The organism is Vibrio sp. B172a (genome assembly GCF_030248355.1).
Taxonomy (GTDB): domain Bacteria; phylum Pseudomonadota; class Gammaproteobacteria; order Enterobacterales; family Vibrionaceae; genus Vibrio; species Vibrio owensii.
In genome coordinates, this window is the sequence record NZ_JAHGAC010000026.1 from 57,672 (window position 1) to 115,342 (window position 57,671).

General features: G+C 46.9%; 46 protein-coding genes (2 of these 46 cut by a window edge). 14 read left to right on the forward strand and 32 right to left on the reverse strand.

Features of this window, described 5'->3' with window-relative positions; genetic code table 11:
• The 5 genes from KIT90_RS20915 to KIT90_RS20935 form a co-directional block, all read right to left on the reverse strand.
• Positions 1–366: the 5' portion of a sigma-70 family RNA polymerase sigma factor gene (locus KIT90_RS20915; protein WP_285378507.1), read on the reverse strand. Its footprint begins 150 nt before the window's first position; 366 of the gene's 516 nt are visible here — the first part of the coding sequence; it begins with the start codon at positions 364–366; the stop codon falls past the left edge of the window.
• Positions 367–448: 82 nt separating this feature from the next.
• The gene (locus tag KIT90_RS20920; RefSeq protein WP_005437129.1) at positions 449–697 is read right to left on the reverse strand and encodes a thioredoxin family protein; all 249 of its coding nucleotides are present in this window, start codon (positions 695–697) and stop codon (positions 449–451) included.
• A 33-nt stretch (positions 698–730) separates the two neighbouring features.
• A complete protein-coding gene (locus tag KIT90_RS20925) occupies positions 731–1,717 on the reverse strand; it encodes a permease (protein ID WP_285378510.1) in 987 nt (328 codons plus the stop codon).
• A gap of 100 nt (positions 1,718–1,817) precedes the next feature.
• Entirely contained in the window at positions 1,818–2,840 is a 1,023-nt protein-coding gene (trpS, locus tag KIT90_RS20930) for a tryptophan--tRNA ligase (protein ID WP_285378512.1), read from the reverse strand.
• A gap of 625 nt (positions 2,841–3,465) precedes the next feature.
• Positions 3,466–3,963, reverse strand: coding sequence for a prepilin-type N-terminal cleavage/methylation domain-containing protein (locus tag KIT90_RS20935; RefSeq protein ID WP_038867011.1), 498 nt, complete (start codon positions 3,961–3,963; stop codon positions 3,466–3,468).
• A gap of 377 nt (positions 3,964–4,340) precedes the next feature.
• Here KIT90_RS20935 and katG point away from each other — a divergent pair, with 377 nt between their 5' ends.
• Positions 4,341–6,521 carry a catalase/peroxidase HPI gene (gene katG / locus KIT90_RS20940; RefSeq protein ID WP_039841649.1) on the forward strand — a complete coding sequence of 727 codons (2,181 nt, stop codon included), beginning with the start codon at positions 4,341–4,343 and terminating at the stop codon, positions 6,519–6,521.
• A gap of 122 nt (positions 6,522–6,643) precedes the next feature.
• Here katG and KIT90_RS20945 read toward each other — a convergent pair whose 3' ends face one another.
• The 4 genes from KIT90_RS20945 to KIT90_RS20960 all read right to left on the reverse strand — a co-directional run bounded on the left by KIT90_RS20945 (position 6,644) and on the right by KIT90_RS20960 (position 11,060).
• Complete coding sequence (locus tag KIT90_RS20945) at positions 6,644–7,714, reverse strand: polysaccharide lyase family 7 protein (protein WP_285378514.1); 1,071 nt, start codon at positions 7,712–7,714, stop codon at positions 6,644–6,646.
• A gap of 260 nt (positions 7,715–7,974) precedes the next feature.
• Positions 7,975–9,264: an MATE family efflux transporter gene (locus KIT90_RS20950; protein WP_373417709.1), complete on the reverse strand. Its 1,290-nt coding sequence runs from the start codon at positions 9,262–9,264 to the stop codon at positions 7,975–7,977.
• A gap of 183 nt (positions 9,265–9,447) precedes the next feature.
• Positions 9,448–10,164, reverse strand: a complete 717-nt coding sequence (locus KIT90_RS20955) for a FadR/GntR family transcriptional regulator (RefSeq protein ID WP_285378518.1) — start codon at positions 10,162–10,164, stop codon at positions 9,448–9,450.
• Between the two features lie 119 nt (positions 10,165–10,283).
• Positions 10,284–11,060, reverse strand: coding sequence for an SDR family NAD(P)-dependent oxidoreductase (locus tag KIT90_RS20960; RefSeq protein WP_005437107.1), 777 nt, complete (start codon positions 11,058–11,060; stop codon positions 10,284–10,286).
• Between the two features lie 368 nt (positions 11,061–11,428).
• Between KIT90_RS20960 and KIT90_RS20965 the strand changes: the two genes are divergently transcribed.
• From KIT90_RS20965 to KIT90_RS20980, 4 genes are all read left to right on the forward strand, one after another.
• On the forward strand, positions 11,429–12,148 hold the full coding sequence (locus KIT90_RS20965) for a FadR/GntR family transcriptional regulator (protein ID WP_005437106.1): 720 nt from the start codon (positions 11,429–11,431) through the stop codon (positions 12,146–12,148).
• Positions 12,149–12,322: 174 nt separating this feature from the next.
• Positions 12,323–14,185 carry a putative nucleotidyltransferase substrate binding domain-containing protein gene (locus KIT90_RS20970; protein ID WP_285378520.1) on the forward strand — a complete coding sequence of 621 codons (1,863 nt, stop codon included), beginning with the start codon at positions 12,323–12,325 and terminating at the stop codon, positions 14,183–14,185.
• Entirely contained in the window at positions 14,185–14,901 is a 717-nt protein-coding gene (locus KIT90_RS20975; RefSeq protein WP_285378522.1) for a 3'-5' exonuclease, read from the forward strand. Before KIT90_RS20970 ends, KIT90_RS20975 begins: the two co-directional genes overlap by 1 nt.
• 18 nt (positions 14,902–14,919) lie before the next feature.
• Complete coding sequence (locus KIT90_RS20980) at positions 14,920–15,804, forward strand: DMT family transporter (RefSeq protein ID WP_038875669.1); 885 nt, start codon at positions 14,920–14,922, stop codon at positions 15,802–15,804.
• 104 nt (positions 15,805–15,908) lie between these two features.
• Here KIT90_RS20980 and KIT90_RS20985 read toward each other — a convergent pair whose 3' ends face one another.
• The 3 genes from KIT90_RS20985 to KIT90_RS20995 form a co-directional block, all read right to left on the reverse strand.
• The gene (locus tag KIT90_RS20985) at positions 15,909–17,357 is read right to left on the reverse strand and encodes a lytic transglycosylase F (protein WP_285378523.1); all 1,449 of its coding nucleotides are present in this window, start codon (positions 17,355–17,357) and stop codon (positions 15,909–15,911) included.
• A gap of 153 nt (positions 17,358–17,510) precedes the next feature.
• Positions 17,511–18,227 carry an oligogalacturonate-specific porin KdgM family protein gene (locus KIT90_RS20990; protein ID WP_020195684.1) on the reverse strand — a complete coding sequence of 239 codons (717 nt, stop codon included), beginning with the start codon at positions 18,225–18,227 and terminating at the stop codon, positions 17,511–17,513.
• Positions 18,228–18,298: 71 nt separating this feature from the next.
• The gene (locus KIT90_RS20995; protein ID WP_032802640.1) at positions 18,299–19,558 is read right to left on the reverse strand and encodes an alginate lyase family protein; all 1,260 of its coding nucleotides are present in this window, start codon (positions 19,556–19,558) and stop codon (positions 18,299–18,301) included.
• 1,418 nt (positions 19,559–20,976) lie between these two features.
• Here KIT90_RS20995 and KIT90_RS21000 point away from each other — a divergent pair.
• From KIT90_RS21000 to KIT90_RS21015, 4 genes are all read left to right on the forward strand, one after another.
• Positions 20,977–22,758: a transporter gene (locus tag KIT90_RS21000; RefSeq protein WP_270051041.1), complete on the forward strand. Its 1,782-nt coding sequence runs from the start codon at positions 20,977–20,979 to the stop codon at positions 22,756–22,758.
• Between the two features lie 414 nt (positions 22,759–23,172).
• Positions 23,173–24,960 carry a transporter gene (locus tag KIT90_RS21005; protein ID WP_041055056.1) on the forward strand — a complete coding sequence of 596 codons (1,788 nt, stop codon included), beginning with the start codon at positions 23,173–23,175 and terminating at the stop codon, positions 24,958–24,960.
• A gap of 58 nt (positions 24,961–25,018) precedes the next feature.
• Positions 25,019–26,635, forward strand: coding sequence for a polysaccharide lyase 6 family protein (locus KIT90_RS21010; protein ID WP_285378526.1), 1,617 nt, complete (start codon positions 25,019–25,021; stop codon positions 26,633–26,635).
• A 179-nt stretch (positions 26,636–26,814) separates the two neighbouring features.
• Positions 26,815–27,771: an AEC family transporter gene (locus KIT90_RS21015; RefSeq protein WP_285378529.1), complete on the forward strand. Its 957-nt coding sequence runs from the start codon at positions 26,815–26,817 to the stop codon at positions 27,769–27,771.
• 66 nt (positions 27,772–27,837) lie between these two features.
• Here the strand turns inward: KIT90_RS21015 and KIT90_RS21020 are convergent, their stop codons facing one another.
• From KIT90_RS21020 to KIT90_RS21040, 5 genes are read right to left on the reverse strand one after another with little or no spacing between them, the layout of a single operon-like run.
• Complete coding sequence (locus KIT90_RS21020; protein ID WP_285378530.1) at positions 27,838–28,698, reverse strand: (2Fe-2S)-binding protein; 861 nt, start codon at positions 28,696–28,698, stop codon at positions 27,838–27,840.
• Positions 28,698–29,501, reverse strand: a complete 804-nt coding sequence (locus KIT90_RS21025) for an ABC transporter ATP-binding protein (protein ID WP_009705685.1) — start codon at positions 29,499–29,501, stop codon at positions 28,698–28,700. The genes KIT90_RS21020 and KIT90_RS21025 overlap by 1 nt, the downstream gene beginning before the upstream one ends.
• Complete coding sequence (locus KIT90_RS21030) at positions 29,501–30,463, reverse strand: iron ABC transporter permease (RefSeq protein WP_199437307.1); 963 nt, start codon at positions 30,461–30,463, stop codon at positions 29,501–29,503. Before KIT90_RS21030 ends, KIT90_RS21025 begins: the two co-directional genes overlap by 1 nt.
• Positions 30,463–31,446, reverse strand: a complete 984-nt coding sequence (locus KIT90_RS21035; RefSeq protein WP_285378533.1) for an iron ABC transporter permease — start codon at positions 31,444–31,446, stop codon at positions 30,463–30,465. The genes KIT90_RS21030 and KIT90_RS21035 overlap by 1 nt, the downstream gene beginning before the upstream one ends.
• The gene (locus KIT90_RS21040) at positions 31,430–32,389 is read right to left on the reverse strand and encodes an ABC transporter substrate-binding protein (RefSeq protein WP_285378534.1); all 960 of its coding nucleotides are present in this window, start codon (positions 32,387–32,389) and stop codon (positions 31,430–31,432) included. Before KIT90_RS21040 ends, KIT90_RS21035 begins: the two co-directional genes overlap by 17 nt.
• 142 nt (positions 32,390–32,531) lie before the next feature.
• Between KIT90_RS21040 and KIT90_RS21045 the strand changes: the two genes are divergently transcribed.
• Positions 32,532–34,676: a TonB-dependent receptor gene (locus KIT90_RS21045; protein ID WP_039987915.1), complete on the forward strand. Its 2,145-nt coding sequence runs from the start codon at positions 32,532–32,534 to the stop codon at positions 34,674–34,676.
• Between the two features lie 88 nt (positions 34,677–34,764).
• Here KIT90_RS21045 and KIT90_RS21050 read toward each other — a convergent pair whose 3' ends face one another.
• The 3 genes from KIT90_RS21050 to KIT90_RS21060 all read right to left on the reverse strand — a co-directional run bounded on the left by KIT90_RS21050 (position 34,765) and on the right by KIT90_RS21060 (position 38,260).
• Positions 34,765–35,466 (reverse strand): DUF1028 domain-containing protein, encoded by a 702-nt coding sequence (locus KIT90_RS21050; protein WP_020195670.1) that lies wholly within the window; start codon positions 35,464–35,466, stop codon positions 34,765–34,767.
• A gap of 21 nt (positions 35,467–35,487) precedes the next feature.
• On the reverse strand, positions 35,488–36,879 hold the full coding sequence (locus KIT90_RS21055) for a YfcC family protein (protein ID WP_005437061.1): 1,392 nt from the start codon (positions 36,877–36,879) through the stop codon (positions 35,488–35,490).
• A 133-nt stretch (positions 36,880–37,012) separates the two neighbouring features.
• Complete coding sequence (locus KIT90_RS21060; RefSeq protein WP_171370114.1) at positions 37,013–38,260, reverse strand: allantoate amidohydrolase; 1,248 nt, start codon at positions 38,258–38,260, stop codon at positions 37,013–37,015.
• Positions 38,261–38,498: 238 nt separating this feature from the next.
• On the opposite strand from KIT90_RS21060, the gene KIT90_RS21065 reads away from it, so the two are divergent.
• The gene (locus tag KIT90_RS21065) at positions 38,499–39,245 is read left to right on the forward strand and encodes an FCD domain-containing protein (protein WP_171370113.1); all 747 of its coding nucleotides are present in this window, start codon (positions 38,499–38,501) and stop codon (positions 39,243–39,245) included.
• Between the two features lie 28 nt (positions 39,246–39,273).
• On the opposite strand, the gene KIT90_RS21070 is transcribed toward KIT90_RS21065, so the two are convergent.
• From KIT90_RS21070 to KIT90_RS21080, 3 genes are all read right to left on the reverse strand, one after another.
• Positions 39,274–39,726, reverse strand: coding sequence for a MarR family winged helix-turn-helix transcriptional regulator (locus KIT90_RS21070; RefSeq protein WP_054755829.1), 453 nt, complete (start codon positions 39,724–39,726; stop codon positions 39,274–39,276).
• A gap of 469 nt (positions 39,727–40,195) precedes the next feature.
• Positions 40,196–43,357, reverse strand: a complete 3,162-nt coding sequence (locus tag KIT90_RS21075) for an efflux RND transporter permease subunit (protein ID WP_009707045.1) — start codon at positions 43,355–43,357, stop codon at positions 40,196–40,198.
• 2 nt (positions 43,358–43,359) lie between these two features.
• Complete coding sequence (locus KIT90_RS21080; RefSeq protein WP_020195666.1) at positions 43,360–44,496, reverse strand: efflux RND transporter periplasmic adaptor subunit; 1,137 nt, start codon at positions 44,494–44,496, stop codon at positions 43,360–43,362.
• Between the two features lie 499 nt (positions 44,497–44,995).
• On the opposite strand from KIT90_RS21080, the gene KIT90_RS21085 reads away from it, so the two are divergent.
• Positions 44,996–45,622: a winged helix-turn-helix domain-containing protein gene (locus KIT90_RS21085; protein WP_171370112.1), complete on the forward strand. Its 627-nt coding sequence runs from the start codon at positions 44,996–44,998 to the stop codon at positions 45,620–45,622.
• A gap of 471 nt (positions 45,623–46,093) precedes the next feature.
• On the opposite strand, the gene KIT90_RS21090 is transcribed toward KIT90_RS21085, so the two are convergent.
• The 7 genes from KIT90_RS21090 to KIT90_RS21120 form a co-directional block, all read right to left on the reverse strand.
• Positions 46,094–47,731 (reverse strand): methyl-accepting chemotaxis protein, encoded by a 1,638-nt coding sequence (locus KIT90_RS21090; RefSeq protein WP_285378542.1) that lies wholly within the window; start codon positions 47,729–47,731, stop codon positions 46,094–46,096.
• A gap of 179 nt (positions 47,732–47,910) precedes the next feature.
• On the reverse strand, positions 47,911–48,378 hold the full coding sequence (locus KIT90_RS21095) for a hypothetical protein (protein WP_285378544.1): 468 nt from the start codon (positions 48,376–48,378) through the stop codon (positions 47,911–47,913).
• A 164-nt stretch (positions 48,379–48,542) separates the two neighbouring features.
• Positions 48,543–50,294 carry an ABC transporter permease subunit gene (locus tag KIT90_RS21100; RefSeq protein WP_373417710.1) on the reverse strand — a complete coding sequence of 584 codons (1,752 nt, stop codon included), beginning with the start codon at positions 50,292–50,294 and terminating at the stop codon, positions 48,543–48,545.
• Between the two features lie 4 nt (positions 50,295–50,298).
• Complete coding sequence (locus KIT90_RS21105) at positions 50,299–51,813, reverse strand: ABC transporter substrate-binding protein (RefSeq protein WP_059678473.1); 1,515 nt, start codon at positions 51,811–51,813, stop codon at positions 50,299–50,301.
• Positions 51,803–52,651 carry an ABC transporter ATP-binding protein gene (locus tag KIT90_RS21110; protein ID WP_285378550.1) on the reverse strand — a complete coding sequence of 283 codons (849 nt, stop codon included), beginning with the start codon at positions 52,649–52,651 and terminating at the stop codon, positions 51,803–51,805. The genes KIT90_RS21105 and KIT90_RS21110 overlap by 11 nt, the downstream gene beginning before the upstream one ends.
• A gap of 20 nt (positions 52,652–52,671) precedes the next feature.
• On the reverse strand, positions 52,672–53,433 hold the full coding sequence (locus KIT90_RS21115; RefSeq protein WP_285378552.1) for an ATP-binding cassette domain-containing protein: 762 nt from the start codon (positions 53,431–53,433) through the stop codon (positions 52,672–52,674).
• A 429-nt stretch (positions 53,434–53,862) separates the two neighbouring features.
• The gene (locus KIT90_RS21120) at positions 53,863–55,167 is read right to left on the reverse strand and encodes an MATE family efflux transporter (RefSeq protein ID WP_045397892.1); all 1,305 of its coding nucleotides are present in this window, start codon (positions 55,165–55,167) and stop codon (positions 53,863–53,865) included.
• Positions 55,168–55,474: 307 nt separating this feature from the next.
• Between KIT90_RS21120 and KIT90_RS21125 the strand changes: the two genes are divergently transcribed.
• Together KIT90_RS21125 and KIT90_RS21130 are read left to right on the forward strand one after the other, a co-directional pair.
• Positions 55,475–56,140, forward strand: coding sequence for a DUF1007 family protein (locus tag KIT90_RS21125; RefSeq protein ID WP_285378554.1), 666 nt, complete (start codon positions 55,475–55,477; stop codon positions 56,138–56,140).
• Positions 56,140–57,009, forward strand: coding sequence for a nickel/cobalt transporter (locus KIT90_RS21130; RefSeq protein WP_285378556.1), 870 nt, complete (start codon positions 56,140–56,142; stop codon positions 57,007–57,009). The genes KIT90_RS21125 and KIT90_RS21130 overlap by 1 nt, the downstream gene beginning before the upstream one ends.
• Before the next feature lie 80 nt (positions 57,010–57,089).
• On the opposite strand, the gene KIT90_RS21135 is transcribed toward KIT90_RS21130, so the two are convergent.
• Together KIT90_RS21135 and KIT90_RS21140 are read right to left on the reverse strand one after the other, a co-directional pair.
• Positions 57,090–57,413 carry a cupin domain-containing protein gene (locus KIT90_RS21135; RefSeq protein ID WP_285378558.1) on the reverse strand — a complete coding sequence of 108 codons (324 nt, stop codon included), beginning with the start codon at positions 57,411–57,413 and terminating at the stop codon, positions 57,090–57,092.
• A 3-nt stretch (positions 57,414–57,416) separates the two neighbouring features.
• Positions 57,417–57,671 carry the final stretch of a class I SAM-dependent methyltransferase gene (locus KIT90_RS21140; protein ID WP_285378560.1) on the reverse strand. 552 nt of this gene lie beyond the right edge of the window, so the window shows 255 of its 807 coding nt (coding positions 553–807); its start codon lies beyond the right edge, outside the window; the stop codon is at positions 57,417–57,419.

A 57,671-nucleotide genomic window follows, 5' to 3' on the forward strand; every position in this document is an offset into this window, starting at 1 on the left:
GTAGGCTTTTTGTGCCATGCCGTTGAGGTCACATTGCTCTATCACATCTCGCTCTTGCTCGGTAAGTTTCACTAATACTTTTGGAAGACAACGTTGAAGTTGAACCATCGCGGGAGAGATTTCTGTTGGCGTGACAAACTCTTCGATTTCTACCGATTGGATTTTTCGTCTTAGTTGGTCGACAAGGTGGTTTCTGGTCATCTTAAACAACCATGGTTTGCCGTCCTGCAATGTACAGAAACGCTCGCTGTTCTCCATGGCTTTCAGAAACACTTCTTGCATGATGTCTTCCGCTTCATGCGGATTTTGGGTTTGTTTTAGTAGCCAACCATAAAGGCTCGGTTCTGCATGATTCCACGCATTCATCAAACATTTCATTCTTGAATCTCAATAGTCGTCGCGCGTGCTCATTCAAACAATCCGCACGCGCGACGAGATCTCGTTACCTTTACGCTACAACATCTTCTTTGAGCAAATCGCGAACCAGATCAACAGATGGCACCGAACCTGTGTGTTTCAACTCACCATTAATCGCGACACCCGGTGTGCTCATAATGCCCGCTTTCATGATGGCTTCTAAACTGGTGACTTTCTCAATGCTGACTTGTTGCCCTAGCTCTTGCGCAACCTCGGCAATACGTTCTGCGGTGACGATGCAGTTCTTACAACCTGAACCATAAACTTGAATGCTTTTCATATCAGACTCCTGTGAGCACTTGCTCTGCTGTGATTAATAGAAGATGTTAAACAACCAACCCGTGATGGAAATTGCCACCAGCAAGTAACCCGCGATCGCGCCAAGTAATCGGTATTGCATGACTTGTTTGAGCATCATGAACTCTGGCAAGCTCACGGCGACCGCTCCCATGCAAAACGCAAGCGTGGTTCCCAGTGGCATACCTTTGTCTATCAACGACGCCATGATTGGCACGATGCCCGTTGCGTTGGTGTAAATCGGAATGGCACTGAGCGTGGCAAGTGGTACCGTCCACCATTGTCCGTGTGCGAGGTTTTGCTCGAACCAATCTGCCGGAACAAAACCATGAATAAACGCACCGATACCCACCCCAACAAAGACCCAAATCCAAATGCGCTTGAAGATGGTGCTGGTTTCGTTCACGGCAAATTCGTGGCGTTGTTGCAACGTCATTGGCGGAGACTCAATCGCCGTTTGAGGCAGCGCATCTAGCTCATTGGCTTTTTGATATGCCTCGGCGAGGAAAGGTTGTAACCAACGGTGAGCTTTAAAAGCATCTAGAACAAAGCCTGCAAAAATGCCCAGCAACATCCCAATGACGACGTACATGATGGTGAATTTCAGACCGAGGACACTGCCAAGCATGATGACCACCACCTCGTTGATCAGAGGCGAGGTAATGAGAAATGCGATGGTCACACCAATAGGAATGCGTGCGGAGACAAACCCCATGAACAGAGGAATAGAGCTGCACGAGCAAAATGGGGTAATCGCACCAAATAGAGAGCCAAGAAAGTAACCCACACCACGGTGCTTGCCTTGTAGATATTGGCGAACTTTGTCCACACTCAAGCTGGCTCTCAGTGCGGAGATAACGTAAATCAACACAACCAGTAAGACTAGGATCTTACTTGTGTCTTCAATAAAGAAATGAACACCTTTTGCCATTGAAGTGCTGGCTTCCAAGTTGAAAATGGAATACGTCAGCCAGTCGGCAAAATGGGTAAAAACGTCCAACATAGTGGCACCCTCTAAACGATTTACCTCTAACACGTTTGAGGTCGCAAAAGGATGCACACTTTTTTGAATTATTTTTTGGCCGTGATTTGCAGGCTCGATTTCAGAACAGATTCAAACCAAACATACCTTTCACATCAAATAGCACTTGCTCGGTTTTCTCACGTGAACGTTGGCTGCCTTGTTTTAAGATTTCGATAAGTTGTGCTTTGTCATCTAAGAACATGGCGCGTTTTTCTCGGATTGGACGAAGCATCTCTTGCAGACACTCTTCCAACACTTTCTTGGTTGTTCCGTCACCCAGTCCACCACGACGATAATGCGCTTTTAACTCTTCCACATAAGCTTTATCAGTATGGAACGCATCAAGGTAAGTGAACACGATATTGCCTTCCACTTGGCCTGGGTCTTCAATACGTAGGTGGTTTGGATCGGTGTACATGGATTTCACCGCTGCGCTGATCTCTTTCTTTGTCGCTCCAAGGTTGATGGCGTTACCCATGCTTTTCGACATTTTGTTTTTGCCATCCGTGCTTGGCAGACGCGGCGCGTCACTGAGCAGTGGACGACACTCTTTCAAAATGGTTTCCCCGCCCAGATGGTTTATCTTTCTCACGATTTCATTGGTTTGCTCTAGCATTGGCAATTGGTCATCACCAACGGGAACAAGTGTCGCGTGAAAGCCGGTAATGTCGGCCGCTTGGGATATTGGGTAAGTCAAAAATCCAGCCGGAATGGAACGCTCAAACCCTTTGCTTTGGATTTCGTTTTTCACCGTCGGGTTACGCTCCAAGCGTGCGATAGAAACCAAGTTGCTGTAGTACATGGTTAGCTCAGCAAGCGCCGGAACTTGAGACTGCAAACAGATGGTGGTTTGAATTGGGTCGATGCCAACAGCAAGGTAATCAGCAACGACGTTCAAGATATTGGAAGAGACCTTGGAAGGATTGTGCGCGTTATCGGTTAAGCCCTGCATATCGGCAACGAGAATGGTTTGATCGTGCTGAGTTTGTAGCGCAACACGCTGTTGTAGTGAACCGACGTAATGACCTAAATGCAGAGGGCCAGTGGCTCGGTCGCCAGTGAGAATGACTTCGCGTTGTTGAGTGTTTTGTGTGGTGTTCATAACTTATCTCCGAATAAAAATAGATCGCTACTGGAGATAAAAAGACATGACACTCTTAGCTACCGTCCAGCAGCGTAAGAATGTAAAGATTCCGCGCCGCTCTAATTAGAGCGCCACCAGAAGAAGTTTGATGAAGGTGTGAATGTCGTTTTCATGCTTTTAAAACTAACAAGGAGCAGAGCTGAAAACAACCCTACTCCTTGTACAATTTGATTTTTCAGTGTTGGCACGCTTTGCCAGCACGGCATCAAATCTGGATATACATGGCGATGACCAGTGCAGCACCAAATAGGCTACCCGATACAAACGCACACAATACCGCTTTATTCTGTTTGCTTCTCATCCTTTACTTCTCGACTTTAGAGCACGTAGAGCAACGCTGATTGCTCCGCTCTGATACTAAGTTGAACAGTGATAAATCCTTTCCGGTGAATCGATACGCCAAACAATCTTCGGTTCACTCTGTTGCACACAGCGTTACGATTTTTGGCGAAAACTTAAACCACTTAGTCCAAGAAGTGTGATGACGTTAGAACAAGTTCAATGAAAGCCGACAAGGTTTACAGAGACGTGTCTATTAAAAACGGCCAGATTTGTTGTGCAAAACTGTCGAGATTCAAAAGGACTAGCAACCGGATGTCACCGTTTCAAAGCTCGGTTCTGAGCCTTCTCCCGATGCTTGGGTGTAAAGGAAATAGCATTGACCGTTCTCTAATGCATCGGCGTTTTGAGCAAAACCAATGTAGAGTTTGTTCTTGCCCGGCGCTTCTGGATCAGACACCACTAAATCCCCATCGAGATTCACCATTTCTTCAACCGAAACGTTGTCTAAGTGCCCCCAAACCATCAAAGGTTCGCCATCGTCCTGCGCACCATTTTTATTCAAATCTAAAAAGGTATTGTCTGTTGCCGTGGAGCCAATCGATACGCCATAACCAAGCTGATACTTGGCATTAGCAATTTGGTTTGCGTTCACCACAGCGCCTCTCACGCCTTCAATCACTGCCGCTCTCGCATCGCCCTGAATATTCAAAAAACGTGGCGCGGCCGTCACGGCTAATATCCCAAGAATCACGATAACCACGACTAATTCAATTAAGGTGAAACCCTTTGCTGTTCTCATTTAAAAACCCTGTATTTGTTGCTTAGGGCACATGTTAGAGCGGTGAAATGAGATTACTATTGGTCAACATTGGATTGGGAAATCTTACGTCGGGTTCGAGAACAATCTGACAAAGTGCCGAGGGATTAGCGACACTTTGAGGTTCATTTTCTCGCACGAGACTAAGCTTGCGAAAACCATCCTCTTCATCCTTTATCTTCGAAAAGAATTACTGAGATCCAACGTCAATATTGAGCATTAAATACGGTTAAGTTATTGAAGAATGACACTGATCATCTTTTGAACAAAATCCCGAAATATAACGTAAAACCGCAAGGGCGAAATACGCAACCTGTAACTAAACTTTGGGAACACTAACCCCAGTTAGGGAGCAAGAGATGAGCGACAAAAACAATCACTCCAAATGTCCTGTCATGCATGGAGCGAATACCAACCAACAGGCAGCTGAATTCAATTGGTGGCCGAAAACCCTCAACCTCGACATTCTTCATCAACACGACCAAAAAACCGACCCAATGGGCGCGGATTTTAACTATGCCGATGCTTTTAACTCTCTCGATTTAGAGGAAGTAAAAAAAGACCTAAAAGATCTGATGACCGACAGCCAAGATTGGTGGCCAGCGGACTGGGGTCATTACGGTGGCTTGATGATTCGTATGGCGTGGCACTCTGCAGGGACTTATAGAATTGCAGATGGTCGTGGTGGCGCAAGCCGAGGTAACCAACGTTTTGCTCCACTCAACAGTTGGCCAGATAACGGCAACCTAGATAAAGCACGTCGCCTACTTTGGCCAATCAAAAGAAAATACGGCAACAAATTGTCTTGGGCCGATTTGATGATTCTCGCTGGTAACATGGCTTATGAATCCATGGGCTTTAAGACGTTTGGTTTTGCTGGTGGTCGTGAAGACATTTGGCATCCTGAAAAAGACATTTACTGGGGCGCAGAAAAAGAGTGGTTGCAACCAAGTGGCGGCGAGAACAATCGTTACTCTGGTGAACGCGATCTAGAAAACCCACTTGCAGCCGTAATGATGGGTTTGATTTACGTAAATCCTGAAGGGGTCGATGGCAAACCTGACCCAATCAAAACTGCACACGATATGCGTGTCACCTTTGCGCGCATGGCAATGAACGATGAAGAAACCGTAGCGCTCACCGCAGGTGGTCACACTGTGGGTAAAGCACACGGTAATGGCGATGCTTCCCTACTCGGCCCTGAACCGGAAGGCGCAGAAATCGAAGACCAAGGCTTTGGTTGGCTGAACAAAACCTCTCGCGGCATAGGACGTGATACCGTCACCAGTGGCGTGGAAGGAGCGTGGACCACTAACCCAACCAAATGGGATAACGGCTACTTCCATTTATTGTTCACGTACGACTGGTGGGTTACTAAGAGCCCAGCGGGTGCTGCTCAGTGGGAGCCAGTGAACATCAAAGAAGAAGACATGCCAGTGGATGTGGAAGACCCAAGCATCCGTCGCAACCCAATGATGACCGATGCGGATATGGCGCTTAAGTTTGATCCGGAATACCGCAAGATTGCAGAGCGTTTCCGTGATGATCCTAAGTACTTCGAAGATTGTTTCGCCCGCGCTTGGTTTAAACTGACTCACCGCGATCTAGGCCCTAAATCTCGTTACCTCGGCCCTGATGTGCCAGCAGAAGACTTGATTTGGCAAGATCCCGTACCACCTGTCTCTTACCACCTATCTGAAGAGAACATCGATGCGCTCAAGATGGCGATTCTCAATAGTGAATTGAGCATTGCCGAGTTGGTTTCTACCGCTTGGGACAGCGCTCGTACTTACCGTGGTTCTGACCGTCGCGGCGGTGCCAATGGCGCACGTATTCGTCTTGCTCCGCAAAAAGATTGGGTGGGCAACGAGCCAGAAAGATTGCAGAAAGTATTGAGCGTGCTCGACGATATTCGCACCACACACAACTCGCCAATTAGCATGGCGGATTTGATTGTGCTTGCGGGTGGTGTAGGTATCGAGAAAGCGGCATCCAACGCAGGTATGAATGTCTCTGTACCATTTAGCCAAGGACGTGGAGATGCGACGGACGCCATGACCGATGCCGATTCGTTCGATGTGCTTGAACCAATTCACGATGGCTTCCGCAACTGGCTGAAATCCGATTACGTCGTAACGGCCGAAGAGCTGTTATTGGAAAGAAGCCAATTGATGCAACTGACCGCTGTCGAGATGACGGTGCTCATTGGTGGTATGCGTGTTCTTGGCACCAATTATGGTGGTACAAGCCAAGGTGTATTCACCGATAACGTCGGCGCACTGACCAACGATTTCTTCGTTAACCTCACTGATATGAGCTACACATGGCATCCAACCGGTGATAACGAGTACGAAATCCGCGAACGCGCTTCTGGCCAAACCAAATGGACAGCGTCTCGTGTCGACTTGGTGTTCGGTTCCAACTCAGTACTGCGCTCTTACGCTGAGGTTTACGCTCAGGACGACAACAAAGAGAAGTTTGTCCAAGACTTTGTCGCAGCTTGGGTGAAAGTGATGAACAACGATCGCTTCGATCTATAACACTTTCCCAGACGCAGACAAACATAGATACCGATAAACATAGACACCAAAAAACTTAGCAACCAACTAAAAATCCCTACCACGTGGTAGGGATTTTTTTAGCAAGGTGTCTAATTTCGGGCTTATTTGCCGTTTAACTTCAAGACAGAGAAGGCCGCACTGCTGTAATCGCCGTTCTTCTTATCCGTCTCGAAATCTCCCGTTCCTTCACAGCCTGTCGCCCAGAAGTTTTCGCCAGTTTTCACGCTGCATTGTCCGTAAGCGCCCGCTTTAAAGTAGAACCACTCGTTCGCATAACCTTTCGCGAAGTCTTTCTTATCCACTTTTCCATAGGCGTCGACGTTATTGCTCAAGTCGAGTTCATACTTCACGGTTGGGTGGCCTTCGGCTTCGAACGCGAGCTGCATAATGTTACCTTCGACTTTAACGCTGTAGCTGAACTCTTCACCAAGTGCGATGCCTTTGTCTCCCGGTTCGGCGTTGCTTTCCCATGTATTACCCCATACCGGATAAGCGATGTCTGTGCGATCAGGATCCGCTTTCGCGAGGTTGCGTTCGTATGTCCAGAACACCGATCCCATCTTATGGTTAGGCCATTTCTTGTAGAAGATTTTTAGTGGTTCATTGCCGTGTCCAAACCCTGTGTTCGCCTCTAACTGAGCCGGATCTTTGCCTGCATGAATCTGCCCTACCACGACGGAATACGCTGGGTATTTTTCTGGGTTCTTAGAGCGCGTAGCAACGTGGTTTACTTTTAATGTCGCTTCTAATGTTCCTCCTACTGCGCTGAATGATTCCGCTTGAGGGTGCGCGGCAATCGCCCAGTTGTTTTCTGGTGCTTTCACACTGATATCGACATCAGTGCCTCGACCCATTTGGCGCAGCTCAGAACGCGCGTTTGTAGAGCCCTTTGTTGTCACCGCCATGTTCGGCACTTCAAAGACCATATTGTCGTTTTCATCTAAGAAGAAAAATTGGTGATGTGAGTAACTGAGCATCGCCACCCCTTCGATTTCATCCGCTCGACCGTTGTTGTCTTTGTCCATTGGCAAGGTGATTTTCCAGTTCATCATGTCGAACTTATCCGCAGGCACTGGATGAGGTGTCTGATTGTGGGCCAAAGCGGTCATTGGTAGCGTAGTAAGTAACGCGGCAGCGAGGAGATTCTTGTTCAGTCTTTTGTTATTACACATGGGTTTGGACTTCCTTATTTATGTATTATTGTCGTACATATTAATTGTTAATCCAGAGATTAAACCGAACAGAAAATCGGGTGTGTAAAATCGCTCACAGTTTGATCATTGCAAGTTCTACTTGGATCAAACTTTAAGAAAAAGTGATAGATAAAAGCAGGTTATTTAAACCAAACACTCAGCAGTAAACTATAGAGACAAAAAAGCCCTCATCATTGAGGGCTCTTTACTAGACGAAAAATCAAAATAAAAACGACAAATTAATCATACATAAGCCTCTCAGCTTTCTTGAGATCAAACTCGTTGAGTGATTTACGCGCCAAGTGCCTAAATGGCAGTGCTTTCACTATTTCTTCAAATGGCATAACGGCGAACGCCCAAAAGAAAGAGAGATCCCAATGCAGAATGATCAATGCACACAATGGGATGGACACAATCCACTGACCAGTGAAGTTGATCTTAAAGACTTCTGTGGTCTTGCCCAACGCACGTAACACGTGACCGTGTACCGTGTTATAGCCACGAACAATCGGCAGAAAGACGTATAACGGCGCGATAGAAGCAAGGGCAACGTAAGTGCTTGGATCTAGATCTGGGTATAAATCCGGTAGAACAAAACTTAAGGCTAAGAAGAACGCCGCCGAGACAAATGAGATCATCACAGCCATGTCGATGCTGATATCAACATTCTTACGCAGTTCATCCATTTGTCGTGAACCAATCGCTTGGCTGATCGTGATCGCCGACGAGTGTGCCCAAGCCGTGATGAACTGAGTCCCTGCTTTGATCCAAGGCATCACGATGGTCATAGCTACGTACGCGTTCAATGTCAGCTGTGAGTACAACAACATGTAGATAGTCGCGCCGGTTTGCAACATGGTCACGTTCGCTGCAACGGGGAATATCTCTTTAAAGTGATTTAGCGTGTTGGCCTTCAGTGACGCATCTAGGTTCTTAATCGACAAGACGATGGAATCATCCCATCGAATACAAAGAGTTAGGTACAGCAATCGAATGGTGATGGCGATTAAACTGCCTGCTGCCGCGCCTTGCACACCAATCCCCTCAAAACCAGCAAAGCCATGAATCAACACGTACGACATTGCCATGTTGACGGGCAGCTCAATCAAGTAACCTTTGAACGGCACTTTGGTTCGGCCAAGCGCATTAAATAAAGCAATCATGACTTGCGTAATCGCGTTGAAGATGATGATGAACTTGGCCACAGCGAGGTAACGTTCGGTCTCTGCATAAAGGGCAACGTTGTCGGTCAACTTACTGATCAACGCTTTGTCGAAGGCGGTAATCAGTGTCCAAAACACAACCGCGACCAAAACGTTGATAATTAAGCCCGCCCAGAAACCTTTGTTCAGCGACAGGTGTTGCCCAGATCCAACTGCTCGGCTGAGTACCAACTGTGAGCCGTTCGCCAACGCCATTTGGATACCTAAAACAAAGGAGACGATGGTGGTAGCAATACCCATGGCAGCAAGGGAAACTTCACCGAGTGGTGAGACAAGGAAGGTGTCGATCATTAACATCGACTGCATTAATAATGCGTTCAAGGCCAACGGCCAAGCAAGGGACAGATTTTTTCTTATATAGGGTTGGGAAGACATGGTAGACCTTTCGGAGTTGTCACAAGCGCAACTAGCAAGCCAGCCGTTGCCGCTAAACGTTGGCCTTGCCCTATCCTTTCACCGTTAGAGCAAAGCCAAATACACGTTGATTCATCAACCGTTGACGACCTGAGCCAGTTTTTGGTTTTCGTCGTTAAGCAATGTATGCGACGCGATACGAGCTTGGTCTCCATTCCCCGCCATAATGGCATCGTAAATCGCGCTATGCTCTTCAATACAGAATCGACCGCCTTCAGCTGAGTGATCGATAAACTGCTTGAAGATGGTCGACAAAATATTGCTAAACGGAATGTAGAATTGATTGCCTGTTGCAAGGAATATTGTCTGGTGGAACAGGTGGTCGTTGACCGTCCAATCGTCATAATCGAAACGATTGGCTGCCATGGTCATACGCTGAAAAATAACCGACAACTCTTTGCGTTGCTCTGCTGTTGCGTTATTCGCCGCTAAGGCACAGGCCTCTGGTTCAATCGCTTTACGCAACCCCAAAAACTGAGCCAGAAACGGCTCGGTATCTTCTAAATCTTGAATCCACTCCAAGAGTTGAGGGTCGAGAAAATGCCAATGGTTGCGCGCACGAATGGTCGTCCCCACCTTTGGCTTTGACTCGATTAGCCCTTTTGCTGAGAGCAGTTTGGTTGACTCGCGTAATGCTGTGCGACTCACGCCAAACGCGTCACAGAGATCCATCTCATTGGGTAGCTTTTCATTTTGGTTTAGCTCACCTGACAGTATTTTGCGGGCGATTTGTCTGGCAACTTGCACATGGATCTTGCGGTGTGAATCCTCCACAAGAGAAAACTTTGCCATTTGACGCTCCTTATAATTATGCTTCCAGTGCCGTGGCACTTGGTAAATGATCAAAAAAAGCCAGACGAAGCTGGCTTTTTGAGGTCAGTGTATTCGTCTGAAACGAAATAAGTCAGCGCTTATGGCGCCATTTGTCCGCCGTTTACATCCAGCACTTGGCCAGTGATGTAACCAGAACATGCATGTGAAGCGAAGAAAGCAAACGTTGGTGCCACTTCTTCGATTCGACCGAAGCGACCCATAGGGATACCGCTTGCGATTGCTGCTTTCAACTCGTCAGATTTACCATCGTGGAATGCTGTGTCGATAGTGCCTGGAGAAACGATGTTGAAACGGATGTTGTCTTTAGTGAACTCTTTCACCCAGTTACGATGAATGTCGTGTAACCACGCTTTTGATGCTGCGTAGATACCAGCACCAACACCGCCGCCTTCACGAGCTGCGATAGAGCCAGTGCTGATCACACATGCTGTCTCACCAGACTCCGCTGCAGATGCACGTAGGTGCGGAATTGAGTATTTGGTTGTCATCAACGCAGAACGAGCGTTCAGATCCATCACGCGGTTGTAGAACTCATCATCGATGTTTTCTAGGTTTTCACGACCGCCAAGACCACCAGCGTTGTTGATTAGCACGTCCATGCCACCGAAATGATCGGTAAATTCCTTAACCAGTTTTTCGCAATCTGCGGTCACCATAAGGTTCGCTTGGAAAAACTTAACATCGCCACCAAGTGCGGTTAGCTCAGTCACTGCTGCATCTGCGTCAGGACCGGTTTGATGACTGTTAATGCCGATTTTAGCGCCGTATTTTGCGAACACGCGTGCCGCCGCTAGGCCCATACCTGACGTAGAACCAGTGATAAGTACGCGCTTACCTTTCAAATCGTTAAACATGACGGTTTACCTATGTTAGTTATTCGTGCTTTCGAAATAAATCATACAATAAGATCTTTCGGTCGCAAGCGTATTTGCGCCCAATTGAGCGAGATCCGGCAAAATTCGTCAGTTTTGCGTTGCATTTGTGGTTTGGGTCACAACAAGTAGGATTTTACAGCTATTATTTGTATGAATAATTTAACAACTTGATAGCGATAAAAACGATATTGAAGAAGCGGTCAAGTCAACGCAATCATTGATTGTGTCTAGTGAAAACACGCGTTATGTGAACCTTCTTATATTACGTTCACATCTGCTTGGTGGGTGGGGACAAGAGTGCTATAGTACGGCTTAAATAATACATATTTAGTAATTAAGTGAAGATTATGTCTGGCGAATTTCATTCTATCTCAGGCTCTAAGCGAAGCCTTCATGTGCAAGTAGCGCGTGAAATCGCACGTGGTATTTTGTCTGGTAAGCTTCCTCAGGGCTCTATCCTACCTGGCGAAATGGTTCTTTGTGAGCAATTTGGCATCAGCCGTACTGCACTACGTGAAGCAGTGAAATTGCTAACTTCGAAAGGTCTACTTGAGTCGCGTCCTAAAGTTGGTACTCGCGTCATCAACCGCGCTTACTGGAACTTCTTAGATCCTCAGCTGATTGAATGGATGGACGGTCTTGCAGATACTGACCAGTTCTGTGGCCAATTCCTTGGTTTACGCCGTGCGATCGAGCCAGAGGCATGTGCACTTGCTGCTATCCACGCGACTGCGGAACAACGTATTGAATTATCTGAAACTTTCCAACAGATGGTCGACGTTGCAGAGGCGGAAGAGTTTGATCATGAAAAATGGATGGAAGTGGACACTCGCTTCCACAGCCTGATTTTCAATGCAACAGGTAACGACTTCTACCTACCATTCGGCAATATTCTGACGACGATGTTCGTTAACTTTATTGCGCACTCTTCGGAAGAAGGCAGCACTTGTATCAAAGAACACCGTCAGATTTACGATGCAATCATGGCAGGTAACTCTGACAAAGCGCGCCAAGCATCAGCGAATCACTTATTAGACTCTAAGCACCGCTTAGCGCCAGTAAAATAAGTTCAGCGGCAAACCATTGAAAGCACGCGTCCTTCGCGTGCTTTTTTGTCTCTACTCCCCCTCTTGCTTTAGCCAGAATCCTCTCTATCCCCACAAAAAACTTCTAATCCAGTGATACTTTGATTAAATTTGGATATATAATAATACAAATTAACTTTATTAAAGTGCTGTGTTATGACTGAATCTTTGCTGCCAAACATCCTGCAATTTATTGGGCAAGTCGACCCATTCGACAAGATCCCAAAACCCGCTTTACGTGAACTCGCATCGCACGTGCAGATTACTTACCTGGGCAAAGGTGAAGTCATTGACCAATGCGTGACAGGCCAAGAAAAGTCACTCTACATCATACGTACTGGCTCCATGGAGCAAAGAAAGTCTGATGGTGTGCTACGTGCGAAACTAGGACCAGAAGACATCTTTGGCTTCACCTTTCTTGGCAGCCAAATCGACAGCACTAAAGGCTACCGTGCCATTGCGATTGAGAACTCACTGGTTTATGTGATTCCCAACTCGGCGCTTAAAAAACTGTTCGAAACCCACCCTGAATGTGCAGAACACTTTGCTTCTCAAGCGCAAGTTCGTTTGAAATCCGCGCTGGATGTGGTGTGGTCAAACAAAGAGAAAGGCTTGTTCATTCGCCGCGTTGGTGAGGTTGCCAGCGGTCGCGTTGCAGTGGTGACTTCCGACCAGTCGATTCAAACCGTTGCAAACGAGATGCTAACCAAATGCTCGCCATGCGCCGTGGTTTACGAGAACGACAAAATTGTAGGCTTGATTACCGACCGCGATATGACCAAGCGCGTTATCGCACAAGGGGTAAGTACTGACCGCCCTATTTCTGAAGTGATGACCCACGATCCGCAAACCATCAAACCGGATGATCTCGTCTTGCATGCCGCATCGATGATGATGCAGCACAATATTCGCAACCTGCCATTAGTGGAAAACAACAAGGTCGTCGGCGTACTGACTACGACACACCTTGTGCAAAACCACCGTGTGCAAGCCATCTTCTTGATCGAGAAAATCAAATACGCAGGCAGCGTGAAATCCCTGTCGAGCTTTACCCCAGAGCGTCAAGCGATCTTTGAAGCTTTGGTGGATGGGCACGTTTCACCGGAAGTCATCGGTAAAGTGATGACGATGATCATGGATGCCTACACGCGCCGTTTGATTCAAATCGCGATTGATAAGCTTGGTCCACCTCCATGTAAGTTCTCATGGATTGTGGCAGGCTCTCACGCTCGTAACGAAGTCCACATGTTGTCGGATCAAGACAGCGCGATTGTCCTTGCTGACCACGCGACAGAGAACGACCGAATTTACTTCAAGCACCTTGCTATGATCGTCAGTAACGGCCTTGCGAGCTGTGATTACCCTTTGTGTCCTGGCAAATTTATGGCTGCAACGCCAAAGTGGTGCCAACCTCTAAGCGTCTGGAAGAAGTACTACAAGAAATGGGTTGCCAACCCAGAATACGAGCGCTTACTAAACATCAGCGTGTTCTTAGAAATTCGTACCCTTTACGGCAATAAAGATTACGAGAGCATCTTGCGAGATGAACTGCATACTAACATTCGCAGCAACCGTGAGTTCCTCTCCATGCTAGTGAACGATGCGGTGAACACCAATCCCCCGTTGGGCATCTTCAACAGTTTGGTTTTGGAGAAGTCGGGTGAGAACAAGAAGACGCTCGATGTGAAGAAATACGCCATCAATCTGATCATCGATTTGGCGCGCATTTACGGTTTGGCGGTTGAGTGTGATTTAACGGCTACCGACGAGCGTTTTAAAGCCGCGAATGAAGCGGGCGTATTAAGTGAAGATGCATACAAGAACATCCTTAACGCGTACCAGTTCATCTTGTCGTTCCGTTTTGGTCATCAGTTAGAAGCGCTAAAACGTGGTGAAGAGCCAAATAACCACATCGACCCAAATACGTTCGGTAGCTTTGAACGCCAGCACCTGAAAGACGCCTTCCGTATTATTGCTGACTTGCAAGAAGCGGCGAAAGTGCGTTTTGGGAGCCGTTAATGAAGCGAATCCTAGAACACTTTCATCCTTGCTCGCGTCTGAATCGAAAGCGCGAGCAATACGTGAAACAGACTACCATGCCAGAGCACATCAAAGCGCTGATTCAAACGCCACGTCTGGAAGCAACGCAATTCGCACAAGACGCCAACTACATTGTGCTGGATTTGGAAACGACCGGCTTAGACAGTGAAGAAGACTTGATTTTGTCGATCGGTTGGGTAGACATTGCGAATGGCAAAGTGGATCTGGCCACCAGCCAACACATGTACATCAATAGTGATTCGCAAATTAAGCCAGAAACCGCGGTGATCAACCATATTACGCCGCAAATGCTGTCCGAAGGCGTTTCAATCCATGATGCCATGCGAGCGTTTTTCCATGCTGCCAAAGGCAAGATCTTGGTCGCTCACGCTTGTGTGGTCGAAACCCAGTTCATCAATCAGTATCTACATCGTGTGTTTAAACTCAGCGAACCGCCTTTGGTTTGGCTCGACACCATGTGCATTGAAAAACATCTACAGAAAGCGATTAATCCTCGTGACGAAATTGATGTCACTCTCTCTGGCACTCGCGCTCGTTATGGCTTGCCTGAGTACAACGGACACAATGCGCTAGCGGATGCGGTTGCGACGGCAGAGTTGTTGTTGGCACAAAAAACTCGCATTACTCCTCAAGGAAAAACCACCATCGGTACCCTTTATCGATTGAGTCTTTAACTCTCTAGCCATTCCAATATGAAAAAATCTGATGTCTCTAGCGCCATCTTCCTTTTGGTGGCGGCGAACTTGGTCGCGTCCCTTTCCGACGTGTCCCTCAAAATGCTTAATGGCGAAGTACCCACTTTTCAATACGTCTTTATTCGCCAATTAATCAGTCTGGTGTTGCTGTTACCTCTTTGGCTTCGTTTGGATAAACGAGAACGTCAAATGGGATGCGATTGGATCACCTTCTGGCGCGCGCAATTGATTCTGATAGGCAGTGCCAGCGCTATGGTAGCGATCACGCATCTGCCATTGGCGACAGCGAATGCGATTTTCTATGTCGGTCCACTATTGGTGCTGCCGCTCTCGGTTATCTTCCTTAAAGAAAAGCCCTCCAAAGGAAAGATTTTTGGTACTTTGATTGGCTTTGGTGGCGTCTTAATTGTGCTTCGTCCTGAACATTTTCATTGGGCCGCGATCATTGCTCTCGGCAGTGCGCTTGCCATCGGTGTGGGCAACATCCTTATTCGCCGTATGCCACAAGAGCAGCCTTTGGTGTGCACCTTGTTTTGGACAACGTTAATGACATTACCAGTCGCTTTATTGCTCGCCTACCCTCAATGGCAAGCCATTACATGGCAACACCTAATGTGGATTGTGGCGATTAACTTGTTTGTACTTGCTTACCACGCCTTGGTGGTCAAAGCGTTTAAGCGTGCACCAGCAAGCCAGATTGCATTGGCTGAGTATTCCGGACTGGCGTTTGTAACACTGTTTGGCGTGATGTGGTTTGATGAAATACCCGACCTGTTTACCGCGCTCGGGATCATCCTGATTGTGCTGCCGATGATGCCGCTCAATTGGCAACGTTTATTGGGGAACAAGCGCCGAGCACCAGCAGCGCAAGAAGTGTCTTAATCGTCTCAAGCAATGCAATAAATACCCAAGAGGAGCACAGCGCTCCTCTTTTTTATTGTGCTTAAGCTATCTTGCGAATGTCTTTGCCGATGACCACTACCTCGTTAGTAATAGAGCTTAATGGTTTCGAGTTTGTATGGCGGATGAAGGTAAGGTTCGAGTTCGCTACGACGATTGTTGAGTCTCTCTAGCAGCTTGTAGGCAATAAAGTAATGGTTAATGTTGCTGACATAGCGTATCGGTTCTAGTCCGATGTATTGCCGCGTCACCACTTCCACATTGCCGAACCAAACATTGGGATCATACCCTTTTTCTTTGGCGATTCTTCTCATCTTCCTCATGTTACCCGGCCCTGCATTGTAAGCGGCAAGACAGAAGTAAATGATGTCGTTGTCGCTGATGTTGTCATCGTTAAAGAAGTACTTTCGAAGATAATGCATGTACTTCAAACCAGCGTGAATATTGGGTTCTTTCTCGTAGATATTGGAAATGTTGATGGCTCTATCTCTCGCCGTAGTCGGCAAGATCTGCATGATGCCCACCGCCCCTTTGTGAGAAATGACGTTTTGGTTCAATCCGGATTCTTGAAAGCCCTGAGCCAGCATCAACAGGTGGTTGAATTGATACTCCTGAGAATACGCGTAGAAGATATCTAACAATTCTTTAGAACGAACTGCATTGTCTCGGTTAAGGAACTTTCTCAACCATTTGTCGTTTTCGAGATACCTTTCATTGACCACATTGCCGAACAAAGTTCCTATGCGCACTTCCTTGATGAACTTGTTCACTGCCTCTTCTAGCTGAGGCGAATCTTGTCGTATTCCCCAGCCAATCTGGGCATTTTCTCTGATGGTGATTTGATTATGGAATGCCACGCCGGGAAAGATATTCCCCCACATCCCCGTCTTGTGGCGGTCGAGCACGGTGATATCGATAATGCCCGCACTGACCATTTCTAAGACCTCATAATCTTGCATGATCTCATCAAGAAATAAGATATTAATCAGCGGTTTGTTTTGTATCGTGAAGTAGTTATTTACCTTGGTTAGGCTCTTATGGTAACTCGAGCTTTCTCTCACCCAAACATCCAGTCCACTCAAATCATCCACGGTTTTGATGTCTGAGTATCTGGTGTTGGTAACAATGATTTCTGAGACGTTTTCTCTCACCGGATCGCTAAATGCAATCTGCTCTTTACGCTCATTGGTAATGGTTAGATTCGCGATAATGACGTCACCATAACCGGCAATCAATTTGGGGATGAGTTCGTTTCTTGCGACCGGAATAACCTGAATGTTGATCGCCTTTTTGTTCTTCCTTAAATAGCGTTCAAATTCATAAATAAGCTCAGAGATAATGCCTTTCGGCCTACCATTTTGGATGTAATAAAAACCCAGATCAGCAGACACCAAAATACGAACGGCTTTCTTTTCCTTTAGGGTATCTAAATCCCCCACGTAGGGATCAGACTTTAAAGGAGAGAGTTCCAATGCGGCACTGGTATGAGAGAAAGACCAAAGACACAGGACGATGCAAAGTATTTTACCCACCATGAGCTTATCCGTTCGCCAAATCATTAATGACAATTTTAGCAATAAAAGCTCACTGGCATGTCTTAGGTCTGAGCCTGACCTTGTTCGAAAACAAAAATAGCCCGCTTCGGGGGCGGGCTATTGGAAAGAATCTTAATTTATTTGTGGCTTGGATTAGAAGCTGTACGTCACACCAACACGGCTACGTAGCTGACGTGATGAGCTGTCATCACAAGAGCTGTTACATTGAACGTTACCGAATTCTACGTATGGACGCCAATCCCAACCTTTCTCTTTGTAGCCTAGTTTAAAGTTGTAGTCCCATTCGTACTTACCATCGCGGTTACCTAGCTTCCACTCATCGCTGAAGAAATCTTCTTTGTAGTTTGCTTCAAAACCAAATTGCCAAGCGTTCCAGTTGTAATCGATGTTACCCGTGATTTTACTCGCGTTCAGTGAATCATGTTGTTTACCGTCTAGACCTGTTGATGTTTTACCAGATGCGTAGTTGCGGAACTCGTGACGGTAGCGAAGCTTGGTTGTGATACCAGAATCGAATTTGTATTGAACACGAACCTGAGGTTTGTACGTTACGGCTTCGTCACCAAAGGTAATTGGCATCGATGTGGTTACACGCCAGTTATTATCAAATTTGAAGTGGTAGCCGTATTCGAATTCGCTATCACCACGCTGAAGCTCGCTCAAGTTGCCAGTGTGCTTCATCTCGACGCCGTAGTAATGGTTACCTGTGCTGCCACCAATTTTGATACGACCTGCCCACTGCTCTGAATCGTGTTTGTATTCTTCACGGAAGTCTAGTGACGCGGCTGAAATGCTACCTGCAAAAAGGGTTGTCGCGATCGCTAAAGCAATTTGTTTTTTAGAAGTCATAGTAATGTTCCACTGTAAATAAATTGTATTTCAAAGTGGCGACGCGCATACACGCCGCCCTTTTTAGGGTTTTATTGTTTTGGGTAAAGCAATTCGATATCGCGCTGAGCCCAAACTTCTGCCAAGTTCTTCTTCACTGTGAAGCGGCTAAAGTCAGTTTCGGTTGCCAGTTTCACCCACTCAGGTTTCTCCATCGCCACACCTGCTTTTAGGTAAATCGGTGTCATGCGCTCTACGCGGCGTGGATTGTCTTTCGCGGTGTATGGCCAGTCAGACGCAGGATCTTGATAAGTCGCCATTAGCTGAATACCTTGCGCTAATGAGCCACCTTTCTTGTTTTGGTAGTGCCATAGGTCGATGCCCACTTTGTCGCCGATTTGAGCGATGCCGACCAATGGATCTAAACTGAAGTAGTGGTAGTGGTATGCACGAGTACGTTCGATTTCATGAGGCTGAGAGCCGTCTTTTTCGAACTGAGTGTCTACGCGCATCTTGCCTTTTTGAACCATCTGTTTTGCGAGAGGCTCATTACCTAAGAAGTAAGCAATACTGGCGACTTGGAAGTCATACCAAGTGCCGTGGTTGTTTGCCGCAGCAGCTTCGCCTTTCGGGCCACCTGATAGGTCGTCAACAATCAACCAATCTAGGTATTCGCCGTACCATTGCGTGATTTGCTGTTCGTCTTTATCCGTCCAAGCAGGAGAAAGTGAAAGGATGGCGATCGAATCCAGCATGCGATCGGCCAGAGTACGTGTATCAATAATGCCGCCACGACGACCTTCTGCACGACCAGGTACGCCCTGACCGTAATTCACGTTCGGGTTCATCTTAGTTTCATCATTCATGAACCAAGTACGAACGTATTCGATACCTTGTTTTGCGTATTTCTCGTCTTGGCTGAAGTAATAAGCCAATGCCAATGCACGAACAGAACGAGTGAAGTGACCAATACGTTTAGAATCTGTTTCAGCTGTTTTGGAGGCTGGGTTGGTTTTGCCATCGTGACGAACCCAAGGAAGGCCATCTTCTTTCGATTCATCTGGCCACCAGTACGGGCTGATGCTCATGTAATCGTTTTTGCTACCACTTGGTGGCGTCATACCTTTCGCTGTTACCGTGAACGGGCCATCTTTCATCGCCAGTTCTGCTTCTTCAATAAGACGGTCGTACGCGTCTTTCATTGAATCGCTCGCTTTATCTGACTGTAAAACAGCGCGGTTTTGTTCAAGCGTTGCTTCATCAAGGAACACAAAGTCTGCAGCAAGAGTGTTAGCACTGAAAAGAATGGCGCTGAGGCAGGTTGCTAGATGTAGAGGTCGTAGGGGTTTCATTATTATCGGCCTTATATCTTGAGTTAAAATACTACAAATATAGTACCCAGCCGATTTTGAGCGTTCTGTGAATTAGATCTAATTGTATGATTTATCCACGCTATCAAACTTTGTTACAACCACCAAAGTTTACATTAACTTATTGATATTAAATATATTACCAACATTTACGGCTCATTAATTGTCTTAATATTTAGGCTAAAAATGTGCTCTACCGCATATTTTTGTACCAAATGAGTTCATTTTTATTTGTCATACAATATAATCATTTCAAGTTTTTGAGACACAGAACATCAAATTGCTATTGACGCGTACTTTTTCGCTCTGTCCTTTTCTACATAGAGTCCAATAACAGGTTAAGCATCGCTTGGTTATAGAGATGAAATGAGAAAGGCCGAGGCTATATAAGCAGAGGTCACTTATGTCAGGCTGAGACATAAGTGGGTAGAAGAATTAAGTAAGTAGAAGAAATAGCAATAGCAACAGAAGCAAAGTACAGCGAACAAGATGGATGCGACCAGTGAAACTTTCGACATTGAAGAATACTGTTTTGTCATCCCTACTCGCTGTTGCTCAAGTCTTGATGGTTCTAAGCAGCTTGTTATTGCTTCCAACGGTTGTGGTTCTCATTGGACTTAAGTGGCTGTAGCAGTTTGTCTTTTGTAACAGACAGTTATAGAGAAAAATCAACAGCCTGGTTTCGCTATCAATAGGTAGCAAGCCAAGGAAAACGCTTAACTGGTTATGACTAATTGAGTTTTTAGGAGTAGTTACTTAAGTGGGAAATGTTTAATACCAATCGGCATAAGTAAAGCGCCGAGATCGATCAGACGAGTATGATGACTTGTGTCGATTGGTATAGTTGCTCCCATATCATAACAACACTTTACAGAGCCTAGCTTTGTTGAACCTTGCAATGATTGTCGAAGATCTTACAGCGTAACGTGCTTAGCAGCGATGAGAGATATACCCCTCGAGTATCTTTCAGCTACATCCAGAACCTCGTTTCACTGTTCTATTGCAATCCAACAGAGCCCTTGGCTCAGACGGTATCAATACCGTTTTTCGCCCACGCATTACAGGCATGTCGTGGGCGTTTTTTTACCTGAAATAGTCATACAAATCTGACAATACTTCACACCTTCTTACGCCGTTATAACCCTTATTAACTAAGGCTATAAACGCTATTGAACCAATCGAGTGCACGCCAAAGTCATTGATAAGTTTTCGTGATATTGACTTGGTGCACCCTTCCCCTTTTGAGTGCAATGTCAATATCCGATCATGATCACTTGTATGATTATTGAAATGACCCATTCCGGATCATTCGTCACGCTTTTGAGTTATTGTACTACAAATAAGCAAACTGATAGTTAGTATTGCCTCAAGACATTAAATAACGATCAAAAGGTCTAAAGATGGAACTCAATACCCTTATTGTAGGCATCTACTTTCTATTCTTAATTGCAATAGGTTGGATGTTCAGAACGTTTACCAATACGACTAGTGACTATTTCCGAGGCGGCGGCAACATGCTTTGGTGGATGGTTGGTGCAACGGCCTTCATGACGCAGTTCTCTGCATGGACGTTTACTGGTGCTGCTGGTAAAGCTTATAACGATGGTTTCGCGGTTGCGGTTATCTTCCTAGCAAACGCATTCGGTTACTTCATGAACTTTGCTTATTTCGCACCAAAGTTCCGCCAGCTACGTGTAGTAACGGTAATTGAAGCGATTCGTATGCGTTTCGGCACCACGAACGAACAAGTCTTTACTTGGTCTTCCATGCCAAACAGTGTGGTATCTGCTGGTGTTTGGTTGAATGCACTGGCGATCATCGCTTCTGGTATTTTCGGCTTTGATATGACAGCAACCATCTGGATTACCGGTTTGGTGGTACTGATGATGTCAGTGACGGGTGGCTCTTGGGCAGTTATCGCGTCTGACTTCATGCAAATGGTGATCATCATGGCGGTAACAGTTACTTGTGCAGTTGTTGCGATCGTTCAAGGCGGCGGCATTACTGAAGTAATCAGTAACTTCCCTGTCGCAGAAGGCGGTTCTTTCGTCTCTGGTAACAACCTGAACTACCTAAGCATCTTTAGCATTTGGGCGTTCTTCATCTTTGTTAAGCAGTTCTCGATTACCAACAACATGTTGAACTCTTACCGCTACCTTGCAGCAAAAGACTCGAAAAACGCGAAGAAAGCGGCATTGCTAGCATGTGTTCTAATGCTAGGCGGTGTATTCATTTGGTTCATGCCTTCTTGGTACATTGCTGGTCAAGGCGTAGACCTATCAGCGGCTTACCCAGATGCAGGCAGCAAAGCAGGCGACTTCGCTTACCTTTACTTCGTACAAGAGTACATGCCAGCGGGTATGGTTGGACTTCTCGTAGCAGCAATGTTTGCCGCGACCATGTCTTCAATGGACTCAGGTCTAAACCGCAACTCTGGTATCTTCGTTAAAAACTTCTACGAACCAGTGATTCGCCGTGGCCAAGCATCAGAGAAAGAGCTGGTAACGGTATCGAAAATTACGTCAACGGTATTTGGTCTTGCCATCATCCTGGTTGCGCAATTCATCAACTCACTAAAAGGCCTGAGCCTGTTCGACACCATGATGTACGTTGGTGCCTTGATCGGCTTCCCAATGACAATCCCTGCATTCCTAGGCTTCTTTATTAAGAAAACGCCAGACTGGGCTGGTTGGGGCACGCTGATTGTCGGTGGTCTTGTCTCTTACGTTGTTGGTTTTGTTATCACTGCTGACATGGTTTCTTCAGCATTCGGTCTTGAACAGCTTACAGGCCGTGAATGGTCAGACGTTAAAGTCGCGATTGGTCTAGTTGGCCACATTACGCTAACGGGTGGCTTCTTCGTTCTATCAACGCTGTTCTACAAGCCTCTAACTGAGAAACGTCAGGCAGACGTAGATAAGTTCTTCGACAATCTATCGACACCACTTGTTGCTGAATCTGCAGAACAGAAAGTTCTTGATAACAAGCAACGTCAAATGCTTGGCAAACTTATCGCAGTCGCTGGTGTAGGCGTAATGCTGATGGCGCTACTACCAAACCCAATGTGGGGACGCTTAGTCTTCATCTTGTGTGGTGCCATTGTTGGTGGCGTTGGTCTACTACTTGTTAAAGCGGTTGACGACAACGGTACTCAAACCCAACAAGCGGTAACCGAAAGCTAAATCTACCTTATGAAGCGGTTGTACACAGCCGCTTCATTCTTCCCTTATCACTCAGGTCTATTTGTTTACTTTTTTGTTAAGTCCGTTGCGGTTGAGACATTAAATAACCAGCGAATTTAACAAAGAAATAATCATACAAAATAAGCAAAATGTATAACCAAAGTTTCTTGTTGAAACGATAAGCGAATGTAATTAACGGGGTTCCATACTGACAAAAATCATCATAAGTTATTGAATAATCGATTTTAAGTTCACAACCATCAGTTCGTGCAGATAGAAGCAGAAGAATGTACTGGGTCAAGCAGATTTCCAGTATTAATCACCTCATCACACAATTGAATTATTGTAGTACAAATAAATAATCAAACGGATAATATATCTGGCAGAAATCAATGACTATGAGAAGGTCGAAAAATGGAACTCAATACCCTGATTGTTGGCATCTATTTCCTATTCCTCATTGCGATAGGCTGGATGTTTAGAACATTTACAAGTACCACCAGTGACTACTTCCGCGGGGGCGGCAACATGCTGTGGTGGATGGTAGGCGCAACGGCGTTTATGACCCAGTTCAGTGCTTGGACCTTTACTGGTGCGGCCGGTAAAGCGTACACCGATGGCTTCGCTGTAGCGACTATCTTCTTAGCGAATGCGTTCGGTTACTTAATGAACTACCTGTACTTCGCACCGAAATTCCGCCAGCTGCGCGTTATCACGCCGATTGATGCGATTCGCATGCGCTTTGGTCGCTTTAACGAGCAAGTATTCACTTGGTCTGGCATGCCAAGCAGTGTGATTTCTGCGGGTATCTGGTTGAATGGTTTGGCGATCATCGCATCGGGCATTTTCGGCTTCGATATGACAACCACCATTTGGATCACGGGTTTAGTGGTACTGATGATGTCCGTAACGGGCGGCTCTTGGGCGGTTATCGCATCTGACTTTATGCAGATGGTCATCATCATGGCAGTAACGGTGACGTGTGCAGTGGTTGCGGTCGTAAAAGGCGGCGGTATTACAGAAATCATTGCGAACTTCCCTGTTCAAGAAAACGGGTCTTTCGTAACCGGTAACAACCTGAACTACCTCAGTATTTTTGGTATCTGGGCAGTGTTCATTTTCTTAAAGCAGTTCTCTATCAACAACAACATGTTGAACTGTCACCGTTACCTAGCGGCAAAAGACTCTAAGAACGCAAAGAAAGCTGCACTACTTGCGTGTGTACTAATGACAGTGGGCGTATTGATTTGGTTTACCCCTTCTTGGTTCATTGCAAGCCAAGGTGTCGACCTATCGGCGCACTACCCAGATGCAGGTTCAAAAGCAGGTGATTTTGCTTACTTGTACTTTGTTGAGAAATACATGCCAGCTGGCATGGTTGGTCTGCTGATTTCAGCGATGTTTGCAGCGACGATGTCGTCAATGGACTCAGGTTTGAACCGTAACTCAGGCATCTTCGTGATGAACTTCTACTTGCCGATTCTGCGCCCGAACGCGACAGAAAAAGAGCTGATGATCGTATCGAAAATCACCTCTACCTTCTTCGGCATCGCGATCATCTTGATTGCCCTGTTCATCAACTCGCTAAAAGGTCTGAGCCTGTTCGACACCATGATGTACGTTGGCGCGTTGATTGGTTTCCCAATGACGATTCCTGCGTTCTGTGGCTTCTTCATCAAGAGAACACCGGACTGGGCTGGCTGGGGCACATTGGTGGTAGGTGGCATCGTGTCTTACACGGTTGGTTTTGTCATCACACCGGAAATGATTCAAAACTGGTTTGATCTTCAGCCTCTAACAGGTCGTGAATGGTCAGATCTAAAAGTTGCGGTTGGTTTGATTGGTCACTTGGTGTTTACCGCAGGCTTCTTTGCTCTATCGACACTGTTCTACAAACCGCTTGAAGAGAAACGCCAACAAGACGTTGACCGCTTCTTCAATAACTTAGCAACACCGTTGGTTTCTGACTCAACGGAACAGAAAAAACTGGATAACAAACAACGCCAAATGTTGGGTTCGTTGATTGCGGTGTCTGGTGTGGGTGTGATGGCGATGTTCTTACTGCCTAACCCATTCTGGGGACGCATGATTTTCGTGTTCTGTGGTGTGATTGTTCTTGGCGTCGGCGTGGCGCTGATGAGAGCAGTCGATGGCAACGCAGAGCGCGCTTCTGAGGGGGCTCCAATAACGGAGAACTCATAACGAGAAACAAGCGGTTGAGTATTCAACCGCTTTTTGTGCTTCTACAAAGAGATACATTATGAAAAAAACAATGCTTGCTGGCGTGGTTGCCGCGTCCATTTCTGCCCTAACCCTAGTAGGTTGTAACACTTCACCTTCTCAAACTACGGAAGCTGCGGCTCCCGCTGTTGTTGAAACCGCAGTGAATGACATCACTCGCGATTACTTGCTTGCTACGGATCGCTTAAACACAGTAGATGGCAGCGCACTTGAAGCGCAATCAGCAGACGCTGTGCAAGCATTGAAACAACAGATGGAGAATGCCGAAGGCGGTACAACAATCACGATTCCTGCGGGTAAATACGCAGATCTTGATATCGTCACGGTAAAAACCAACGACATTACCATCAAGGCGGAGCAACCTGGCAGCGTTTGGCTGACGGGTTTGGCTCAGCTTCGCCTTGAAGGTAACAACATCACTGTCGACGGTTTGGTATTTACCGAAGGCGGCCCTGCTGAACGTTTCGGTGGCGTGCGTATGATGGGTAACAACAACACTTTGCAAAACTCTACGTTCTACTACTTCAACCACGCTTACGAATACCAACCGGACGAACGTCGCTCTGAATACCCGAAATACTTGTGGGTTTCACTTTGGGGTAAAGATGGCAAGGTGATCAATAACCGTTTTGAAGGTAAGCAAAAGCGCGGCACCTTAATTGGCGTACAAAAAGACGACACACCAGATAACCACCTTATTGCTAACAACATTTTCTTGGACCAAAAACCAAACCAGTTCAATGAATTCGATATCAAAGAAGCGATTCGCTACAACGGCAACAGCTGGGAAGCGATTCGAATTGGTGACTCTAAATCTTCTCAATGGGCATCAAACTCTAAGTTCACCAACAACCTGATGATTGATATGGATGGTGAGCGTGAGCTGATTTCGATTAAGTCAGGCGGCAATGAAATCTCTGGCAACACCATCTTTGAAAGTGCCTCTCTGATTTCTCTTCGTCACGGTAAAGCGAACGTGGTGAAAGACAACGTGATTCTAGGTAATGAAAAACTGCTGACTGGCGGTATGCGTATTTACGATGAAGACCACGTGATTGAGAACAACTACATCACTGGCACACGCGGTCGTGATGGCAAGATTGAAGGCAATGCGGATCTACGCGGCGGCATCGTGATCAATACCGGCATAATTGATGTAGCAAACGGCGAGAAGCTAGACCAAGCAGTGAAAGGCAAAGAGCTCAACAAGCAATGGACACCAAAGAACATCACCATTCGTAACAACACCCTTGTGGATACGGAATGGGGCATTGTCTACGGCAACCAAACGCACCGTGTGAGCCTGTTCAACAACAGTGAAGTAAAGAACATTTTCGCTGGCGTGGACGTTCACTTCGACAGCAACGTGGTTGATAACCACCAGCAAGAGCAATTCGTTAGCGTACGCGCGACAGAAGAGTTGCCGCTGGTGAATCCTACTTACAACAACGAAGTGTACGTCGGCACGGTGACTAACGCAGAACAAATCGCTTCTTACTCGGTAGAACTACCAAAAAGCGAACAAATGAAAGGCTTTACTCAATACCAAGGTGTTGGTGCAGATACGAGCAAGCTGTCTGTAGTAACGGCGGAAACAGCAGGGCCTGATTACCTCCTTTCAAACGCTCAAAAGTAATTCTGCTTTAGAGTTTGCTTCCAGTCTGGTGATACAAGCCAGACTGGTTTTCCTCTCCTTTCACCAGTAACCCCACAATAACTGAAGAAAATTTCACCACCCTACTGTCTCCCAAGATTGAGTTGTGGTTTAATTGTATGACAATTATAAAACTCTTTTCTTTTGCTGCGGATACACTCATGGATGCTGTTTTACATCAGTTGCAATTCTCATTGTCGATCACTGGCCCCATCTGCTTAATGCTGGTATTGGGCGTTATCTTCAAACGCATTGGGCTTATCAACGACAACTTTATCGAAGTCGGTTCTAAGCTGGTATTTCAGGTCACGCTACCTGCGATGTTGTTCTTGAGTATCGTCGCGTCTGAGCACGATTTCTCCGCAGCCAGCGGCTTCGTCAATTACGGCATTGTTGCCAGCATCGCGTTTTTCATCTTCACTTTTATCTCCGTTAAAGTGTTCTTCAAATCATCACCCGACCAAGGCGTTTTAATCCAAGGTGGCTTTCGCGCCAATACGGGCATCATCGGCATTGCGTATGTGGCGAACGCTTACGGCTCACAAGGTGTCGCTCTTGCCGCCCTTTATGTTGCTGTAACCACCTTTATCTATAACGTGCAAGCCGTGATTTGTTTGTCTCCAAAAGGCGCAACGTCTGGCTCTCAAGCCGCCAAAATGATGGTAAGAACCTTAACGCGCAACCCACTGATCATCGCAATTGTCTCGGGCATGGTGTTCTACCTTCTGTCGATTCCGGTTCCGGATGTGGCGATTGATGCCGGTAACTATCTATCGAAGATGACGCTTCCCCTTGCCCTCTTGTGTACCGGTGGCTCACTCGATTTAAGTTTGATGAAGAAAGAGAAAGGACCGTCTTGGTTTGCTAGCAGCTACAAACTGATCGTTGCTCCTATCGTGATTACCACAGGCGCGTATTTAGTTGGCTTTAGAGGGATTGAGCTTGGCATTCTGTTCTTTATGAACGCCTCTCCTGTGGCGGCAGCAAGTTATGTTATGGCACGTTCGATGGGAGGAAACTCCGTCTTAGCAGCGAACATCATTGCTTTAACGACCGTACTTTCAACAGTGACTTGTACCGTAGGGATTGTGATTTTAAAAGCGTATGGCTTGATTTAGAACGGCGATTCTCAATTGGAAAATCGCCGATGAAAGAAGGGATATCAACAAGCGGTGCAGGCAAAGCTATGCGATGGCACTAAGCAGCTTGTTACGCATGATATTTTCTTGGATTTCTGAATCGTGCAAGTTACAGGTTGAGCACTTGTCTTTACCTTCAATTTTGTATTTCAGACAGCACGTTTCTCTTCTCACATAGAGCTTTTGAAAACCATTAAAGGTCACCTTTTTCACTGCGTTTAACTCACCGCCTTTTGGTGTTACCGCGTTAAATAGGTTTTGTTGCCACTCTGACGCCGCTTGCACGTCCAGATCTAACGTGTCATTGGCTAATGGCTGATGCGCAAGTTTAGAAAACGCCAAATCACACGCGTACAAGGCATTTCCCCAAAACACTTTCGGGCTAACTTTCTGCTTTTTGTACAACGGCACCAATGGCTCAGAGAGCGTCGTAATAACTTGCGCGAGTTTCTCGTCTAAGGCCAGTTCCGATTCCACTTGCATTGCGTTTTCGTTGCCAGCCTCAAGAGCAAAGAAAGGCGTCGCATTCGACACCTCAATGCTTGCGACACGATGGTCTTCACCAATGGTGAGATACAGATCATCAAGTGTTAACTGCAACACACGATCAAACACTACACGGTGACCGACCAGCGACGTGAGCAAAATTGCGTTGAACACTTTCTGCCAGATAGGCACGGCAAATGGCAGCTTTGCCTCAATAGAGTTTGCGTAATCTTGCACAACGGCAGGAAACTCACGCTCAAACCATTCACTGGCTTTAGTGCCTTTCGGCTGTTCAACAAAACGTAAGCGGAAGAAAGGTTCGTGTCGATTCAAGATGGCTTGCTGCTCACTGATACTCAGCGTTTTAACATTCTCAGGCAAAGCCACCAAAGTACGAAACTGATTAAACAGGTTTTCCATTAACGCACTTCCTCACGAACATAAGCTTTTGGTAAACAGTAAACGTAGCCATCAATGACTTCCATTTTCCCTTCCACTTTAAACACCGATTCAAGGGTCGATTCAGTGAGCACATCCAAAGGCGCTCCCTGTTTTAAGATCTGACCTTTTTTCATTAGTACCAGTTCATCGCAGAACTGTGCAGCTTGGCTCAGCTCATGGAGAACATAAACGATGGTTAAGTTGCGTTCCTTGTTCAACTTATCGAGCACTTCGAGTAGCTCGAGTTGGTGACCTAAATCGAGATAACTGGTTGGTTCATCCAGCAATAACCACTGAGCTTCTTGCGCCAAACACATCGCCAGCCAAACGCGCTGACGCTCACCACCCGACAATGTACTCACTACACGCTTTTCGTAACCAGCCAACCCGACAGAAGCAAGTGATTCAGTAATCACTTCTTGGTCACGCTCACTGTTGCCCTGATACCACTTGCGATGAGCAACACGACCAAGCGCAACAAGTTGCTCAACCAAGACACCTTCTGGTGCCGTAGGATGTTGAGGCAGAATCGCAATGTGCTTAGCGAGATCTTTAAGCTTCCATTGGTTAAGCGCTTTGCCTTTAAAAGTCACGTCGCCTTTTTTCGCTTTTATCGCACCGGTTAAGGTCTTCATCAGCGTACTTTTACCGCACCCATTTGGGCCAATGAACGCCGTTACCTTACCTTCTTGAAGACGGATGTTCACATCGTTCAAGATCATCGTATCGTTGTAGCCTGAGGTGAGCGATTGCCCTTCAAGCCCTTTTGAAGATAGGGTCATTATGAGTGTTTCCTTAACAAGAAGAGGAAAAATGGCACACCAAGCAGTGCGGTAATCACACCCGCTGGAATTTCGGTTGGGAACAGTAAGTGTTTGGCTAAAACATCTGAAAGTGCGAGGAAGCCAGCGCCGAAAATCAAAGTCGTGAACATGGTTCGCAAAGGATCATTCGCACTGAGCAAACGTGCAATGTGCGGAATCACCAATCCCACAAAACCAATCGGCCCAACCGCTGAAACGGCAGGCGCAGTAATAAATACCGTGCCTAATAAAATCCCCAAACGCAGCAAAGCACCGTTGATACCAATACCACGCAAAATCGCGTCATCGTAGCGTACCCATTTTAGTGGCAAATACACCAAAGCAATGAACGCTAAACAGGCCAAGAACCAAGGCAGAAGATAACTTACTTGCTCCCAACCTCGTCCATACATACCACCCGCCATCCATTGCAATGCGATGTCGGTTTTACCCTGACCAATAGTGAAGATCAGCGCCGAACTCAACGCACCAAGAATCGCCGTAATCGCCACACCTGTGAGTAGAGTGAGACTGGTATTTCCGATTCTGCTAACGATCAAAACAGGAATCGCGCTGAGCAAACCTCCCGCCATTGAGAACAGCAACAACGCGCTTTCTGTGGTGATATTCCAATTAAACCAAGCAGGTAGCAAAATCGCACAAACGGCACCAAGAGAAGCACCAGCGTTCACACCTAAAATACCGCTGTCTGCCAACGGGTTTTTAAGGGTGGTTTGCAGCAATAAGCCTGATACTGCCAGCATCATACCTGCCATTATCGCCAGCAAAAACCTTGGTAGGGTTAGCGACCAAAATGGGTGGTAAGTACCATGAGTAATAAACAGCTCGCCTGCTTGTCTAAGCTCTGAGTTAGAGGCGATAAACAACGCAGGAGCAAACACCAGCAATGCCAAGCAAGGGAATAGGAAACGTGTTTTCATTAATTCCCTCTCAGCTTACGGACAATCAACATAAGAAACCAAGGCGCACCTAATGTCGCGGTAATGACGCCAATAGGAATTTCCAACGGCATAAGTAGGGTTCGAGAAAGAAGGTCCGCTGCGGTGACGAGTGCCGCACCAATCACAGCTGCGCCGCCAAGCCCCAACCCCATCATGCGAGCGAGATGAGGGGCAACAAGGCCGACAAAACCAACAGGACCAAATGCACCAACCGCAACCGCAGTAAGCACAACAGAAACAAAACCAAACGCCAATCTATAACGGTTAATTGCGATACCTAGACCACGAGCAACCGTGTCATCCAGTAGTAAGTAACTACGCTGTCGATGTGTAACCGCAAGCAAGATAAACGCAGGAATGACGGTGTAGATAAGCGGCGTAAACACTGACCAATTCGCGCCTGCGTTACTGCCCGTTAACCAGAAAAACAGTGACTCACTGTCTACGCGATCCGACAACAGAATGTAGGTCACCGCTGCTTGGCAAAACGCACTCACAGAAATACCAGCTAACGCCAAACGCGCTGGTGTGACGCCCTGTTTCCAACTGATGGATAAGGTAATGGCACCGCCAAGCAAACCACCCACTATCCCCCAAAACAACGTTGGCAATGGCAGCAAAAACATGGTCGCCGTCAACACGCTAAGCGCTGCGCCAGACATCACACCGGTCAGGTTTGGAGACGCTAACGGGTTGCGAACGATGTCTTGCATGAGCGAGCCGGATACCGCCAACGCCGCCCCACCAAAGAGTGCGATTAAGGTGCGAGGTAAACGTAGTTCCCAAAACACTAAAGATGCTTGGCTGCTTGAATCAGAAATCAAAAACGCCATGATCTGCTGGGCATCAAAATGGTAAATGCCACTCGACAAAGACACATAAACCACAGCTAGTAACAAAGCCGTCGCCAAACTGCGAACCATCACCGCACTTGGTTTGGTTATCCTAAGAACATGAGCCATTGATCACCTCATAAACTCGTTCAACAGAAGGCGCAGGGAAAAGATCGGGATACACTTTGTGGGCGATATCCATCGCAACCCAAATTCGTGAAAGCGGCCCTTCTGGCTCTCGCCATGTCATATCAACCAAGTAAACTCGATTGTTCTTCACCGCTTTTAGGCTTTGCCAAATTTTCGATTCGGTAAATTGTGGCTCGGCGTTCTGGTACATAAAAATCACATCGGGATCGAGTTTCACCAACCACTCAAGACCCACTTGCCCAGAAAAAGGCGTTTTCGTCGCGTACGGCGAGTCACCATTCGCACTTCGGATATTCAATTTTTCCATAAGAGCGACGGACATAAAGTGTGAGTAGTATGCTCGCGGAGTGACGCCTGCACTTGTCAGAAATAAACCAGAAAACTGTCTATTACCGAGCTTTAATTGCATTTCATCAAGAAAAGCCTGAAAACACATGTTTAGTGATTTTCCTTGCTCTTCTCGCCCCATTGCCATGCTTGCACGCTCTACCGCAGAAAAACTGTCTTCTAAAGTAATCAAATCAAAACCGAGAGGCGGTGCGATTTCGACGAAGCGCTGATAGTAAGGCTCTAACATTCGCCCCAAACCAACGACCAAATCTGGCTTAACATCGTACAAAGCTTCAAAGCTGGTTCTTGAACGATTACCAAGACTTGGCACGTCATTTAAAGCAGAGAGATAAGGAGGAAAACCACCAGGATAATCGGATACACCAACAGGCTTCTCACCCATTGCCATTACTAGCTCTGCACCAAAAGTAGACACGCTTGCAACACGCGGAAAATGGGTCACATTCGACGTCGATATCGTATGGTCTAGATCATCGACAACTGATGCGTTTAATCCACTTGCATAAGCAAGCTGAATAGACAGCATTTGACTAATTATTGAAATGATAACGACTGCAGTAAAATTGCTCATTAAATGACAAATGATAATTATTGATATTTACATTACTTCTTTGCGTGCTAGACTACCACGCAATTACAAAGTGCTCAATAATCGCTAGCTAAATCGATTTATTAACAAGTTTATAAAAGACAACTTTTAGTTGCAGGAAGTTATGAAACTCAAACTATCTAAGCTAAATATTGCAGTGGTAAGTGCAATTACTCTTTCATCTTTCGGCGTTTCAGCAGAAAGTAACGACGAAGTCCAAGCAATGGAAACAATGGTTGTTACCGCAAGCCGTTCTCAACAGCTGCTTAACGACGTTCCTCGCTCTGTGACCGTTATCGATCAAGAACAACTTCAGTCTCAGTTAAACCAAAGCCGCAGCATCAACGATGTGCTTTCAACGTTGGTTCCGGGTATGGGTACTTCTGTTCACGGTAACCTGAGCAGCAAAGGTCAAAACCAAATCCGTGGTCGTCGTGTTCTGCTACTGATTGACGGCGTTGCACAAAACAACAGCTTCCTAGACTTCGGCCAAGAGTTGTCGGCCATTGATCCACAAAACGTAGAGCGTATCGAAGTTATCCGTGGTGGTTCTGCGGTTTACGGCCTTGGCGCACAGGGCGGTATCATCAACGTGATCACCAAAATGCCAGAAGAAGGCGCAGTAGAATACCGCACTAAAGTTGGCACAAGCTTCCAAGAGTTTGGTAGCGATGCGTTCACTTGGAACGTGTACCAAGAAGCGACTGGCGGTGATGAGAAAGATCAATGGCGTTTAGGTCTGGGTTACGAGCAACGTGGCGGCAGCTACGATGCTAACGGTGACCGCCTACCTTCGGTAAACAACGAAGATGACATGGACAACCTAAACGTAAACGGCGTTTGGAACCGTAACATCGACGAAGATCGTTCACTGACTTTGACTGTTGGCGTTCGTAACATTACTGACAACGACGGCTGGTGTGCAGCAAATGGCGATGCAGCTAACGGCAAACCTGCAGAAGCGGTTCACTGTGGCCCAGGTTACAACAACGGCGTAGCAGGCAAAGATGGCGCGAAACCAAATGACGTGACACGTACGTTCGCTAACTACCAAGCGCGTTACCAAGATCTGGGCTTTAGCCTAGGTATGCTCGACGTAACGGGTTACTGGATGGCTCAGGACACTGAGACGTTCACGCTTGCGATGAAAGACAAGAACCCAAATTCTCCAACCTTTGGTCAAACGCTATACGGCCACAACGAGACAGATTTTGATCGTTTCGGCGTGAAAGCCAACATCTCTAGCCAAATTGATTGGGCATTCGTGACTTGGGGTATGGACGTTGAACAACAGTCGTTCAAACAGCCAAACAGCGTCGGTTTCTACAATAACACACCGGATGTAGAGCAGTTTGCTATCGCACCATTCGCACAGTTCATCACTGACGTAAGCGACAACACGGTTCTTTCTTACGGTATCCGTTACGAGTACGTACGTCTAAGCGTGGATGATTTCACGGTAGGTAACACGCACAACAATGCAGGTGATCAAGTTCAAGGCGGTGATCCGTACTTTGACGAGTTCCTATTCAACATTGGTGTGACACACGATCTGACCGACAACCACCAGCTGTTTGCGTCTTTCGCGCAAGGTATGTCAACGAACGAAGCACTACGTGACATTCGTTCTGGTAACAGCTCAACCGTTGAAGGTGCTATCAAGCCAATTACTACTGACAACTACGAAGTGGGTGTGCGCGGTTTCCTTGGTGAAGCAGACTACTCTCTTGCTGCGTTCTACAGCGAATCTGACCTAGGTTCGACACTGAACGTAAACGAAGCAGGCGATGCGCTAGAAAGTACTCGTGCACCAGAAAAAGTTTGGGGTGCGGAAGCAACGCTTGGTTACAGCATTCTTGCTAACCTTCGTACAGACAGCACAATTTCTTGGCAAGAAGGTGAGCGTAAACTTAACGAAGACAGCGGTTGGGAACCACTAGACGGCACGCGTATCGCACCATTGAAAGTAACGTCTGTTATCAGTTACGACGCTTACGAATTCGGTCGCTACAACATGACGCTGGTTTACTCAGGCAACCGTGATAAAGAAGATGAAATCACTTCTGGCGCGAAATACGCAGTAGACAGCTACTTCGTTGCAAACGCTGGTGTGGACTACGATCTTCCGTTCGGTACGTTAAGCTTCGCTGTAGAAAACCTATTCAACGAAGACTACATGACGGCGTACGCGCAATCAGAGCGTAACAACTCGCGTTACTACAACGCACCGGGTCGCCGCTTCCACTTGAACTACGAAGTGAAGTACTAATCCCTCACCTCGTTAAGATATGAAAAAGCCGAACAGTGATACGCTGTTCGGCTTTTTTGTTTTTGTCTCTGAACAAATCTCAGAAAAACTATTGATTCGGCAATCCGTTGAGAAACTCTTGGAAGCTCGGCGCTTGTACGCGGCTCAGTACCTTTCTCATGTCTTCAATCAAACTATCGTCAGACCAATCAACGCGAATATCAATCGGCGCTTGCGTGTAGCTTTCAATACGAAGCGAAGCAGAATACGTACCGCGCTTATCGCCACCCGCTTCCAATGCGGCTTCTAGTGCAGTAATGAGCACTTCCGCTAACCTTGCTTCGTAGTTATCACGATATTGAGGTTTGTCCCCTGCTCTCACTTGATCGGCATTCAGCATTGTCTGAGCCATAAATGAATCCGCAAAAGCTTCAATAACCGCATCACTTTCTAGCATGTTGCCTGCGACGGCGAGATCTTGAAAAGCAAGAGAACCCACGTGCGCGATATTCTCTTCACCATTGATAAACGCCGCGTGGCCGTGTTTATCCATTACCATGCATTGGCGCTTAGCAAATTCAGCATCGCCCTCTTTCAAACGCTCAACCACATCATGGCAACAAAGCCCTTGAGATAACCATCGCTTGGCATTGTCGGCATACCAAGGGTTAGTAAACAAACCTTGGGTTGCACAGGCGCCAATCCCGCGCCAGCTGTGGTTTACGTAACCACCAACGGCAACGCCGCCAGTGGCTGTAATGGAAGCCGATAACCCTGTTTCTGGGTTAACGTGTATAAGTGAAATCGTCATAGATTCTCAATATAAAAGGCGTTAGTAACCAACCATTTGTCCAACAAACAGAGCTACCCAACATAGAACATAAACGAACGCCATGAATGGCATGATGGCTTTGAGCCACTGCTCGTAAGACACGCGACCAAGTGCCAACATTGCTAGCGTACCACCAGAAGTCGGTACGATAAGGTTGGTCAGACCGTCACCCACTTGGAATGCGGTGATCATCAGCTGTCGACTCATGCCAGTAAGATCTGCCACAGGAATTAGGATTGGCATGGTCACCATTGCCTGACCAGAACCCGATGGTACGAATAGGTTGATCACACCTTGCACCACACTCGCAACAATCGCAGAGATAGCAATCGGCATATCTTGAATAAGTGAGCTTAACGCGTTAACGATGGTGTCGATGATTTGCGCTTGGTCGAGGATGATTTGAATCGATGCAGCAACACCAATCACCAATGCACCTGCGGTTACGCCCGATGCACCTTCCATCATTTGCTTCACAATGCCATTAGCGCTTAAACCGTTGACTGCGCCGATCACAATCGCCATCAATAAGAACAAGCCTGCGATCTCGTTGATGTACCAGCCATTGGCAAATACGCCGTAAAGCATCACGCCAAGACCTGCTAGGAATACGCCCAGCGTCAGTTTGTCTTTCTTCTCTAGATGGTATTCCGATAGATCTTTGCTTAAGCCTTCTGCTGAATCTGGCTCTTTAAACTCCATCTTCGCCACGCGAGTACAGATGTAGTAAGACAGCAGTGCAAGAGAGGAAATCACCATCGCTGCACGCAGCCAAGCGCCCGAGAAAGTAGGCAGCTCTGCAATACCTTGAGCCACACCGACGGTATAAGGGTTGATTGGTGACAGAGCAAAGCCCACTCCGATGCCGCCCACCGCCATTACCGTACCGACAAGGCTGGAGTAACCAACCGCTGCAGAAATCAGAACTGCAACCGGAACAAGTGCGATGTTGTTCTCAAAGCCTACCGCCACGCCAAAGAAGCCGTAGATAAAGGTGCCGATGGTGATGATCAAATTACGGTTCTTCACACCCGCTTTGTTTACCGCCACACCAATTGCGTTCTCTAATGCTCCGGTGCGTTGCAAGATGTGGAACAAGCCACCAGCAATAAATACGATGAACAAGTAAGGCGCCGCACTGATCAAACCTTTCGGAATCGCGACAAAAATATCAAAGAAATGCACCGCTGGAACGTCATTCAGATAGGCAAATGAGTTCGGTACTACCGTAGTTCGGCCATCGACAACAACGCGTGAGAATTCCCCCGCAGGCACAACAAAGGTCAGTAGGTAAGTCGCCACTAAAATCATAAAGATCAGGACCATCGGGTCCGGCATGCTTTTGTACCAAGCCTTTTTCTCTGTCGTCTCCATCTTCTTTGTCATATCCATAACAAAATCTCTCCTTAGTATAGGAATGAAAGCTCACTCGTTTGAGCAATCACGTTTGCAAGCAAAAACCAACGCTTGGTTTTAAAAGTAAAAAAGAGGATGAATCCCCACCCTCTCTTGTTTTAGTCGCGTGTTATTGATGCTTCATCAGCATGCAGAAATGGTTCAGCACTTCGACTGCGGCCATCAGATCTTTTTGTAGAATCGCTTCATCTGGATGGTGGCTAACCCCATCCGTACAACGCATAAACAGCATCGCAATGTCCGTTAATTCACACACCGCAAGGCCATCATGCCCTGCACCACTAAATAAGTGCTTAGCTTCAATATTGGATAGCGAGATCGCCTGAGTCAGTGCCGAGGAAAGCGAATCAGAACAAGTGACCGCCGCTTGCTCGTAAGTCTGTTCGTGGCGATACGCAAGATTGTACTGCGTCATTAAGGTTTCGATGTTTGCCAGCATTTCTTGTCGTGCGGCAATACGCGAAGCATCATTTGGTGAGCGCAGTTCGATAGTGATGTCCGTTTGCTGAGGAATCACATTCACACCGTTCGGGAAGTTGGCAATTTTGCCCACCACCCCCACAAGGTCGTCTTCACGCTTACACATTTGGTCAAACATATGGATGACCTGCGCAGCCCCAACTAGCGCATCTTGGCGCATGTTCATTGGCACGGTACCCGCGTGACCAGCTTTACCTAAAACCGATAAAGTATGGCGCTCAATACCGGTGATGGCCGTAACCACACCCACAGGCAAATTCGCTTGCTCAAGTTGCGGGCCTTGTTCTATGTGGAGCTCCACAAAGCCCAACACCTTGTCTTTGTCGTAAGCATCTTGCGCAATAAGTTCTGGATGGCAACCGAATGATGTCAGTGCTTCACGCATCGTAATACCGTGAGCATCGCGTGCATCCAAAACGCTCGGGTCAAACGTTCCGGCAATGGCTTTTGAACCAAGTAATGTCGATTGGAATCGAGTGCCCTCTTCATCGCTAAAGGCAATCACATCGATATGGAAAGGAAATTCAAATTTATGCTGATGGAAATAATGAACCAAAGCGATAGGTAGGATGACACCTAAAATACCATCGTACTTGCCACCATTTGGCACGGTATCTTGGTGGGAACCAAAGATCAGCGTCTGCGCATTTGGGTTCGGACTGTGATAACGACCAATAAGGTTAGCCGCGTTATCCATGCGCACTTCCATGCCAGACAACAACATCCACTCGCGTAGCTTTTCATTTGCTCTCGCATGCTCTTCACTGGCACACAAACGCGTCACGCCTTCGCTATCTGGGTCATTGGTTTGGCTGCATTGAGCAATATCTTCCAACCATTCCCACGCTAGACTGGCCGTTTCTACAAATTTTTCCATCTTGAATCGCTCTATTTCTAACCATGTTCATTTTTAATTTATCATGATAAATATCAAATGAAAGACATTTATCATGATAAATAGACTTTTTTGTGAGTGCGATTCGATCGATAATCGGATGGTTTCATAACTAAAACCGTGTTCGTTTTTCAGAAAATGAAAGGCAGAAAACTGGTGACATCCTTTGAATTTCCTTCAAAATTTAATAGATACCGCGAGATAACCCAGCGAGGAAAATGTGGCAAGCAGCGCGAAAGGACGTAGAACTCAACAACTGGCCGAATCGATCAAAACTTGGATCGTCGATCAAGCTTTGCAGCCCGGCGATCGTCTGCCGAGTGAAATCGAAGTCATGGAAACCTTTGATGCTTCCAAAAGCACGGTACGAGAAAGCATGCGAATCCTTGAAGCACAAGGCATTCTCTCGACCAAGACAGGGCCAAAAGGCGGTGTGTTTGTTAGCGAAATGAGCGAGAACAAAGCTCAGGCACTGCTAAGCAACTACCTGTTCTTTAAAGACGTTTCGATTTCTGACCTGTACCAAATCCGCTTGTCACTTGAACCAGAAATCGCTGCCTCATTAGCAGGCACATTAACAGAAGCACAGCTTGTTACGCTCGATCAGCAAATCGATAAGTACCACACGCCACCAGAAGACGTGTATCAAGAACGCGAACACCACATTGCATCAATTGAGTTTCACAGCCTATTAGCCAGTTACTCTGGCAACGAGCTGCTGAAGTTTGTGGTTCGTTTTACTGCTCAGATGCTTACCGAACTAACGATTTACCGTAAATTGTATGAACCAGGGAACCATAAGCTGTGGCAAACGGGCGTACAAAGCCAACGTGCACTGGTGGAAGCACTGCGTAAAGGTGACGCTTCAAAAGCCAAACAAGTGATGGAACAACACATGCTGACCGCGCATCAATTGATGAAGAAGCAAGAAGCTGAAGTGGCGAACCGTTTCCTCACAGAAAGCTAATTGGCTCGCCATCGTTTGAAATGCAGAATTAAGGGTGGTTGGCTAAAGTCATTTTACGCACCAAACGGAAGAATTCGTCAGATTCCTCTTCCGTCAAACAAGAGAAGAAATCTTGCTTGAGGTTGGTCATGATGCGGTGCACTTTGCGTACCGCTTCTACGCCCTCTTTGGTGAGTGTCAGAATCTTTAATCTCTGATTGGTTTCGCTCTTAGAAACTTTAACAAAACCTCGTTTCTCTAAGTTATCTACCATACGTTTTGCTACGCTTCGCTCTGTCAGAACCGCATCCGCCAGCTCTTGCTGACTCATCGGTTGAAACTCTTCTAACGCCGCCAAGGCACTCGCCATTTCCAACGTCATTAAGTCCTGACGCGATAGCTCTGCTTGGGCACGATTGCGGAAGGTTCGGTTCATCACGCTGCACACAAACATCGGGCTTTGATCCAACACGGATATCGGAGAAATCTTCTGATCTTTCATACTTGCCTATTCTACTTTCGGCTTTGTTTTCATTTGGATAGTACTGCGTTTACAAGAGATTCCCGACTACGCTCCTTCGTCGCTTTCGGGAATGACGCGTTGTTGAGTGACATGCTCAATTCAATATTCCGAGCATTCTGATGAGCCTCAGAGACCCTACGTCCGTCATCCTCAAGAGCGAGGGACGAGCGAGTTGGGGATCTCTTTCAACACTCAAATCTCGGTCATTCCGACGAGCCTAGGCGAGATCAGGAATCTAACTGCCACACGCACTCACTCAATATTTCACATCAAGTCACAGCACTCGGTGAGCAGATTCTGAATCACGCTCGTCCCTCGCTTTTCAGAATGACGTAAAAATTAAACCTCAAACGCAAACTATCCAATTGAATCCAAAAATAAAGGACGCCGAAGCGCCCTTTTCTTGTACTTATTAGCAATAGTATAACTTAGTCTTTAGCGCTAAGTCCTACTCTTGGCTTGCCGTCGGCTGTGAAGTAGATTCCACTTGCTCTTTTTGTGCTTCTTTTCTTGCGCGGCGATCGAACAAACGCTCAACCACAACGAAGAACACAGGTACGAAGAAGATACCAAGCAAGGTCGCACTTACCATACCGCCAAGTACGCCCGTACCTACCGCATTCTGACCCGCAGAGCCTACGCCCGCACTGATCGCTAGCGGTACGACACCAAGACCAAACGCAAGCGAAGTCATGATGATAGGACGAAGACGAACACGTACCGCGTGCAGCGTTGCTTCAATCAAGCCCGCGCCTTTCTCGTAGTATTCCTTGGCGAATTCCACGATAAGGATCGCGTTCTTCGTTGCCAGACCAACAGTGGTCAACAAACTAACTTGGAAGAATACGTCGTTATCCATACCGCGAGTCATGACCGCAAGTACCGCACCTAGCACACCCAGAGGCACTACAAGTACAACCGCGAATGGTACTGACCAGCTCTCATAAAGTGCAGCTAGTACAAGGAAGACAACCAGAATCGACAGCGCGTAAAGCATTGGCGCTTGGTTACCAGACAGACGTTCCTCGTAAGAGATACCGTTCCAGTTCACCGTAAAGCCAGGAGGCAGTTTTTCTACCATGGCTTCGATTTCTGCCATCGCTTCACCAGTACTTACGCCCGGAGCAGCACCACCTTGGATATTCATCGCAGGTAGACCGTTAAAGCGTTGTAATAGCGGAGAACCGTAAGTCCACTCACCCGTTGCGAATGCTGAGAATGGCACCATCTCGCCTTGTGAGTTACGCACGTACCACGAGTCGAAGTCTTTCGGCTGCATGCGGTGTTCAGCATCACTCTGTACCATTACCTTCTTCACGCGTCCGCGGTCGATGTAATCGTTGATGTACGCACCACCCCATGCCGAAGCTAGGATTTGGTTTACATCATTAATGCTCACATCAAGCGCACGCAGTTTCACGTGGTCGATATGAACTTGGTACATCGGAGCATCTGCCTGACCGTTTGGACGCACACCCACTAGTTTCGGGTTTTGTGCTGCCATACCGAGGATTTGGTATTGAGCCGCTACAAGCGCTTCGTGACCATTGCCCGTTGAGTCTTGTAGGTAGAAGTCGAAACCAGTCGCGTTACCCAACTCTTGAATCGCCGGTGGTGCAAACGCAAACACCATTGCTTCTTTAATCGTTGAGAAGTAACCCATCGCACGACCTGTCAGCGAAGCCGCATCCGAACCCGGAGCTTCACGTTCTGACCAATCTTTCAGACCGATAAACGCCATACCCATGTTCTGACCTTGACCCGCGAAACTGAAGCCCGCTACCGAGAACACTGACGCAACGTTGTCTTTCTCTTCTTCTAGGAAGTAGTTACGGACTTTTTCTAGGGTCTTTTCAGTCTGCTCTTGAGTCGAGTTCGGTGGCAAAATTGCCATTGAGAACACCGTACCTTGGTCTTCATCCGGTAGGAACGATGTTGGTAGGTTCATAAACAACCAACCAGCGCCCGCACTCATTGCCGCGAACACCAGCAGCATACGACCAGTGCGTTTCAGCATTTTCGCTACGCCCGCTTCGTAACCCGCCGTTGCCGCATCAAACTTACGGTTGAACCAGCCAAAGAAGCCTTTCTTATCCGAAAATTCTGCGTCGCCTTTTTTCAGCAAGCTCGCACAAAGTGCCGGAGTAAGAATGATCGCCACCAATACCGATAGGGTCATCGCCGCTACGATAGTGATAGAGAACTGACGGTAGATAACACCGGTTGAGCCAGACATGAATGCCATCGGTACGAATACCGCAGACAGCGTCAAACCAACACCTACTAGCGCGCCAGTGATCTGACCCATCGACTTCTTCGTCGCTTCTTTTGGATCGAGACCGTCTTCGTGCATTACACGTTCCACGTTCTCAACTACTACGATCGCATCGTCCACCAGCAAGCCGATTGCCAGAACCATCGCAAACATGGTTAAGGTATTAACACTAAAGCCGGTCGCGTAAAGGATCGCAAACGTACCCAGCAATACCACCGGAACCGCAATCGTTGGAATGATCGTCGCACGGAAGTTCTGCAAGAACAGGTACATGATCAAAAATACCAACACGATTGCTTCAAGCAGTGTCTTGATTACTTCTTTGATCGACGCATCAACGAATGGCGTTGTTTCAAACGGGTAAGCGATCTTCAAGCCATCTGGGAAAGTCGCACTTAACTGACCAAGGCGTTCTTTTACAGCTTCTGCCGTTTCTAGCGCGTTCGCACCAGTACCAAGCGAGATACCAAGACCTGCCGCTGGGAAGCCGTTGTACTGACCTTTGATGTCGTAGCTTTCTGCACCACGCTCAACACGGGCCACGTCTTTCAGGTAAACATTCGAACCGTTCGCTTCTGATTTCAGAATGATGTTTCTGAATTCAGCCACACTGGTTAGACGGCTTGCTGAAGAAATCGTCGCGTTAAGCAACTGACCAGACTGAGCAGGTGCTGCGCCTAACTGACCCGAAGAAACCTGTGCATTCTGCTCACGAATAGCGTTCGCAACGTCGATTGCCGTTAGGTTGAACTGAGTCAGTTTGAATGGGTCTAGCCAAACGCGCATTGCGTATTGAGAACCAAACGCTTGCACTTGACCTACACCCGTAACACGGCTGATCGGATCTTGAATATTGGTAACAACAAAGTCACCGATGTCGTTTTCTGTGAATTCAGGGTCTTCAGAGTAAACCGCCACAACCATCAAGAATGAGGTGTTGGATTTGTTTACGATGATACCTTGGCTTTGTACTTCCATCGGAAGCGACGTCATCGCCAATTGCAGTTTGTTCTGCACCTGAACTTGCGCGATATCTGGATCCGCTTCGCTATCAAACGTCAGCGTAATGGTCGCGTTACCAAACGCATCACTACTTGAGTTTAGGTAGCGTAGGTAGTCCAGACCCGTCATGTTTTGCTCGATAACCTGAGTCACTGAGTCTTCTACGGTTTTCGCAGAAGCACCCGGGTAACGGGCATTGATTGAGATCGTGGTCGGTGAAATCGTCGGGTATTGAGAAACCGGCAAGTTGAACAGGGACATTACGCCCGCCAACATGGTCAGAATCGCAAGTACCCAAGCAAATACCGGACGATCGATAAAGAATCGTGCCATGATTATGCCTGCTCACCTGATTGAATGGTCACTGGGTTACCCGGTTGCACCATTTGCAGACCAGTTGTGATGACTTTATCACCCACTTTCAAGCCTTCTGTGATGCGCCATTGGTTACCAATAGACTCTGCCGTCGTCACTGGAGTGATAGACACTTTGTTGTCCGCACCCACAGTCATGACTGAAGCTTTGCCCGTTGCGTCACGCGTTACTGTGTTTTGCGGGATAAGAATCGCCACAGGGTCCACACCTACTGTTACTGTTGCGCGCACGAACATGCCCGGTAGCAGTAAGCCATCTGGGTTCGCGAATTCTGCACGTAGCGTTACGCTGCCCGTACTTTCATCTACGTTCACTTCGGTAAACTTCATGGTGCCTTTGTGCGCGTAAGTCGAACCGTCTTCAAGCGTTAGCGTCACTTGAGCGGATTCGTCTTTTTGCAAGTGACCTTGTGACATCGCAGCTTTCAAACGGAGTAACTGAGCAGAAGATTGCACGATATCAACATTGATTGGGTCTAGTTGTTGGATAGTCGTTAGCGTCGCCGCTTGGTTTGCCGTTACCAGCGCACCCGCCGTTACGTTAGACTTGCTGATCACACCGCTGATTGGCGCTTTCACTTGTGCGTAAGACAGATTGATCTTCGCCGTGTTGATTCTCGCTTTAGCGACCAACACTTGCGCTTTCGCTTCTTTGTAAGCCGCTTCTGCTTCATCGAGATCTTGTTGGCTGATCGACTTCTTGGTGATCAACGCACGGTAACGACGAACCGTTGAGTACGTTGACTCTTCAGATGCTTGGGCACGGATCAGTTCCGCTTCTGCGCTTAATAGATCTGCTTGGAACGTAGAATCGTCGATCTGATAAAGCGATTGACCTTTCTCAACCACACCACCCTCTTCAAAATTACGCTCAGAAATAATACCCGTTACCTGTGGGCGAACTTCTGCCTCTTTAAACGCTCGGCTGCGGCCTGGCAGTTCTACTGTTAACGCTTGGCGAACAGGTTCTACCGTCAATACCGTCACTTCTGGTGTCGGCGCTGGACCACCTTGCGCTTGTCCTTCTTGGCTCTGCTCACACCCGACCAATAATAGGCTCGACGCAATCAAGAGCGATAGCGTGGTTCTACGTGTCATGAAAATTCTCTCTTCCTAACTAAAACAACGTGACTCAATAAAAAGTCAGCAAATATTAGTCGGGATGATAATTATTCAATGTTGTACATACAACAAAATTTAACGTTCTTTACGATAGACAAAAATGTTTATTCGAAAGCTGTCGCTGATCTCTCAATTTGAGTGCTTTTTTATTGGAAAAATAAAATTTCTGTGAGCAATCGAAATCAGATTTTTCTTAATAAAAACAGTAAAAAAGAGTAGACAAAACCAGAGAATTCGTGACAAAGCAAACCAATTAGTAAGAGGTTTTGCTATCGCGGATAAAAAGAAAGCTTATTAAATATCGTGAGAATAAATGAAAAAAACAAGAATTTACACTCGCTTAACATTGCATCATTAATTGAACATTTAAAGCTCGCTTTGATTAAATAAATTGCAAATATAAGCGTTGATTTCCGTATTTATTACCCTATAATTCGCTCCCCCTAAACAACCTGACATACGAAATAAGTTGGTTATGAACAATAATAACTCTTTAGTATTAGGGAATTACCTTTGGGACAGGACGACTCACTATTTACAGCCATCCCCTTTGAATGGCAAAGCAGAAGAACAAGAAGCAGTTAAGCTGACCAATAAACAAAAAGCGTTGTTAAATTGCCTTGTTGATGCGTATCCAAACACGATCAGCAATAAAGAGATTATTCAGCAGGTTTGGGGCTATGAACACATCTCACAAGAGAGTTTGCCTCAACTGATTAATCGCACTCGACGAACGTTGGAAGATAACGGAAAGACCATTCTGGTTAATACCCCTGGGGTTGGCTATTCCCTCAATTTTAAATTTGCTCCAGAAGAGCCAGTTTTAAAGCCAATAACCAAGCCAGAAGAGTGTGCTCTCAAGTCAACCAGCAAGCAAAACGCAAAACTATGGAATGCGCTTTTTATAGTTATGCTGTTAGTGACGCTGTTTAATCTTTATGAAACGACAAAAGCACTGTATTACAAGCACGACTTTGAACAAGTGCTAAAAGCTAAAGCTTACCCAGAAATAAAACGTTCCGATGACGGAAAAACGGTAGTGACAATTAACAACCATGAATGCATTTATCACAAAGATCAGCTTTTACTTCAATGCCCATAAATTCAAAGTATTGATAGCATTGGTTGTGTTCAACGGCATTCTCTTGTTCACGGCACACCAGTCAAAAGTTCAATTGTTTGGCAAAGTAGAAGCGATGCAATACAGGTGGACGACCTATACCAAGCTCTATAAAGGTCACATTGAGACCCGTAATCACTACTCACCAATCGGTGGTGCTGTGACAGAGTATCAATCGCTTGACTATCAATATGAGTATTCAAAATCTAAGGGAAACGAATACATTGTATTGAGCTGTGAAAAGCCGGTAACCATGCGCCACAATCGTATCTACTATCTAGATGAACAATGCAGTTTGCTCTTTTTCGGCAGAGCAGAGAGAACTCTAAAGAATATGACGCTCCGCTGCTTATACTGATGCTTACCGCTTCTAAAGAAACTTACAAAAAGGCACCTTTGATAATCAAAGGTGCCTTTTTCATTTCGAGTAAGCGCAATGGGTATAACGCTGTTTTATACGCGGAACTGGCTCACTTGCTTGTCTAACTGTTGTGTCTGTTCAGACAACATAGACAGTGACTGTTGCGCTTGGCTTACCACATCCACAATCGACGTGCTGCTGTCTGCGATACCTTGAACGTTGCTGTTCACTTCATCACTCACTGAGCTTTGTTGGCCCGCTGCTGTCGCAATGTGCGTGTTCATCTCGTTCATGCGTGCAATCGCGTTGAGGATTTCAGCCAACGACTCTGTCGCCAAGCCTGCCGATTGGATGGTGTCTTCACTGCTGGTTTTACTGCCCTGCATCACTTCCACCGCCTGAGCAGCACCTGCTTGCAGCTTCTCAATCATGGCTTGGATCTCGCCCGTGCTCTTTTGCGTTCGGCTTGCTAGTGAACGAACTTCATCTGCCACGACAGCAAAACCACGACCTTGCTCACCAGCACGCGCTGCTTCAATCGCCGCGTTCAATGCTAGCAAGTTGGTCTGCTCTGCAATGCCACGGATAACATCCAATACCGAAGCAATGTTGCTTACGTCATTGTCTAGTGTGTTGATGACTTGGCTTGCACTTTCAATCTCACCCGCAAGGTCACGAATCGCTGCAACGGTCTGCTCCAAAATCACATTGGTATTCGACAACTCTTCGTTCGCAGTTTGACTTGCCAATGCAGCTTCTGTCGCGCTATCACTCACGTTACGGCTCGTCACCTGCATTTCATGAACGGCTGCGGCAACGGCTTCGCTGTCACGCTGTTGGCCTACCGTTGAATCTGCAATGGTCGAAGTCAGCGCATTTAGGTTATTCATTTCCTGACGCAGTGTGTTTGAGCTTTCTACCACTTGTGACACCGTCGCTTGGATCTTAGTGACGAACTGGTTAAAGCCACCAGCCAGTTGACCAATTTCATCTTGAGAATTGATGCTGATGCGCTGACTTAAATCCCCCTCTCCAGACGCAATTTGTACCATTGCTTCTTTGATGTCGTTGATTGGCTTCACTACCGTTTTAAGCAACAAAGCCACCATGCCAAGTGCCGCTAGAATTACGATCGCAATGCCCGCTTCTAAAATGACTTCTGCACGAAATGCCGCTGCCGCGATGTCCGTTTTTAGCGTATTTTGCTTTGCTTCAATCGCGTCTTTCACTACGTTCAATTGATCGCGGACCGCACCAAATTGGTGTTCAAATTCGGCTTTGTTTGATTCGTAGTAGTTTACCCACTGTGATTGTGGCTTGCTGATCATTGCCTCATAACTTTGCAGCCATTGCTCACCCGTTGAGACCAACTGTTGAACTTCACTACCGTGGCTTCGCGGCAGAACGCCTTGATCAGAAAGTGACATGACTTTCTTCATACGAGGCAGAGCTTTGTAGGCGTTGTCTTTGTATTCAAACAAGTGGTGGTCAATTTCTTCTTGAGTCTGTGCCAACGCCAAACCTTGAATCGCAGAAGTCGCTTGATACAGGTCGCGATACGCATCTTCAAGAGTGAATAAGCTCGGAATGACTTGGTCGTTGAGCGTGTCACTAAGCTCGGTCTGTTTCCACATGGTGAGAACATTCAATACTGAACTTACCGTCAGTAATACAATCATCAAAGACAGCGGGAGAACTATCTTCTGCTTGATGGAAAGGTTGTTGAACATGAATAGATACCTTTGTTTTATTGTTCAATTCACCACCGAGTTTATCAAACAAAAGGCGTATAAAATTGCTTATACAGTTCAACGTCCTCTAATTATTTTTGTCTTTTCGACTAATATTTTAGATTCAACAAATAACTGATTTATCGGACGATTTTTCTAGGAAGCAAGGTCACACAACTTCAGTCGGTACAGTTCGATATGCCTTGATTAGATTGGAACATCTCCATCATGGGTTCGATTTGAACATTACCCCACACGACAAAACCAAAGCACAATAAGGGGAACAACAGATGAATAAGGGATTTAAGCGTGCCAAGTTTGCCGCGTTGAATCACTGTGGGTCTGAATACCTTGACGCCTTTTGGTGGGAACTGACCTTCGATCAAACCACGTACGCCAAGTGGCAACATCAATACCGCAGCAAGTAAAAACACGGACAGTGGCATCCAAAAGAACAGTATGTGAACCAGAAGTTCTAAGCCTGACATACCGAACACTTCATAACATTCCGGCGCTTCGACGACTGCTTGCAGCAGAGGCTCTCCCTTAAGCTTAAACAGCACGCCAACTAGAAGGCCAAATACGCCAGCGATAGCGACTCTGATGATCTTTTCTTTTTTGCTGTACTGCGGCGCGTATTCCTTCATGCCCTTTCCTATCAAGATAAAAACCGAGAAAGTCAGCTTAAGAATGGCACGCCAGAGCGCAAATGTGCGCGTGGCTTTTGGGACGCACAATGACGAATAATGAAACAGAAAGAAAACAGCCTCAATATCGCTATTGAGGCTGTTGGAAAGTTCACGAGTCCGGTTTAATCGTCGAACAACAAGTTGATTGCAATCGCCATCAAAACTAAGCCTGAGATTGGCAGTAAGACACCTAATGGCGAGCGCTCGATATAAGGCAGATTCTCTGCAATCAATAAGCCCCACTCAGGTTCTGGCGGCTTAACGCCAAGTCCGATAAAACTCAGAGACGTCAGGCTAAGCGTGATGTACGGCAAACGCAGAAACGCATGACGAATCAATGGCGGCAGCACATAAGGCAACAAGTAGTAACGGAGTACTCGCCACTGACTGGTTCCCCAAATGGGCGCAAGATGCGTGTAAGGCTGCGCTTTGGCTTCCATCAACAAGCTCGCACAGTGCGCCGCTAATGGTGCCCATGACACCATAACAATCGCAATCAAAGCGCTGTTTGGGTTCATCCCCGTTAGACCAGCAATCAGCAGACCAGCCACAATGTATGGCACACCTTTGGTGATCTCAATTAAGCCTTGGCTATAACGAGTCACGAAGCCGAGCAGCAAACCAATCACCAAACTTAGGAACGTTGCGATGATGCCCATTTTGATTGTCGACATCATACCGCCGCCAACACGAGCAAGCAGATCTCGCCCAACGGCATCAGCACCAAACGGGGCTGCTAAGCTTGGCGATTCTAGGCGGGTAAATTGGATGGTGTAAGGATCGCGCATTAACGCCCACCCCGCACAACCAATCAGCAAGGCAAAGATTGTGGCACTGACGATGCGTTTGGTGGTGTTTTGGGTAAAACGGAACGTACTGTGACTGCTGATCAGCTTGCCACTTGTGACACTGTGCCCGAGTAACCAGCGTTGCAATAAGATGCTCGCACTGCTGATCAACATCGAGAACACCAGCAACACCAACAAGCCACCTTGCAGCATCGGCAGATCTTGTGACTTCGCTGCGCCTAAGATCAATCGTCCGATACCCGGAATAGAAAACACTTGCTCCACAGCAACCGCGCCGCCGGTCAAACCAATCACCGTCATTGCGATTTGAGGAATCAAGTTACTAACGGCACGCCACAAGGCAAAGCGTAAGATTTGAAACTTATTGACGTTCGCCGATAGCCAAGTGATCACCCAAGGCTCATCTAGTACACGCTTGAGGCTGTCATTGAGCAAGCGCCCGAACAAGCCAGCAGCAGGCAATGCCATTGCCAAACTTGGTAGCCAGAGGTTTTGTACGCCTTGCCAACCATAAGGTGGGAACCAACCCAACCAGATGGAAAACACCATGATCAGCAATGAAGCAATCACGTATTCTGGCAGTGAGACCAGCACCGAACTGAGCGTGTCATGATGTTTGTCTAAACGATTCTGTTGCCAACGACGCACAGTGTAAAGCACGCTCGCCATGCACATTACAAATGCCATGCCTAGCGCTGTAAGCATAAGTAATAGCGACGTTTTTGCGGTTTGTTGAACGCTCTCCATCACGGATGCGCCACTCACCCAAGAGACACCTAAGTCACCTTGCATGGCAAGCGTCAACCAATCCCACAGTCGCTCAGCAGCGCTGCGGTCAAGTTGAAGATCTTCTCGAATGGCTTGCAGAGCTTCCGCCGTCAGCAATTGTTGAGCACCCGCACGGGCACGGAGGATTGATTGGCTTGGATCGATACCTGCAATATCCGGCATCAAACCCACCAGCACAACCACTACCCCGAGAGACAGGAAGCGCGACAAAAAACGCGTAAACCATTCAGGCATACAAGCGCTCCAACGAGAGCGCATGTTGGCAACAGACGACATCGAGTTAGTTCACCTCAGTAAACTGGTCGATCAGGCGACGCTCACGTGGGTCACGTTGTGCATTCTTCACGCGATCACTCTCACCTTGGATTACACGCTCGTGAAGCAGTGGAATCACAGCGTATTGCTCAAGGATTTTACTTTCTGCTTCGATGATCGCTTGTTGGCGTTTCTCACCCAATGGCTGACGGTCAGCGTGTTTCAATGCTGCGTCCACGTCTTCAGAGCAGAACTGACCTAGGTTGTAAGAACCTTTACAGCTAAAGTCACTTTGCATGTACGCCACTGGATCACCAGAATCCAGCACCGTTGCACGTGACAACAAGAACGCATCGAACTTACCTGCTAGTGCATCGTTTTCGATTTGTGCGTATTCACGAACGTCTAGTTCAACCACAAAGCCAGCCGCTTCAAGTTGTTGCTTTAGCAGCACCGCCACTTCTGGCAACTCAGCACGGTCGGTAAATGTACCTATGGTGATCTTCTCACCGTTCGCGTGGCGCATTTCCATGGTTTCCATACGAGGATTCGCATCACGAATTGGTTGAGCCCATGCCAATGCAGGACCTAACAAACCTTTCGCCGAATCGGCGTGGTTCTCGTAAACCGTTTTGATGATTTGCTCACGGTTAACCGCTTGAGCCGCTGCTTTACGCAAACCGAACTGGCTAAACACATCTGATTTATTGTTTAGGTAAAGCGTGTTGGTACGTGGCATTGCGACTTCGTGCAGCTGTGAAGATTCCATCATCGCGATTTGCGAAACAGGAACCGCTTCAACTACATCCGCCTCACCGGTACGCAGCGCTGCAGCACGAGCAAAACCGTTTGGTACGTATTCTGCAAAGATACTGTCTACTTTTGCTTTTTCGCCCCAGTAACCGTCAAAACGCTTCAGTTTCGCGCTGGTTGTACCGTTGATTTCTGTCAGAACGAATGGACCCGTACCCGCATTGATTGGCACAACACGACCGTTTTCTTGATATGCAGCACCAGAAAGGATCGCTAACTGTGGGCTAGATAGACGGCTTGGCAACAATGGATCGTTAAAGGTCGTTTTGATTTCAACAGTGAAGTCGTCCAGTGCGCGAACTTGCCATTCGATACCATCCAAAATGCGTGGCTTTGGTGCGGCATCTAATGCTTTTTGTAGAGAGTTCACAACCGCATTGGCATCAAGGTCAGAACCATCGTGGAATTTCACGCCCTTACGTACCGTAAATTGCCACGTCATCGGGTCAACTTGTTCCCACTCTGTTGCCAGCATAGGCTCTGCTACCGACTGATCGTTTAGGTTTACTAGCGTCTCTGCTGTGCTCCAACGTGACAGTTTGAACGCGTCATCTGAAAGTGGTGACAAACCTGTGCGTGGTGGTTGCATCATGGCAACGCGAATTTCCGTTGCTTGCGGTGCAGCTGCTTTTTCTGCTTCTGGCTTGCTTTCGCCAGAGTCAAAACAACCCGTCAGCAGTGCGCTTAAAGCCAGCGACAAAGCTAACTTGGGAGTACTAAGGTGCATAAGAAACCTCTCCAATGGTTTTTGTGAATTCATTACTTTTGTGTTGAGCGCTCATCAAGGCTCTCGTGATCAAGTGTGATGGGTTATTTGTCACGTTTTGTGCTGTGCCGTGCTCGACAACGCGTCCTTTGTCTAACACTAGGATTTCATCGCATAGGGTTTGTGCCGCATCGAGGTCATGTGTCACCAAAATCAGGCGCATCTGACGACTCTTTTGAATGCCTGCCAACAAGTCGAGAATCTGTTTACGACTGACGGGATCTAGGCTGCTGGTTGGCTCATCGGCAACCAACACGCAAGGTTCGACAATCAAAGCTCTGGCGATAGCCACACGTTGCGCTTGCCCAACTGATAATTGCTGCGGGTTGCGATCCAGCAATGTGAGATCCAAACCGACATCCGCCAAGACCTTTTCCACCTTCTCATTGAGCTCTTGCGTCAAACCAATGTTGCTTAGCGGCTCCAGTAAGATCTGGCGAACGGTGTAATAAGGATTCAAGCTCGATTGCGGCTCTTGCGGAATCAATTGAATGTGCTGACACAACTCTTGGCGCTGCTTAGCCGAGCTACGCGATAGCGGATAGCCACACACATACACTTCACCAGATGCAGGCTTACGAAGACCGAACAGAAGCTCAATCAAGGTCGATTTACCCGCACCAGAAGGACCAACAATCGCAATGTTCTTTGTGTCGATGGCAAGATCCAATTGTTCGAGCGCTTTGAACGGTTTGCCCCCTAACCAACTTGGTTTGGAGTAATAGTGAACACTGGCTTGCTCAAAGCGAACTTCCGCCGATTTAGGCTGCGTGTGCCCGCTCAAGTTGTGCTTAGTCAAAATAGGCTCCAGAGATGAGGTTAAGGCAGCAGTTGCGCAAGTTGTTGGCAGAAAGGATGCGAACTTTGCTGAATGGCTTGCCATGGTGCGCCATAAGCCACCATGGTGTTGTCTGCAATCACCAAGACTTTGTCACACGCCAAAGCCGCAGATAGATCGTGCGTGATCAACAAACCACTGATGTTGCGTTGCTGAACACTGCTGCGGAACAACTCAAGGATCTCCGCTTCGGTGATTGGATCGAGCGCACTGGTGGGCTCATCAGCGATGATCAAGTTGGCACTACCAAGCAACGCAATCGCAATACAAATACGCTGGCGCTGACCACCAGATAACTGGCTTGGATGCTGCGCTAATGCTGCTTTTGGATCCGCAAATCCGAGTTGAGACAACAAGGTCGTCACCGTGTCTCGGTTTGCTGAAGACAAGCGTGTTTTGTTGCCCGTCAATGCCAAACACAGTTGTTGTTCGACAGACGCCAATGGATTCAGAGCTTTAAGTGCATCTTGGAAAATGACCGCAGGACGCTGCGGTTGACTCCGTTGCAGCATGGCAGTTTGTGCGACTTCACTGCTGTTAAGCTGGATACTTCCGTCTACCCAAATATCAGATGGCAAAAAACCTGCGACGGCTTTCGACAACATGGATTTACCAATGCCGGAAGGTCCCATAATGGCAAGAACTTCACCTTGAAACAGCTCAAAAGAAATGTCTTTGAAGAGTGTGCGTTCTGAGTCTGTAAGGCTGAGATTATTAACGGAGAGTATTGGTTGAGAAATCACGACATCAAACTAAATGTAACAATATAACATAACGATAGTATCACGCAGGTCTGAGCAAGAAAACAACTCAGAGGGGTTATTTCATCACCTTTTTCACGCTTTTATCAGCAAGGGCAGATGGCTCCGCCCTTGTGATAAAAAATCGAAATAATCTATACCCAAGTGACCTCAAGATGCTGGATTCAGAGTGAGTCACTGATTCAAATTCAAGGAAAACGACGCAGCGGAATAGCGAGCTCTTTCCAAGTTGTTTGACGCAGAAGTTGCTTCAGAGACTCACTCCCAAAGGGCGAATTGCCTTGACCCGCATACTTTGTTGACGATTATTGATTTAGAGCCACTAGATCTTCAAATCGTCGCCGCGTCTGCAAGCCAAGGCATTTTCGCTGAACTAAGCATCTCGAGGTTACTTGGGTATAACAGCGTGAATTACTGACACTTTTGTTTGACTTGATCGAGGTACGGGAACAAGAAGACAAAGCGCCCAACGTAGAACAAAGTGAATGCCAGCCACAAACCGTGATTGCCCCAATATTGCACCGCAATAAATTGAGTCACTAAGAACAACACCATGGTTAGGAAGGTAGAATTACGAACTGGTCGCGTCGTCCCTGTGCCGGTAAAGATGCCGTAAAACGTAAGACCAAAACCAGCAACCAACGGGAATGCCAATAACCAAGGGCTCATGTCTAGATACAGCTCAACAAGGTTTGGCAAAGTGGTAAATAACGACACCACTTGGTGTTTGAACAGCACCAACAGCAAGGTCAATACAACAACGAACGCCGCAGTCCATTGCGTGTTTAGCTTAATCACGTTATCAAGCAATGTCGGATTCTTCTGCCCTACCGCTTTACCTGCAAAGACGCTCGACGCATTCGCTACACCATCGAACATGTAGCTGACGATGAAGGTCACTTGCATCAAAATTGCGTTCGCAGCGAGCACATCAGAGCCAAGCTGAGAGCCTACACGCGCCATCATGTTGAAGAACACCAATAGACACACAGTACGAAGCAGCAGATCCATATTGGAAGACGCGATAACTTTGAGATCTTTACGCGTCATTTTCGCGGTCTGAATGTAATCAAACAGCGGAAAGCGACAAGTTTTCAGCACCAGCACCGCACCAATAACAAACGTCGAGATTTGCGCGATAAGTGTCGCCACCGCAACACCAGCAATGCCCATATCGAAGTACAACACAAAGACGATATCCAGCACGATGTTCAGCACGTTACCAAACACCTGCGTGAACAAGGTTTCTTTGGCTTTCGCCTGCCCCATTAACCAACCAATCACGGTGTAGTTCAGCAGTACAAACGGCGCACCAAAGATCATGATATCGAAGTAAATCTTAGCGTTTTCGGCCACGACTGCATCAGGGGAGATAATCAGCTCTGCCCCCATCCAAATCACGGACTGCAACGCAATGAAAATCAAGCCAAGGCAGAGTGAAAGCACGAAAGGACGGAATAAGCTGCTCGCTTGATCTTCTGGGCTATTTTTACCTAATGCGATTGCACTTTGCCCAGTCGTACTGACGCGGAAAAAGCCAAACAGCCAATACAAGGTATTCATGATAACGGTGCCGATCGCCACACCACCAATCATCTCAGCCACACCGAGTTTACCGATCACCGCGGTATCCACCGCCCCCAATAATGGTTGGGTAACCGTAGAAACAATGAAAGGAAATGCGATTTTAAAATAGTCTTTATGAGTCAGATTCATGATTTGAAAAAGTTGGTTAGAAAAGTGCAGAACGCGTGAAGAGTCGGTTTAAGTCATCTTGCCACCGAACTGCATTCTATTTGTTTAATGGGCGCAAGTTAACCACAAAATGGGAAAAAGAATGAGAACGAAAATCAATAAAATAGTTAACCCATCGGCTTTATTGCCACCCTATGCATCTCAACAGGTAAACGGGTAAATCGTCGATAAATAACCACACTAACAGTAATGAACAATGTTCAAATGCTACTAATGTTATGTTATAACAATCGGAAATTTTCGCATCAATTTAATCATAGGTAATCGGATGTCCATTTTTGGATCGTTTTCTCTTTCTAGATTACGCCTAACTCTTACTGCTCTCTCACTGCTGTTTTCTTGTTTTGTCCACGCCCACCCTCATTCTTGGGTGACGATGGAAACCAAAATCAATATCAAAGAAGATAAGATTCAATCGCTCTCAATGAACTGGGAGTTTGACGCCATGACCACGGCTTACATGCTCGCGGGAGAGAAACTCACCGACGAAAATCGAGATGAAGTACTTTCGACACTCTCTAGTCAGGTGATTTACAACCTGTTATCAAGCCATTACTTCACCTACTTTTATGCCGACGATGAACCGATTCGCTACAAGATGGTGGAAGAAGGGTCTATCGAGATGAATGGTGCAAAAGCAACATTGAAGTTCAATCTTGAACTCGCTAAGCCCACCAGTATCTACACGCCTGATCTGCGTCTGCTTATCTTTGACCCAAGCTACTTCGTAGATATGAGTTGGGAACACAAGCATGCCATCACCATCAATGAGCCTTACGCTGATCGTTGTCATATCGACGTGGTTGAACCAAACCCAACACCAGAGCAAGTGACTTACGCGATGTCACTCTCTGTTGATGCAGACCCAGATAACGAACTCGGTCAGCTATTTACCCAAAAAGCCCTCTTCACCTGTGCTCCGGAGGAGAACTAATGGGAAACTCGCCAGTCTTCAAACGTGGTCTGTTCGCAGTGTTTAGCGTAATGCTACTAGCCATTACTCTGCATATTTGGAATCACTTCCCTGCTTACTGCATGCAGCTGATTCGGCTTCAACGTGACACCGTAAACTCGCTCAGTGAATACCTGATGCTCATAAGTCAAGGGCAACTGTTGTACGGTTGGTATTTGTTGGGTTTTAGCTTTCTGTATGGTTTGCTGCATTCGGTTGCTCCAGGACACGGTAAAACGGCAGCGACATCAATGAGCCTGATTCATGGATACCGTCGTCGACAAGCGCTTGTATTGGTCGCGATTATTGCCGCCTTGCAAGCAGCGAGCGCGTGCATTCTTTTCGTGATTACCGCCAAGATCGCCGAGCAGTTTGCTTTCAGCCTTTCCGATAATGTTCGTCTGCTAACGCAAGGTTGTGCGGTGTTTATTATCTTATTGGCGTTGAAAGAGTTTGCGTCTGTGGTTAAACGCCGTATCAAGCAAACACCCTCTCAAGAAGATGATGATTCCGAAGGCTCTAACGGCAATATTTCATGGAAAGCACTGCTGCTTATTGGCTTTCGCCCTTGTACTGGCGCGGTGCTGGTTCTGTTTCTCTCTAACATGTTAGGCAGCTTAATGTGGGGCATGATCGCGACATTCGTGATGGCTTTAGGAACAGCAATGACCAACTCGATATTGGTGTTCAACGCTTTAACGATTCAACGCCAAATGAAAAACCACAGCGCCAAACCTAATGCCAACCTGAGCGATACGCTTAACCTTGTTTTGGCAGTTACTATGGTGGCATCGGGTTTTATTCTCTATAACTTTGCCAGCGTGGCAGGATTGCAGAACTTCGTCAGATAAGTACCGACAGCAATAAACGCAAAAGCCCCAACACTTGGTTGGGGCTGAATTTACATTGATTTGTATTTCAATTCTGCGTGTTACTTAGGCTCGCGCAACAGGTAAAGCATTAACTTCAATGGCGTTTTTGCGATAATGCTGTGAGGCAAATGCGCGTCCATTAGCAACCAAGCGCCAGCTTTTAGTTCCTTCGCCTCTTCTTCTAATGTGAACGAACATTCTCCTTCGAGTATTTGTGCAATCGCTGGTACTGCTGCGGTATGTTCGCTCATTTCTTCACCTTCGGCGAAACCAAAGATAACACCTCGCAAACGCTCACTTTTGTACACAGGACAACTTGTGATACCTGCTTTGGGGATATCCACTTCGCTGGCGAGATCTTCATATAAGGTGTATTCAAACATGATTTAGCTTTCCTTCTTTCTTGCGACAAGCGTTATCGCAGATAGATTCTTTTCGTGTTTGCGGAAAATCTTAAGCATGCCTAACACACGCTTTCTCGCTTGCGGTTTAGTCAGTACGTTCTTCACGATTTTTAAGAACCCACTCAAGCCTTCATCAGCGATAACACGTTTTGGTTCGAGTAAATGCATTGGAGCAACAGCCTCAAATTCAACGACAAAACCATTCTCTTCCATCAGTGCTTTCCACTCTGCGGGAGT

Coding starts and splice junctions, on each gene's coding strand:
- KIT90_RS21030 (WP_199437307.1), bottom strand. CDS start 30,463: ATGAAAACACGTTTCCTATTCCCTTGCTTGGCATTGCTGGTGTTTGCT.
- KIT90_RS21125 (WP_285378554.1), top strand. CDS start 55,475: ATGTCCATTTTTGGATCGTTTTCTCTTTCTAGATTACGCCTAACTCTT.
- KIT90_RS21005 (WP_041055056.1), top strand. CDS start 23,173: ATGGAACTCAATACCCTGATTGTTGGCATCTATTTCCTATTCCTCATT.
- KIT90_RS21060 (WP_171370114.1), bottom strand. CDS start 38,260: ATGGAAAAATTTGTAGAAACGGCCAGTCTAGCGTGGGAATGGTTGGAA.
- KIT90_RS20955 (WP_285378518.1), bottom strand. CDS start 10,164: ATGGCAAAGTTTTCTCTTGTGGAGGATTCACACCGCAAGATCCATGTG.
- KIT90_RS20965 (WP_005437106.1), top strand. CDS start 11,429: ATGTCTGGCGAATTTCATTCTATCTCAGGCTCTAAGCGAAGCCTTCAT.
- KIT90_RS20960 (WP_005437107.1), bottom strand. CDS start 11,060: ATGTTTAACGATTTGAAAGGTAAGCGCGTACTTATCACTGGTTCTACG.
- KIT90_RS21100 (WP_373417710.1), bottom strand. CDS start 50,294: ATGTCGTCTGTTGCCAACATGCGCTCTCGTTGGAGCGCTTGTATGCCT.
- KIT90_RS21020 (WP_285378530.1), bottom strand. CDS start 28,698: ATGGAAAACCTGTTTAATCAGTTTCGTACTTTGGTGGCTTTGCCTGAG.
- KIT90_RS21075 (WP_009707045.1), bottom strand. CDS start 43,357: ATGGCACGATTCTTTATCGATCGTCCGGTATTTGCTTGGGTACTTGCG.
- KIT90_RS21085 (WP_171370112.1), top strand. CDS start 44,996: ATGAACAATAATAACTCTTTAGTATTAGGGAATTACCTTTGGGACAGG.
- KIT90_RS20945 (WP_285378514.1), bottom strand. CDS start 7,714: ATGTGTAATAACAAAAGACTGAACAAGAATCTCCTCGCTGCCGCGTTA.
- trpS (WP_285378512.1), bottom strand. CDS start 2,840: ATGAACACCACACAAAACACTCAACAACGCGAAGTCATTCTCACTGGC.
- KIT90_RS20935 (WP_038867011.1), bottom strand. CDS start 3,963: ATGAGAACAGCAAAGGGTTTCACCTTAATTGAATTAGTCGTGGTTATC.
- KIT90_RS20925 (WP_285378510.1), bottom strand. CDS start 1,717: ATGTTGGACGTTTTTACCCATTTTGCCGACTGGCTGACGTATTCCATT.
- KIT90_RS21095 (WP_285378544.1), bottom strand. CDS start 48,378: ATGAAGGAATACGCGCCGCAGTACAGCAAAAAAGAAAAGATCATCAGA.
- KIT90_RS21120 (WP_045397892.1), bottom strand. CDS start 55,167: ATGAATCTGACTCATAAAGACTATTTTAAAATCGCATTTCCTTTCATT.
- KIT90_RS21135 (WP_285378558.1), bottom strand. CDS start 57,413: ATGTTTGAATACACCTTATATGAAGATCTCGCCAGCGAAGTGGATATC.
- KIT90_RS21130 (WP_285378556.1), top strand. CDS start 56,140: ATGGGAAACTCGCCAGTCTTCAAACGTGGTCTGTTCGCAGTGTTTAGC.
- KIT90_RS21025 (WP_009705685.1), bottom strand. CDS start 29,501: ATGACCCTATCTTCAAAAGGGCTTGAAGGGCAATCGCTCACCTCAGGC.
- KIT90_RS21010 (WP_285378526.1), top strand. CDS start 25,019: ATGAAAAAAACAATGCTTGCTGGCGTGGTTGCCGCGTCCATTTCTGCC.
- KIT90_RS20985 (WP_285378523.1), bottom strand. CDS start 17,357: ATGGTGGGTAAAATACTTTGCATCGTCCTGTGTCTTTGGTCTTTCTCT.
- katG (WP_039841649.1), top strand. CDS start 4,341: ATGAGCGACAAAAACAATCACTCCAAATGTCCTGTCATGCATGGAGCG.
- KIT90_RS21090 (WP_285378542.1), bottom strand. CDS start 47,731: ATGTTCAACAACCTTTCCATCAAGCAGAAGATAGTTCTCCCGCTGTCT.
- KIT90_RS21045 (WP_039987915.1), top strand. CDS start 32,532: ATGAAACTCAAACTATCTAAGCTAAATATTGCAGTGGTAAGTGCAATT.
- KIT90_RS20950 (WP_373417709.1), bottom strand. CDS start 9,264: ATGCAGTCGATGTTAATGATCGACACCTTCCTTGTCTCACCACTCGGT.
- KIT90_RS20995 (WP_032802640.1), bottom strand. CDS start 19,558: ATGAAACCCCTACGACCTCTACATCTAGCAACCTGCCTCAGCGCCATT.
- KIT90_RS21035 (WP_285378533.1), bottom strand. CDS start 31,446: ATGGCTCATGTTCTTAGGATAACCAAACCAAGTGCGGTGATGGTTCGC.
- KIT90_RS21000 (WP_270051041.1), top strand. CDS start 20,977: ATGGAACTCAATACCCTTATTGTAGGCATCTACTTTCTATTCTTAATT.
- KIT90_RS20980 (WP_038875669.1), top strand. CDS start 14,920: ATGAAAAAATCTGATGTCTCTAGCGCCATCTTCCTTTTGGTGGCGGCG.
- KIT90_RS20920 (WP_005437129.1), bottom strand. CDS start 697: ATGAAAAGCATTCAAGTTTATGGTTCAGGTTGTAAGAACTGCATCGTC.
- KIT90_RS21055 (WP_005437061.1), bottom strand. CDS start 36,879: ATGGATATGACAAAGAAGATGGAGACGACAGAGAAAAAGGCTTGGTAC.
- KIT90_RS20975 (WP_285378522.1), top strand. CDS start 14,185: ATGAAGCGAATCCTAGAACACTTTCATCCTTGCTCGCGTCTGAATCGA.
- KIT90_RS21080 (WP_020195666.1), bottom strand. CDS start 44,496: ATGACACGTAGAACCACGCTATCGCTCTTGATTGCGTCGAGCCTATTA.
- KIT90_RS20970 (WP_285378520.1), top strand. CDS start 12,323: ATGACTGAATCTTTGCTGCCAAACATCCTGCAATTTATTGGGCAAGTC.
- KIT90_RS21040 (WP_285378534.1), bottom strand. CDS start 32,389: ATGAGCAATTTTACTGCAGTCGTTATCATTTCAATAATTAGTCAAATG.
- KIT90_RS20990 (WP_020195684.1), bottom strand. CDS start 18,227: ATGACTTCTAAAAAACAAATTGCTTTAGCGATCGCGACAACCCTTTTT.
- KIT90_RS21050 (WP_020195670.1), bottom strand. CDS start 35,466: ATGACGATTTCACTTATACACGTTAACCCAGAAACAGGGTTATCGGCT.
- KIT90_RS21070 (WP_054755829.1), bottom strand. CDS start 39,726: ATGAAAGATCAGAAGATTTCTCCGATATCCGTGTTGGATCAAAGCCCG.
- KIT90_RS21015 (WP_285378529.1), top strand. CDS start 26,815: ATGGATGCTGTTTTACATCAGTTGCAATTCTCATTGTCGATCACTGGC.
- KIT90_RS21105 (WP_059678473.1), bottom strand. CDS start 51,813: ATGCACCTTAGTACTCCCAAGTTAGCTTTGTCGCTGGCTTTAAGCGCA.